The 43,990-nt window shown below is 34.5% G+C and carries 32 protein-coding genes; 9 read left to right on the top strand and 23 right to left on the bottom strand.

The genetic code is table 11. From position 1 onward, the window contains the following. Positions 1–220: 220 nt before the first annotated feature. The 6 genes from DWX29_RS11510 to DWX29_RS11485 form a co-directional block, all read right to left on the bottom strand. Positions 221–598, bottom strand: coding sequence for a TnpV protein (locus DWX29_RS11510; protein ID WP_009247523.1), 378 nt, complete (start codon positions 596–598; stop codon positions 221–223). A 26-nt stretch (positions 599–624) separates the two neighbouring features. After that, the gene (locus DWX29_RS11505; RefSeq protein WP_117804174.1) at positions 625–1,764 is read right to left on the bottom strand and encodes a plasmid recombination protein; all 1,140 of its coding nucleotides are present in this window, start codon (positions 1,762–1,764) and stop codon (positions 625–627) included. A 355-nt stretch (positions 1,765–2,119) separates the two neighbouring features. Beyond that, complete coding sequence (locus DWX29_RS11500; RefSeq protein ID WP_009247525.1) at positions 2,120–3,274, bottom strand: AAA family ATPase; 1,155 nt, start codon at positions 3,272–3,274, stop codon at positions 2,120–2,122. After that, positions 3,264–3,599, bottom strand: coding sequence for a hypothetical protein (locus DWX29_RS11495; protein ID WP_009247526.1), 336 nt, complete (start codon positions 3,597–3,599; stop codon positions 3,264–3,266). The genes DWX29_RS11500 and DWX29_RS11495 overlap by 11 nt, the downstream gene beginning before the upstream one ends. Beyond that, a complete protein-coding gene (locus DWX29_RS11490) occupies positions 3,589–4,680 on the bottom strand; it encodes a site-specific integrase (RefSeq protein WP_009247527.1) in 1,092 nt (363 codons plus the stop codon). Before DWX29_RS11490 ends, DWX29_RS11495 begins: the two co-directional genes overlap by 11 nt. Beyond that, entirely contained in the window at positions 4,681–4,869 is a 189-nt protein-coding gene (locus DWX29_RS11485; RefSeq protein ID WP_009247528.1) for a transcriptional regulator, read from the bottom strand. 448 nt (positions 4,870–5,317) lie between these two features. Between DWX29_RS11485 and DWX29_RS11480 the strand changes: the two genes are divergently transcribed. After that, positions 5,318–5,848 carry a helix-turn-helix transcriptional regulator gene (locus tag DWX29_RS11480; RefSeq protein WP_009247529.1) on the top strand — a complete coding sequence of 177 codons (531 nt, stop codon included), beginning with the start codon at positions 5,318–5,320 and terminating at the stop codon, positions 5,846–5,848. A gap of 292 nt (positions 5,849–6,140) precedes the next feature. Here the strand turns inward: DWX29_RS11480 and guaA are convergent, their stop codons facing one another. The 12 genes from guaA to DWX29_RS11420 form a co-directional block, all read right to left on the bottom strand. Then, positions 6,141–7,688 carry a glutamine-hydrolyzing GMP synthase gene (gene guaA / locus DWX29_RS11475; RefSeq protein WP_118565900.1) on the bottom strand — a complete coding sequence of 516 codons (1,548 nt, stop codon included), beginning with the start codon at positions 7,686–7,688 and terminating at the stop codon, positions 6,141–6,143. A 973-nt stretch (positions 7,689–8,661) separates the two neighbouring features. Then, a complete protein-coding gene (uvrA, locus tag DWX29_RS11470) occupies positions 8,662–11,502 on the bottom strand; it encodes an excinuclease ABC subunit UvrA (protein WP_118565899.1) in 2,841 nt (946 codons plus the stop codon). A gap of 128 nt (positions 11,503–11,630) precedes the next feature. Continuing rightward, positions 11,631–13,607, bottom strand: a complete 1,977-nt coding sequence (gene uvrB, locus DWX29_RS11465; RefSeq protein WP_118565898.1) for an excinuclease ABC subunit UvrB — start codon at positions 13,605–13,607, stop codon at positions 11,631–11,633. Between the two features lie 300 nt (positions 13,608–13,907). Further along, entirely contained in the window at positions 13,908–15,083 is a 1,176-nt protein-coding gene (locus DWX29_RS11460; RefSeq protein WP_118565897.1) for a S41 family peptidase, read from the bottom strand. A 99-nt stretch (positions 15,084–15,182) separates the two neighbouring features. Continuing rightward, positions 15,183–16,454, bottom strand: a complete 1,272-nt coding sequence (locus DWX29_RS11455) for a M23 family metallopeptidase (RefSeq protein ID WP_158574544.1) — start codon at positions 16,452–16,454, stop codon at positions 15,183–15,185. A 102-nt stretch (positions 16,455–16,556) separates the two neighbouring features. Beyond that, complete coding sequence (gene ftsX, locus DWX29_RS11450; protein WP_118565895.1) at positions 16,557–17,465, bottom strand: permease-like cell division protein FtsX; 909 nt, start codon at positions 17,463–17,465, stop codon at positions 16,557–16,559. A gap of 2 nt (positions 17,466–17,467) precedes the next feature. Continuing rightward, a complete protein-coding gene (gene ftsE / locus DWX29_RS11445) occupies positions 17,468–18,136 on the bottom strand; it encodes a cell division ATP-binding protein FtsE (protein ID WP_022088698.1) in 669 nt (222 codons plus the stop codon). Between the two features lie 82 nt (positions 18,137–18,218). Continuing rightward, positions 18,219–19,310 (bottom strand): helix-turn-helix domain-containing protein, encoded by a 1,092-nt coding sequence (locus tag DWX29_RS11440; RefSeq protein WP_022088699.1) that lies wholly within the window; start codon positions 19,308–19,310, stop codon positions 18,219–18,221. Between the two features lie 247 nt (positions 19,311–19,557). Beyond that, positions 19,558–20,676, bottom strand: a complete 1,119-nt coding sequence (gene ugpC / locus DWX29_RS11435) for a sn-glycerol-3-phosphate ABC transporter ATP-binding protein UgpC (protein ID WP_022088700.1) — start codon at positions 20,674–20,676, stop codon at positions 19,558–19,560. Between the two features lie 164 nt (positions 20,677–20,840). Then, positions 20,841–21,671 (bottom strand): S1-like domain-containing RNA-binding protein, encoded by an 831-nt coding sequence (locus DWX29_RS11430; RefSeq protein ID WP_022088701.1) that lies wholly within the window; start codon positions 21,669–21,671, stop codon positions 20,841–20,843. A 241-nt stretch (positions 21,672–21,912) separates the two neighbouring features. Beyond that, positions 21,913–22,620, bottom strand: coding sequence for an acyl-ACP thioesterase domain-containing protein (locus DWX29_RS11425; RefSeq protein ID WP_022088702.1), 708 nt, complete (start codon positions 22,618–22,620; stop codon positions 21,913–21,915). A 3-nt stretch (positions 22,621–22,623) separates the two neighbouring features. Further along, entirely contained in the window at positions 22,624–24,138 is a 1,515-nt protein-coding gene (locus DWX29_RS11420; RefSeq protein ID WP_022088703.1) for an immunoglobulin-like domain-containing protein, read from the bottom strand. 369 nt (positions 24,139–24,507) lie between these two features. Here DWX29_RS11420 and DWX29_RS11415 point away from each other — a divergent pair, with 369 nt between their 5' ends. Genes DWX29_RS11415 through DWX29_RS11405 form a run of 3 tightly spaced genes read left to right on the top strand, consistent with a single transcriptional unit; the run spans position 24,508 to position 28,040 of the window. After that, entirely contained in the window at positions 24,508–25,290 is a 783-nt protein-coding gene (locus tag DWX29_RS11415) for a hypothetical protein (RefSeq protein ID WP_118565894.1), read from the top strand. Positions 25,291–25,313: 23 nt separating this feature from the next. Continuing rightward, complete coding sequence (locus tag DWX29_RS11410) at positions 25,314–26,975, top strand: MBL fold metallo-hydrolase (RefSeq protein WP_118565893.1); 1,662 nt, start codon at positions 25,314–25,316, stop codon at positions 26,973–26,975. A 33-nt stretch (positions 26,976–27,008) separates the two neighbouring features. Further along, the gene (locus DWX29_RS11405; RefSeq protein ID WP_118565892.1) at positions 27,009–28,040 is read left to right on the top strand and encodes an asparaginase domain-containing protein; all 1,032 of its coding nucleotides are present in this window, start codon (positions 27,009–27,011) and stop codon (positions 28,038–28,040) included. Between the two features lie 163 nt (positions 28,041–28,203). Here the strand turns inward: DWX29_RS11405 and DWX29_RS11400 are convergent, their stop codons facing one another. From DWX29_RS11400 to DWX29_RS11390, 3 genes are all read right to left on the bottom strand, one after another. Continuing rightward, positions 28,204–30,324, bottom strand: coding sequence for a SulP family inorganic anion transporter (locus tag DWX29_RS11400; RefSeq protein ID WP_118565891.1), 2,121 nt, complete (start codon positions 30,322–30,324; stop codon positions 28,204–28,206). Between the two features lie 213 nt (positions 30,325–30,537). Continuing rightward, entirely contained in the window at positions 30,538–31,932 is a 1,395-nt protein-coding gene (gene rlmD, locus DWX29_RS11395; RefSeq protein ID WP_118565890.1) for a 23S rRNA (uracil(1939)-C(5))-methyltransferase RlmD, read from the bottom strand. A 10-nt stretch (positions 31,933–31,942) separates the two neighbouring features. Next, positions 31,943–32,893: an HD domain-containing protein gene (locus tag DWX29_RS11390; protein ID WP_118565889.1), complete on the bottom strand. Its 951-nt coding sequence runs from the start codon at positions 32,891–32,893 to the stop codon at positions 31,943–31,945. 124 nt (positions 32,894–33,017) lie between these two features. On the opposite strand from DWX29_RS11390, the gene DWX29_RS11385 reads away from it, so the two are divergent. The 3 genes from DWX29_RS11385 (at position 33,018) to DWX29_RS11375 (ending at position 37,859) form a co-directional block, all read left to right on the top strand. Continuing rightward, positions 33,018–35,390, top strand: coding sequence for an endonuclease MutS2 (locus DWX29_RS11385; protein ID WP_118565888.1), 2,373 nt, complete (start codon positions 33,018–33,020; stop codon positions 35,388–35,390). Positions 35,391–35,596: 206 nt separating this feature from the next. Further along, on the top strand, positions 35,597–36,301 hold the full coding sequence (locus DWX29_RS11380; RefSeq protein WP_022088711.1) for a response regulator transcription factor: 705 nt from the start codon (positions 35,597–35,599) through the stop codon (positions 36,299–36,301). A 127-nt stretch (positions 36,302–36,428) separates the two neighbouring features. Then, positions 36,429–37,859, top strand: a complete 1,431-nt coding sequence (locus DWX29_RS11375; RefSeq protein WP_118565887.1) for a HAMP domain-containing sensor histidine kinase — start codon at positions 36,429–36,431, stop codon at positions 37,857–37,859. A 215-nt stretch (positions 37,860–38,074) separates the two neighbouring features. Here the strand turns inward: DWX29_RS11375 and DWX29_RS11370 are convergent, their stop codons facing one another. Continuing rightward, on the bottom strand, positions 38,075–38,821 hold the full coding sequence (locus tag DWX29_RS11370) for a sporulation initiation factor Spo0A C-terminal domain-containing protein (protein ID WP_158562672.1): 747 nt from the start codon (positions 38,819–38,821) through the stop codon (positions 38,075–38,077). Between the two features lie 223 nt (positions 38,822–39,044). Here DWX29_RS11370 and DWX29_RS11365 point away from each other — a divergent pair, with 223 nt between their 5' ends. Both DWX29_RS11365 and DWX29_RS11360 read left to right on the top strand, forming a co-directional pair. Further along, positions 39,045–39,764 (top strand): helix-turn-helix domain-containing protein, encoded by a 720-nt coding sequence (locus DWX29_RS11365; RefSeq protein ID WP_022088714.1) that lies wholly within the window; start codon positions 39,045–39,047, stop codon positions 39,762–39,764. Between the two features lie 239 nt (positions 39,765–40,003). Next, positions 40,004–40,174 carry a 4Fe-4S binding protein gene (locus DWX29_RS11360; RefSeq protein WP_022088715.1) on the top strand — a complete coding sequence of 57 codons (171 nt, stop codon included), beginning with the start codon at positions 40,004–40,006 and terminating at the stop codon, positions 40,172–40,174. Between the two features lie 84 nt (positions 40,175–40,258). On the opposite strand, the gene DWX29_RS11355 is transcribed toward DWX29_RS11360, so the two are convergent. After that, a partial coding sequence (locus DWX29_RS11355) for a fibronectin type III domain-containing protein (RefSeq protein ID WP_147365054.1) occupies positions 40,259–43,990 on the bottom strand: 3,732 nt, incomplete at its 5' end.

Here is a 43,990-nt window from a genome sequence, read left to right as displayed (position 1 = left end):
ATTTCCTCACCTTACACAAAATGTGCCTTTCTTTCTTCTAATGGCAATACTATCATACTTTATTTTTTGTGTCAATACATTTCACCTTATGGAAGTGCAAATTAAAATTTTCACTTCCTAATTATACATCCAACCATTACGAAATTCAATCTTTCACAACCTCTTTACAACCACAACCACAGCACTCCAGCAAACGCAGGAGCACCATACCGTAAAACGCTTATGTGTAAATCAACTCCGTTCCTACAACTTCCCTCACACAAGCCTGAATATTATTCATTCTTCCAATCCATTCGTAGGGATTATCTTTCTTTAATTGTTCCGTCACATCTTGTCTGTCGGCATATTCCTTTACCAGTCGAAGAAACATATCCTCTGCTTGCTTATCGACTTCTGCAAGATAACTATGCAGCTTTCCGCTTGTCAGCAGGTTCATATATAACACTTTATAGTGTTCCTTTAAATGCCTTGCATGTCGTTTCCCCCATAAACCAATCGGCTCTATTTCTTCTTCGGCTGGTACTGTGATGTTCGGCAATAAATAATCACCCACCTGTCTATAAGTTCCGCCCATTTCTTCAAAAATTGTCTTTGTCATTTTCCTTTTCCTCCTGTGATTTTTGTCTATCGTGATCGTGTATTATCACGCTTGCGACCTTTAACTGTTCTTGCCTGCTCCAACAAATCATCTATCTGTTTGCGACCAAAAACCTTACGGAGCAGGCTGTAATCTTTATTTTCTGCTTTTAGGATTTTGTTTTCTTCGGTCAATCTTTCATTGACTTTCTCCAAACGCTGATTGGTGCGGTATAACTGTGCATTCGCTGTATTCAGCCTATGATAGTTGTCCCACCCCTCAAAGCAGCGGGCAAGCACCGTTTTGACAAGTTGCTTCAATTTCCCTACAACCGGCTCTGCCATTTTGGTTTTATATGCCTTTGCAGTCATAAATTTCTCTGGTTCTGGCAACTGATATTTCGGTGCAGTATCAAGCTCTATTTCAAGATTTGACAGCTCGTCTTTTGCCTTATCATAGTTCAATACTCGTTCCGACAACACATCAAATTCAATCTGTTTCTGCTCGATTTTCGCACCTAATGCCGCCACTTCTTTTTCTCTTTCCTGCTTTTTATAATCCAAAACAGAAAGATGTTTTTCGTGTGTGCCTAAATGTTCCCACTCAATCCCATAACGTTCCATCACCGCCGCAAGCTGTTCTTTTTCGGACTGTATCCATTGCGACCACTCCGTATCGCCACGACTGCCGCCCTTAAAACCTTGCGTTGCAAGAGCCTGCTTTAGTGACACTCTTGTATCAAGTCCACGCTTGCTGCCTGTGGTAAAAGGTACAAAATCTATGTGCAGATGTGGTGTAGCTTCATCCATATGCAGATGAGCCGAGAACACCCGAAGCTGTGGATTTCGCTCCTGAAAACCCTGATAGTATTCATCTAAAATCTGCTTTGCCAGTTCTCCGTTTTCCGTATCGGCGTTCATATTTCCCTTACCGCCCACCTGTAAAATGATTTCGTGGAACGGTTTTTCCTGCTTGGAACTTCGGATTTTTTCATAATAATCTTTTATCTTTCGGTCTGACCTTATCTGCTTGGCATTGTATCTTTCCAATGCTTCATCAAACAATTCGTGATAAACTGTCTTTATATTTTCATTGCAGTAGTCGATATTGAGATGAGTACGAGTTCCGTCTACATTTTCTGCTCGGAACTTTCGGCTATTGTGATTGACCGAGCCTTTACCGACCATTGCACTTATCGTTCTCTGCATTTTTTCATCTCCCATCTGTAAATTTCAACATTCTCAGGTTTTGTTACTTTTGTCAAAAGTAACGCAAAAGCACTTTTGACGGGTACACCCATCAAAAATGCGACCTGTAAACAGGTTTTGCGTTCTCCGAAGGCTCTCCGAGGGGTGAGCGTGTGCCGGTGGCACACACGCCTGCGAACCGACCGAGCCAGCAGGCGAGACCAAAGAGCCGCCTTTGAAAAGGCACTCTCTGCACACTCCCCTAAACTTTATCCGGTGTCAAAGTGTGACGATGGTGACAATGTTTTTCACAGCGTGCTGCTCTCAAAAACATTGACACCTTTGACACCGTTTGTCACGCCGTCTGCTCGGTTTCTTTCCAAAGTGAAACCTTTCTTCCGTCGTGTGTGCGGCTGTTCTGATAACGGATACCGTAATCACGAAACAGCCTGCTTGCGTTGATACTGAGCCTTAAAGAAAGTACATTCGGCTTTATATCCACCGCAAGCCTTTCGCAAAGTTCCGAAGCAGTTCCTTCCCATCTGTCACTTTCCGAAAAGAGCGTATCCGCTATCTTCTCAAGCAGAGGTTCGGGCGGTTCTTTCCACATCTCCGTTTCCGATTTTGCAAAGTTCCACACCAATCGCTCGCTGTCCCTTACAAGATGGATTTTCATATCCTGCTGGTCTCTGCCAGCAACATCAAGTGTGGCATTGTTGGAAGTACGCTTGTCCTTACTGAGAACAAATGCACCGTCTGCCGCACCCATCAGACCATTCGTGCCTGAAATCATATCGAATATATCTTCCGATTTTTGTTTGCGTGTATGATGAACAATAAGCATTGAAACCTTGTAACTGTCTGCCAACGCTTTCAGCCTTGCCACAACATCATAATCACTTGCGTAGCTGTAATCTGCTCCGCCTGCTTCACGCACACGCTTTAAGGTGTCTATGATAATCAAGCCTGTGTCTGGGTGTTCCCTCATAAACCCTCTTATCTGTTCTTCCAGTCCGCCATTGACCGTTTTACATTCCGTTGCGAAATACAGATTGCCTGTCTCCTTTGCACCGAACATCTGAAACAATCGCTTCTGCAAACGTGGGTAATCATCTTCAAGGGCAAAATAAAGCACCGTTGCCTTACGCACCTTATACTCCCAAAGCGGTGTGCCTGTGCTGATATGATAGGCAAGCTGTGCCATCATAAAGCTCTTTCCCACTTTCGGGGAACCTACGAAAAGGTAAGTTCCCCTTTGGAGCAGACCGTCGATAAGTGGTGTCTGAACCTCAAACACCGTATCATACAGCGTTGTCATTGATACTGTTTTCAGATAGGAAGGGTCTAACTGTCTGAGTATTTCCCTTTGCATTTCTTCAAAAGATTGCTCGTACCCCTTGAAATCCGTATCCTGATTGACTATACTATTGTCAGTACATTTGGAAAGTGACTGTTCCGCATCTGTTGCCGCAGATACATTTGGAATAGTCATTTCTTTTTTATTCTCCATTCGCATCCTCTCCTTTCAAACCGCCGAGAATAATGGAAATCAGTTCTATTACACTCAGCAGTTCATCATCCACACCTTTTCCTGCTTCAATCCTTTTCAGTTCCGCAAGGACTGTGGCAAATTCCGTTTTCAACGCCTTATACACTCTCGGATTGCCCTGTACCACCACATCCTGATTTAAGCAACGGCGGTAACAATACTCCTGTTTTGGCAATCCTGATAGAGCTACAGCTCTGTTAATGAGTTCGTTTTCTTCGGGCGATACTCGAAACCCTACTGTGATATTCCTCCAACGATTTTTGTTATCTCTGTTCTTAGCTGACATTTTCAAAATCTCCTTTCCCTAAATCATCTAATTTTTCTGCCATCTCAATCTGCTTTGACGGAAAGAGGTGTGCGTACTGATAAGTAATATCAATACTTTCGTGACCAACTCGGTCAGCAATCGCCACCGCAGAAAAGCCCATATCAATCAAGAGTGAAATGTGGCTGTGACGGAGATCGTGAATGCGGATACGCTTCACGCCTGCCGCCTTTGCCCCTCTGTCCATCTCGTGATGAAGATAGCTTTTCGTCACCGTAAAGATACGGTCTTTCTTCTTCAATCCGTAAAGCATACCGAGATATTCTTTCATTTCCTCACACAGAAACTTCGGCATTTTAATCGTGCGGTTGCTCTTTTTCGTTTTCGGAGAAGTAATCACATCCTGCCCTTTCAAACGCTGATAGGATTTATTGATTGTGACTGTTTCCTTATCAAAGTTGAAATCTGCCGGAGTCAAAGCTAACAGCTCGCCCTCTCGGATACCGCACCAGTAAAGCATTTCAAACGCATAAAAGGAAACAGGCTTGTCCATCATCTCAAAAGAGAATTTCTTGTATTCTTCCTTTGTCCAGAACAGCATTTCCTTGTGTTCCTCACGTCCCATATTTCCCACCTTTGCCGCAGGATTGGAACGCAGTTCATAGTAGCGGACAGCGTGATTGAAAATGGCGGACAACTGATTGTGCAGCGTTTTCAGATACGTCTGTGAATAAGGCTTTTTCTTCTCATCACGATAGGCAAGCATTTCATTCTGCCAAGTAATAATCTCCTTTGTGGAAATCTCGCTGATTTTCAGTTTCCCGAAATACGGAAGTATCTTTGTGCGTATGATATGCTCTTTGGTAAGCCACGTGTTTTCCTTCAAACGGTTCTTCACATCATTGATATAAAGCTCCGTAAAGGCTTCAAAACTCATATCAAGGTCTGAAGAAGTCTGCAATTTGAACATTCTTTCCCATTCCTGTGCTTCTCGTTTGGTAGCAAAGCCACGCTTGCATTTCTGCTTGCGTTCCCCTTTCCAGTTCACATACCTTGCCATCACATACCAAGTACCGTTATCTTCATTCTTAAATACCGGCATTTACATTTCCCCCTTTCCTGCTCCGTAGAGCCTTTCGTAAAAATACTGGCGATTTACACGCCCTGCAATCGTAATAAAGCCCTTTGCTTTCAATTCCTCATTTAATTGTCTGATGAGTTTATATGCATAAGGTTTTGATACGTTTAGTTCCTGAGCCACATCTTCGGCTCGGATAAATCTGTTTTCCATATCCTTTTTCTTCCTTTCTTAAAATAATTTTTTGCTTGCCGCTTTCTCCGTGTTAAAGTTCCAACAGGCACTCCTGCTTGTCGGCAGGCGCTGTGCTGTCCCAATGCACCGCAGTACATCAGGCGCTCGCTCGTATAGGGGTTCCCGAAAAGTCGGAGACTTTTGGGGAAGAGGAGGAGCAGTGCAGCGAATGAGCTTTTGTGCTTGCACACAAGCGAACGATACGGAACTTGCTCCGACGAGGTCTTGGCGGTTTGGCTTTTCGGACGGTCATTCAGTTGTCGCATTAAGCATATTTGTTTAATTCGTAATTTATTTTACTAAACATATTTGCTATTGTCAAGTGGTTGCAAAGAAAATATTAAACATTTTTGTTTCGGTTTTTCTTGACTTCCACTAAACATTTCTGCTATACTTATTTCACTAAATATAAAAGGAGCGTATCATTATGGCTATCAGCGAAAGAATACATTTTTTCAGACTAATGCGTGGTATGACACAAAAGTATCTCGGTACAGCAATCGGTTTTCCAGAAAAGAGTGCTGATGTGCGTTTGGCACAGTACGAAACTGGTACACGCAAACCGAAAGCAGACCTTACAAATGCATTGGCACAGGTGCTTGATGTTTCTCCACAGGCTCTTGATGTTCCTGACATAGACAGCTATATCGGTCTTATGCACACTCTGTTTACCCTTGAAGATATTTACGGTCTTACTGTCAGTGAAGCAGACGGAGAGGTATGCTTAAAGGTCAACAAGGACAAAGGCAGAGAAGCATATGAACTCCTCAAAATGCTGTATGCTTGGAAAGAACAGGCAGACAAGCTATCTTCCGAAGAAATCAACAGAGAAGAATACGATAACTGGCGTTACCATTATCCAGAGTTCGACACCACACAGCGTTGGGCAAAAGTTCCATCACAGGAATTAAGTGACGCTCTCGTGGAAGCATTCAAAGACCACTTGAAAGATAAATAAGCACCTACAGGACCTGCCACTGGCAGCTCCCTACAGATGCTTTGGCAACGACAAAAAAGCCCTTAACTATGGTTATTAACCACAGCTAAGGGCTTAGTTTATAATATGGAATTTGTTCAGAGCCAAGCTCCGAACTTTAGTCTGCAAGCCACCTGTTAATTGTTCCGTTACCCATAAACCACTGGATAACAAGAATAATGGCACTTGCTATGACTGTTATCAATTTGTTATCAAAAGACTAATCGAAATCGCTGAAACCCGCATAAACACTGGCTTTTTTAAGCAACTCGATTTATTCAAACTCTATAGTTCCAGGTGGTTTACTCGTCAAATCATACATTACTCTGTTGACTCCTCGCACCTCATTTATAATTCTGCTCATTACCTTTGATAATACTTCGTAAGGTATTTCTGCAGCTTCTGCTGTCATAAAATCTACAGTATTTACTGCACGGAGTGCAATGGCGTAGTCATATGTTCTTTCATCACCCATTACACCTACGCTTCGCATGTTTGTTAGCGCTGCAAAATACTGTCCGATTGTTTTGTCCAATCCGGCATTTGCAATTTCCTCGCGGTAAATTGCGTCTGCATCCTGTACCATTTTAACTTTCTCGGCTGTTACTTCACCGATGATACGGATTCCAAGTCCTGGTCCCGGGAATGGTTGGCGGTATACAAGATAATCAGGTATGCCCATTTCTAAGCCGGCTTTTCTTACTTCGTCCTTAAACAAGTCACGAAGTGGTTCGATTATTTCTTTAAAATCTACGCAATCAGGTAATCCTCCTACATTGTGATGTGATTTGATTACTGCAGACTCACCACCTAAACCACTTTCTACAACGTCAGGATAAATTGTTCCCTGTACTAGAAAGTCTACTGCTCCGATTTTCTTTGCTTCTTCTTCAAATACCCGGATAAATTCTTCTCCGATAATTTTACGCTTCTTTTCAGGTTCAGTTACTCCTGCTAATTTGCTATAGTAACGTTCCTGTGCATTTACACGAATAAAGTTTAAGTCATATGGACCATCAGGACCAAATACAGCTTCTACTTCATCTCCTTCATTTTTACGAAGTAAACCGTGGTCTACAAATACACATGTAAGCTGTTTTCCAATTGCTTTTGAAAGCATTACTGCTGCAACAGATGAATCTACACCACCTGATAATGCGCACAATACTTTCCCGTCTCCAACTTTTTCGCGGATTGCCTTAATTGATTCCTCTACAAATGAATCCATTCTCCATTCACCTGAGCATTGGCATACTCCACGAACAAAATTGTAAAGCATCTTTGTTCCTTCCTGCGTATGAAGTACTTCAGGATGGAACTGTATTGCATAAAGTTTCTTATCTGCATTTTCTGCTGATGCACAAGGGCAGTCCTTTGTATGAGATGATATTTCAAATCCAGGTGCTACCTTTGATATATAATCAAAATGACTCATCCAACAAATTGTTTTAGGTGAAACGCCTTCAAATATCTGTGAATTTGTTTTATCTACGATTACTTCTGTTTTACCGTACTCGCGAACGTCTGCACGTTCTACCTTTCCTCCTAAAACATGCATCATAAGCTGTGCTCCGTAGCAAAGTCCTAAAACAGGAACTCCCATTTCAAATAATTCCTTTGAATATGTTGGAGAATCAGCTTCATAACAACTATTAGGTCCTCCGGTTAAAATAATTCCCTTTGGATTCATAGCTTTTATTTTTTCAATGTCAGTCTTATAAGAATAAATCTCACAATATACATTGCATTCACGAACTCGTCTTGCAACCAGCTGATTATACTGACCACCAAAATCAAGTACGATTACTAATTCTTTCTTCACTATAATTCCTCCTAATTAATATGTGTTTCCACTTGAATCGTTGGCTAATTTTCGAAAACATTTATTAAAACTGAACTTTATTCATTTTGTTTTCTCCTATAATGGCTTTAACCAATTTATTGTAAAATACGATAAATGCTATTAATATCATTAATTGTATTTTTCTCAAATCATTAACAATTCTACATTATTTTTAATATTAAAACAAGTAGGCTATTGTTAAAACCATAACAATATAAACCTTTTCTTAAATTAACAAAGCACCTGACATTTATTAATATCAGGTGCTCGTATTTAAATACCTTACTTCTAAAATTGATTCATTAGCTGCAGATCAAACTTCATTAATCATTAATCTTATATGAAACTATACTCCCTTACTTTACTTTCGATTTATCATACCTAATCAAAATCGTGTTTCAAAAATACCATCTGCAAATAATTTAATATATCTACATATATAAGGATGTTATCTTTCAAATCTCTGTAACAACGTTGCCACTTGGAGATTAATAACCATCCTTCAATCCACTCTCTTCTTACAACTCTTCCGATCCGTTGTACCTTATGTAGATAATCCGGTAACTCCTTTCTTACCTATATTTGACTAATATTCACTCGATTCCAATTGTTCTGTTTTCCTAGCACGGATTAAATAAATATTGGAGTCTCTCGTTTTCTCCTATAGGACTTTTTCCCATTAAACATTCCTCTTGGATACTTACTTAATTTTCATCTCATGACACGTTCTAATGATAATTTTTAGAAGCCTTACGGTATTAATTTCTTATTAAGTTTTAATGTACTTTTCCTTTAACTTGTAACTATAATCTAGCACATTTTTATGCAGTTTTAAAGGGTTTAAAAACATGTTTTTAATCTTTGTAACCATTGCTGTTTTTGGCCTTTTTAAATCCTTTTTATTTTCCTGTTTTTTATGAAAAATACACAATATTTTAAAATGTCAACTTTATTATTTTTTGTCTTTTTCTAAATACTGCTTTACGTACTTTGCAGTATAAGATGTAGGGTGTTTTGCTACCTCCTCAGGAGTTCCCGAAACTACAACAGTTCCACCTCTGTCTCCTCCGTCAGGACCCATGTCAATAATATAATCTGCGGTTTTAATAACATCAAGATTATGCTCTATTACAACTACCGTGTTTCCTTCGGCTGCAAGCCTTTGTAGAATTTCTACTAACTTGTGTACATCTGCAAAATGAAGTCCTGTTGTAGGTTCATCAAGTACATAAATTGTTCTTCCCGTACTTCTTTTACTTAATTCTGTAGCAAGTTTAATTCTCTGAGCTTCTCCACCGGATAATGTAGTTGATGGCTGTCCTAATTTAATGTAGGACAACCCAACATCGTATAAAGTCTGTATCTTGTTATGAATTTTTGGTACATTTTTGAAAAATTCTAATGCTTCCTCAACCGTCATATCAAGTACGTCGTAAATGCTCTTTCCTTTATACTTAACCTCTAATGTTTCACGATTATATCTCTTTCCACCACATACTTCACATGGCACATAAACATCAGGAAGAAAATGCATTTCTACCTTTAAAATACCATCACCTGAGCAAGCTTCACAACGGCCGCCTTTAACATTAAAACTAAAACGACCTTTCTTGTAACCTCGCTCCTTAGCATCCATTGTATTTGCAAATAAATCTCTAATAGTGTCAAATACCCCTGTATAAGTTGCCGGATTAGAACGTGGAGTTCTTCCTATTGGAGACTGATCAATATCAATAATTTTATCTAACTGCTCTACTCCCTCTATTGTCTTATGCTTTCCGGGAATATATCTTGCTCTGTTTAACTGTTTTGCAAGAGATTTATATAAAATTTCATTTACAAGTGAACTCTTACCTGAACCTGAAACACCTGTTACACATGTAAGCACTCCTGTAGGAATTTTTACATTTATATTTTTTAAATTATTTTCCTTTGCTCCAACGATTTTTAGCCAACCTGTCGGTTTTCTTCTTGTTTTTGGAACAGGAATCTTTATTTCACCACTTAAGTATTTTCCTGTAATTGAGTTTGGATTCTTCATAATATCTTCAGCCGTTCCGGTAGCTATAACTTCACCTCCGTGGGCTCCTGCTCCCGGACCTATATCTACTATGAAATCTGCTGCTCTCATTGTATCTTCGTCATGCTCAACTACTATCAATGAATTACCCAAATCACGCAAATGTTTAAGTGTTGCAAGTAACTTATCATTGTCATTCTGATGAAGACCGATACTTGGTTCGTCTAATATATAAGCGACTCCAACAAGCCCTGACCCTATCTGAGTTGCAAGACGTATTCTCTGAGCTTCTCCACCGGATAATGTTCCTGTTGCTCTTGAAAGACTTAAATAGTCCAATCCTACATCAACCAAAAACTTGAGTCTTCCCTTTATTTCTTTAAGAATTTCATCGCCGATTTTATGTTGCATTTCTGACAATTCAACATTTTCCAAAAATTCCCTTAAATCCCTAACAGGCATTTCTGTCATCTCATAAATATTCTTATCTGCAATTGTTACAGCAAGCGATTCTTTCTTTAATCTTTGTCCGCCACAAGTCTTACACGGTGTAATTCTCATGTATGTCTCATATTCTGCCTTTGTTGATTCTGCACTTGTTTCTCTATATCGCCTTTCAACATTTCTTATAAGCCCCTCAAATGCAATATCATAAACTCCTTCTCCACGCTGTCCTCTATAATGAACAGGCACGGAAACTCCATTTGTTCCATATATCAAAATATCATGAATTTCCTGTGGATAGTCTTTAAACGGTGTATCTAAATCAAAATTATATTTTTTACCTAAAGCCTTAAGAATGGCATTTGCAAAGCTCTTACCATCATTTGCACTCTGCCACCCAAGAACAACTATCGCTCCCTGATTAATACTTAAACTTTTGTCAGGAATCATTAAATCCTCATCAAACTCCATCTTATATCCTAATCCATAACAATCAGGACACGCACCAAACGGATTATTAAACGAAAAACTTCTCGGCTGAATTTCATCAATACTAATTCCACAATCCGGGCATGAAAAATGCTGACTAAATGTCATTGGTTCTCCATCAATTACATCGATAATCATTAAACCATCTGCTAATTTAAGTGCATTATCAATAGAGTCATTAAGTCTCTTTTCCATTCCTTCTCTAATTGCAAGTCTATCTACAACTATTTCAATATTATGCTTTATATTCTTATCTAATGTTATGTCTTCTGTTAGTTCGTACATATTTCCATCTACACGAACACGTACATATCCACTTCTTTTCGCTCCTTCAAGCACTTTTTCATGGCGTCCTTTTCTTCCTCTAACAACCGGTGCAAGAACCTGAATCTTTGTTCTTTCAGGAAGTGCCATTATCTTATCCACCATTTCATCAACAGTCTGTTTTTTTATTTCGCGGCCACATTTCGGGCAATGCGGAATACCTGCTCTCGCAAATAAAAGTCTTAAATAGTCATATATTTCCGTAACAGTTCCAACTGTAGAACGTGGATTTCTATTTGTTGACTTCTGGTCTATTGAAATTGCCGGAGGAAGTCCTTCTAAACTTTCTACCTGTGGTTTTTCCATCTGTCCTAGGAATTGTCTTGCATAAGAAGATAATGATTCCATATATCTTCTCTGCCCCTCAGCATAAATTGTATCAAATGCAAGAGACGATTTACCTGAGCCACTAAGACCTGTCAATACGACAAATTCATCTCTTGGAATATCTATATCTATATTTTTTAAATTGTGCTCTGCTGCACCTCTGATTTTTATATATTTTTTATTATCCAATTGTCTGTCCTCTCTACATGCAGGGTGTTCTGAATATTAATTAAAAATAACAAACTGTAAATTCACTACAATTATTATAATTATATTTTCTCTCAAACCTCTTACACTATGCCTATATTCAAATCTGTTTAATTCAAATATTTTCGCAAATCTGCTATCTTATCTCTAAATTCTATTGCTGACTCAAAATCAAAATCAGCTGCAGCCTTTTGCATCTTCTTTGTAAGTTTATCTATCAGCTTACGAATTTCCTTCGGATCCATTGATTCCGGATCTTTCTCAATATCATTAATCTTCTTGTCCACTTCTTTTGAAATACTAATAAGGTCACGCACTGCTTTAATAATAGTTTTTGGCGTAATTCCATGCTCCTTATTGTACTTCATCTGTATATCTCTACGACGATTTGTCTCATCTATGGCAACCCTCATTGAATCTGTAATCTTGTCCGCATACATGATTACATGTCCTTCTGCATTTCTTGCTGCACGACCTATCGTCTGAATAAGTGACGTCTCAGATCTTAAAAATCCTTCCTTGTCTGCATCAAGTATCGCTACCAAGGCAATTTCAGGAATATCAAGACCTTCCCTTAAAAGGTTAATTCCTACAAGTACATCAAATTGGTCAAGTCTCATATTTCTTATAATTTCTGCTCGCTCCAATGTATCTATGTCCGAATGAAGGTATTTAACCCTGATTCCAACTTCCTTCATATAGTCAGTCAAATCCTCTGCCATCCTCTTAGTCAAAGTAGTAACTAATATTTTATTCTTCTTTTCTACTTCTTTATTAATTTCAGAAATTAAATCATCTATCTGCCCTGCAACCGGTCTCACTTCAACCTCAGGATCCAAAAGACCTGTAGGTCTGATAACCTGTTGTGCTCTTAATAACTCATGCTGGCTCTCGTATTCTCCCGGTGTTGCCGAAACAAACATAATCTGATCAATCATGCTTTCAAATTCATCAAAATTAAGTGGTCTGTTATCTTTTGCTGATGGAAGTCTGAATCCATAATCCACCAGTGTTGTCTTTCTTGACTGATCGCCTGCATACATTCCTCTAATCTGTGGAACTGTAATATGCGATTCGTCTATTATTATTAGAAAATCATCTCCAAAATATTCCATTAATGTATGAGGTGTCGCACCCGACTCTAATCCTGCCATATGTCTTGAATAATTCTCTATGCCTGAGCAAATGCCGGTTTCCCTAAGCATTTCCATATCAAAATTAGTACGCTCGGCAATTCTTTGTGCCTCAATCAGCTTATCCTCACTCTTAAAATAAGCTACCTGTTGTGCCAGTTCCTTCTCAATTGCCGCAATTGCTCCTTCCATCTTTTCAGGTGGAATAACATAATGAGAATTAGGGAAAATTGCCACATGTTCCAGTCTGTTCTTAACTTCACCTGTTAATGTATCAATTTCCGTTATCCTGTCCACCTCATCTCCAAAAAATTCTATACGGACTGCCGTGTCGCCATAGGAAGCCGGAAATACCTCAACAACATCTCCTCTTACACGAAAAGTACCACGCTTAAAATCCATATCGTTGCGATCATATTGTATCTCTATTAATTTTCTTATTACTTCATCTCTATCCTTAATCATTCCCGGTCTTAGGGAAACAACCATATTCTTATAATCAATCGGATCTCCTAAGCCATAAATACAGGAAACTGACGAAATAATAATAACGTCTTTTCTTTCCATCAAAGCCATTGTTGCCGAATGTCTTAATTTATCTATTTCATCATTTATTGCCGAATCTTTTTCTATATAAGTATCTGTACTTGGCACATACGCCTCCGGCTGATAATAATCATAATAGGAGACAAAATATTCCACTGCGTTATTTGGAAAAAATTCTTTAAATTCACCATATAACTGAGCTGCCAAAGTCTTGTTATGAGCAATAATCAGCGTTGGTTTATTAAGTTGTTGTATAACATTCGCCATTGTAAATGTCTTACCTGAACCTGTTACACCTAATAAGGTTTCACACTGATTACCTTTTTTAAATCCTTCAACTAATTCTTCTATTGCCTGGGGCTGATCCCCTGTCGGCTTAAATTCTGATACTAATTCAAAATGATCCATAAAATACCTCTGTTATATTTATCCCCTTATTTTATGTGATGCCAGAGTCAAAAGGTCTAAGTTCCACATGAGTTTGCCCACAAATAGGGGTCGCCCTGCAAACGAATTTTATAAAGAGTTGATAAATAGCATTATTTGCTCACAAATAGGGGCTTTCGCCCTAGCATCATATTATTTCATTATAAAACTTTTACTCTATTCGATATCTTCTTAGTATTGCTACCTGATTAGTATATCATTCAGGCAAAAAAAAGTACAGAACAAAATCGAACTTTTGTTCTGTACGCTTTTAACAATTTTTTATTCTTCTGACAATGTATCTATTGCTTTTTGTAACTGGTCATCTCTTTCTGTCTCAGAATTTTCTTCTACTTTAATATCCGGTTCAATGCCTGTTCCCTGAATATTAACTCCACTTGGTGTAAAATATCTCTGTATCGTAAGTTTTATTGCCGAACCGTCAGATAATGGCATTATTGTCTGTACAATCCCTTTTCCAAATGATGTATATCCTATTATTGTACCTGCCTTAAAATCTTTAATTGCCCCTGCAAAAATCTCTGCTGCACTGGCACTGTTTTCATTCTGTAAAACAACCATAGGCATATCAAGGCAATTTGCATCAGATTTTTGTTCCTCTTTATTGCCATCTTTATCCTCAGTGTACACCAAAACTCCCTCAGGCAAAATATCATCTAACATATTTACTACAGTTTTATACATTCCACCCGGATTATCTCTAACATCAAAAATAATAGACTTCATTCCCTGCTTCTTTAAACTTTCCAAGCCCTCTTTAAACTGATTGTATGTAACCTCATCAAATTCTGTTATCTGCATGTATCCTATATTATTATCAAGCATTTTTGTTTCTATTGTAGGAACATTAACTTCATCTCTTTCAATTTCCATATCAATATACTTTGATGTAGATGGACGATATACTGTGACTTTAACCTTAGTTCCTTTATCTCCTTTCATCTTTGCAACAACGGAGCTTAAATCTTCACCGGTTACTTCTTCATCTTCTACTTTATATATAATATCCTTAGCTTTAACACCCGCTTTATCTCCAGGTGCTCCGTCAAATACTCTAACTGCAGTAATTACTCCCGTATCATTATTCTGGCTAACAACAACACCTATTCCACAGTAGCTTCCGCTAGTACTTTCAAGCAATGACTGATATTCTTCTTTTGTATAATACACAGAATATGGATCATCTAATCCATTTAAAAGACCTTTATAAATACTGTCTTTTATTTTTTCATCATTCTTATTGTCATTGTAATCCAAATAATAATCATCAATCAATTTATTTAGATAATTCATCTTTGTCTGTACTTGTGATGCAATGTTATCTGAGCTATTTGTCTTAATTATTGTTGAAATTGTACCTGCTGCAAATCCACCTCCAAATACAAACACAACAACCAAAATTACGCCTATTATTTTAGCAGCTTTCTTTTTTTTCATAATTTATATGTCTCCTTATAATAGTTATTTATATTTTTGCCGTATATAACAGAACAAAGGCACCCACTATTTTATCTTAGTAGTGTGCCTTCGTTTTCTTTATTTGCTCACGTAATTCCAAGGACTTACATATGCCCCATTTAATCGTACACTAAAATGCAAATGATTTCCTGTTGACGAACCTGTTGTTCCTACAAGCCCTATAACGTCTCCCGCACTTACATTTTGTCCTGCTGATACAATTAATGCAGAACAATGCATATATACAGTATATACACCATTGCCGTGATCTATTCCAATCCAGTTTCCTGCTGTTGTACTATAGTTTGCCCACGCAACCTGTCCTGATGCGGCTGCCACAATTCTTGTTCCTGCCGGAGCCGGTATGTCTATACCTGAATGATATGACTGTTTGCCTGTAAATGGATCTGAACGGTATCCAAAATCAGATGATACTGTGCTATATCCAGGCAAAGGCCAAATATATCCTGTTGCAGAATTTACGGTATTTTGTGTACTTCCTGCATTGCTGTCAGTATTTGGTTTTGTCTGAGTTACTCCTGTTGAAGCAGAACTCTGTCCTGTACTTTTATTAGCATTCTGAGCTGCAAGTGCTGCTTTTCTTGCTGCCTCTTCTCTTGCCTTTTCAATGCTTTCCATTTCCTGAATAACCTGTTTCTGATTGCTGATTTCATCATCTATATTATCTTTGCTTTTCTTTCCTGCAGCAATCAGGTTATTATATTCTTCCATTTCTTTTTCTTTTGCATCAGACAATATCTGCAAATCGCTCTTTTGTTTTGAAAGCTTTGTTTGCAAATTCTCTAAATTAGTTTTACTGTCTTCTAACGCAACTTGAGTATCAGCAATTTCCTGCTTTGTCTCTTTCATTTTATTTAACATTTTTCTGTCATATGATGAAATTTCTGATATGTATTCTGCCTTATTAAGAAAATCTCCAACACTCTTTGATGACAAAATCAAATCCAACATCTGTGTATCGCCATTTTCATACATAAACTGTATTCTAAGTTTCATCGCAGCATACTGATTCTCTATGCTTGTCTGAGCATTCTCTAATTTTTTCTCATTTTTCTTTATTTTCTTTTCAGTTTTATCAAGTTCATTCTCGTTGTCATACATTTGTTTTGAAATAGCTGAAACCTGAGAATCCACTGTATTAATAAATGTTTTTGCGTCAGCCTTTGATTTTTCCAAACCATTAATCTGCTGTTGAACATCTTCCTGCTCATTCTGCAAATTATTTAATTTATCTTTTTCGTCCTTAATTGTAGCTCTAGACGGCACTGCCGTTCCTATTATTAAGCTAAGGACAAGAAATCCACACAATATCTTGTTTCTTTTTTTCATGAACATTCTCCTCATATATGTGTTGCCCCCTCCCTTCGGTCGGCGGCTATTCGTCGGAAACATTTATAGAAAATGAACTTTGTTCATTTTGTTTCCTCCTCCTTAAACCTTTAAGTGCTTTCTAATTGATAAAATACTTCCTACAAATCCAATTCCTGCACCGATTCCTAATCCCATAGGAACCAATACTGCAAAAATTGTGCTCTGTGGTAAAAATACAATTATAGAAGATAATGCGCTAAACTGCTGCATTACGAATTCGACAACCTTTTCATATAACACTTTAATAAGTACTAATGGAATTGTTGCTCCTACTAAACCTATAACTATACCTTCTATGATAAATGGTGCTCTTACAAAAATATTTGAAGCACCAATTAACTTCATTACTTTTATTTCTTTCTTACGAACAGAAATACCAATCATTACCGTATTACTAATAAGGAAAATACCTACAGCAAGCAATACAACAATTATGGCTACAGATGCATATCCAACAAGCCTTCCAAAGCTTGTCATTGCGCTTACTGTTCCTTCTGAATAATTTACTGCTCTTACACCCTCTACCTGAGACATCTCATCTGAAAAGCTTTTCTGGTCTTCTATATTTTTCAAATATACTGTATAAGATGCTGAATTTGCCAACGGATTGTCATCCTTAAATCCTTCTGCTAAATCTTCATTCTGTTTAAAATATTCTACTTTAAAAATATCCCACGCTTCTTCTGCTGAAGTAAATGTGTAATTTGCCACTTTATCATTTGCAGCTATCTGCGCCCCTATGGCATCAATTCCTGCCTGATCTATTCCTTTGTTAAAAAATATAGTAATTCCTACCTGGTCTTCTGCTGATTTTACAATGTACTGGAAATTTACTACAATTGTATAAAACATACCAATCAGAAATACACAGGCAGCTATTGTACTAATCGAAGCAAGTGAAAATAATTTGTTTCTCTTTATATTTACAAGCCCTTGCTTAAGGCAATATAATGCTGTTCTAATTTTCATCTTTAATCCACCTTACTGTCGCTTACCTTTATTCCTTTTTTCATTGTAATTACTCTTTTTTGCATTCGCTCAACTATTTCCATATTATGCGTAACTACAACTACCGTCGTTCCCTGTTTGTTAATCTCATCCAACAATTTCATGATTTCCCATGAATTTCCCGGATCCAGGTTTCCGGTTGGCTCATCTGCCAACAACAATGCCGGCTTATTTACCAACGCTCTTGCAAGTGCAACTCTCTGCTGTTCACCACCTGATAACTCATTTGGAAATGACTTATATTTTTCAGAAAGCCCAACTAAAGATAACATTCTAGGAACATTTTTCTTTATTTCTCTTGTGGACACACCTATTACTCTCTGTGCAAATGCGATATTTTCATATACATTTCTATCTTTCAAAAGACGGAAATCCTGAAATACAACTCCTACTTTTCTTCTGTATTTTGCAGTCTTTCCTGATCTTAGTTTTCTTAATTCAGTATCGTTTACGATAATTTTTCCTTCTGTCGGTTCTAATTCCTTCAAAAGTAATTTAATAAATGTTGATTTGCCTGAACCGCTTGTTCCTACAACAAATACAAACTCTCCATCTTCAATTTCTATATTAAGGTTACTTAGCGCCGGTGCACCATTACCATACGACTTAGTAACATTTTCAAAAGTAATCATTTTCTTTGTCCTCTCACCCTGCCGTGACTCCTAAAAGCATTTGAAATGCGCAGAAAAACTGCGCATTCCATTATAGCCGTATTTAGAATTCATTCATACTATCCATGTAATTCATATATTTTACTACCATTAATGCAATCTTAAATGTTATTGCATCTTCAAACACTCTTAAATCAAGTCCTGTGCTCTTTTGTAATTTATCTAATCTGTATACAAGTGTATTTCTATGAATATATAACTGTCTTGATGTTTCAGATACATTCAAATTATTTTCAAAGAACTTATTTATTGTTGTAAGTGTTTCTTCATCAAAATCATCAGGTGACTTTCCATTGAAGTTTTCCTTTATAAACATCTTACAAAGAGGAATAGGTAACTGATAAATCAAACGTCCAATTCCTAAGTTGTTATATGCAATAACACTCTTATTGCTATAGAAAATCTTTCCTACATCTAAAGCCATCTTTGCTTCCTTATAAGAACGTGACACTTCTTTTAATTCTGAAATAATTGTACCATATGCAACTGTTGCCTTAACCATTGCTTCTGTATTTAACATATCAACAATTGTTTCTGAAATCTTCTGAACATCTTCATATCCTTGTTTTTCTTCAAGATTCTTAATTAATATTATGCTCTTTTCATCTACTGCTGTAATAAAATCTTTCTTCTGTGTTGCAAATAATGTTCTGACAGTTTCTAATGCAACACTGTCTTTTTCATTCTTTGTTTCAATAATGCACACAACTCTTCTTGTATCCATGTCTATGTGCAATTTCTTAGCTCTGTTATAAATATCAACCAACAAAAGATTATCTAACAAAAGATTCTTTATGAAATTATCTTTATCAAATCTTTCTTTATACGCTACCAAAAGATTCTGTATCTGGAAGGCTGCCATCTTTCCAATCATAAATACATCATCATTTGCTCCCTGAGCTATTAAAATTAATTCTAACTGGTTCTCATCATATACCTTAAAAAATTGGTATCCCTGAACAGACTGGCTATCTGCCGGTGAACCTGCGAATGCAATTATAGCATCTTTAAACTGGTTTCCAATCTGGGAAGTACTGGCAACTATTTTTCCATCTGTATCAGCAACATATAAGTCAACTCTTGATATGTCTTTTACTCCTTTGATTGTTGATTGTAGTATCTGATTTGAAATCATTCTGTATACCTCTATTTCTTTTTAATTTAATGCATCCCAACATTTTGTTTTCTAAGAAATTATAATTTAAAATTATAAATTTTGTGTGTACGTAAATCTTTTCTGACTAGAGTTTATCTTTTTATTTTCATCAAAATAAGCTCAACACATTCTTATCTTATAGTTTAATATAATTTTCATTAAAAAAAAAGAGAAAATACACTTTTTTTGTGCATTTCCTCTTTTTTTCACATTTATTTCATTTTTACTAGTTTGTGATAACCTGTTCTGTTTCTTTATCAAAGATATGCAACTTTGTAAGATCCATTGCCATTCTTACTTCATCACCAGGTCTAGCCTGTGTACGAGGATTTACTCTTGCTGTACAATCGAATCCTTCTACATCGAAATATAAGTAAACTTCAGCACCTAATAATTCGTATAATCTGATTGTTGTTGTAAATACACTTTCAGGTGACATTTCAATGAAGCTTTCTTCATCATGAATATCTTCTGGTCTGATACCCATAACAACTGTCTTTCCAACATATCCGCCTTCAACTAAAGCTCTAGCCTGATCAGCTGGTACTGTGATGTACTGTCTTGCCTGACCAATGTGAAGTTTAACATCTTCTCCATCTCTTTCAACTTCAGCGTCGATGAAGTTCATCTGTGGTGATCCCATGAATCCTGCTACGAATAAGTTAACCGGATTATCATATAAGTTCTTAGGTGAATCTACCTGCTGAACTACACCATCTTTCATAACTACGATTCTTGTACCAAGTGTCATAGCTTCTGTCTGGTCATGAGTAACGTAAATGATTGTTGCTCCTAATCTCTTATGAATCTTAGCAATTTCAACACGCATCTGAACTCTTAACTTAGCATCTAAGTTTGAAAGAGGTTCATCCATTAAGAATACCTTAGGATCACGAACGATTGCACGACCCATAGCAACTCTCTGTCTCTGACCACCTGATAAAGCCTTTGGCTTTCTGTCAAGTAAGTGTTCCAAATCAAGAATCTTAGCTGCTTCTTTAACTAATCTTTCAATTTCAGCCTTAGGTACTTTTCTTAACTTAAGACCGAACGCCATATTATCATATACTGTCATATGTGGATACAAAGCGTAGTTCTGGAAAACCATTGCGATATCTCTATCTTTAGGTTCTACATCGTTAACTAACTTGTCTCCAATATATAATTCTCCTGATGAGATTTCTTCAAGACCTGCAATCATACGAAGTGTTGTTGACTTACCACAACCTGATGGTCCTACGAAAATGATAAATTCCTTATCCTTGATTTCAAGGTTAAAATCTTTTACTGCAACAAATCCGTTAGGATATACCTTGCTAATGTTTTTTAATGATAAACTTGCCATAAGTTCCTCCTCTAATATCTAGTGCCTGGCGCAACATACTCCGCAAATCACGCCTCCGTACTCTTCTTTATTACAGTGGTTATTGTAAATCAGCCCCAGAGAAAATTCTATATTGTAAATAGCCAAAATATAATTTTATAATTTGGCTAAATTGTATATCGGCATTATTCTTTTGTTAAATTTATTGAATTTACCCCAATTGACACCTTATGTTCTTTGAGCAATCTGCCGATACCACGCTTAAATTCGTTTTTACTCATATTAAAATCATTTTTAATAACTTCAGGTTTTGCCTTATCTGTATATGGTAATTCTCCACCCATAGCCTCTATTATTTCGTATATTTTCTTTGCATCGTCTTCCATTTGCAAATATGCTTTCTTCTGGAGGCTCAAATCCATCTTGCCATCTTTTCTTACATTTATGACTCTTGCTTCAATCTGCTCACCTATCTGAACATTTCTGTGGAGTTCTCTTTTTAAAAGCATTCCGTGATATTTGTTATCTACTGCTACAAATGCTCCAAATCTTTCATTATAATTGTAAACTATACCTGAAACCTGATCATCTTTCACATATGGTGGATTATCTTCCAAATAATCGTATACATTCATGGTTCCACATAATCTGCTACTCTTATCAATATATAAAGCTATCAAGTATCTTTCACCCGGTCTTACCTGCGTTGTCTGTTCTTTATATGGAAGGAACAAATCTTTTTCAAGTCCCCAGTCAAGATATGCTCCATTTTTTGAAACATCTTTTACTGTAAGCATTGCTACTTCACCTAATGTTAATAGTGGCTGATTTACAGTAGAAATCAGTCTGTCCTCTGAATCTCTGTATATAAATACTTTTATTGAATCGCCAACACTAATATCCTGTGGTACCTGTTTCTTTGGTAACAATACCTGTTCTCTTTCATCCCCAAGATATACTCCTATTGTTGACTTTCTAACTACCTTTAATATCTGATATTTTCCTAATTCAATCATGTGTTTCCGTCCTTTCTGTATCTGTTTTTATTTATAAATATTTAAATGCCTGCCATAAGATATTTTCTAACTATTTTTTAATTTTAATCAGACATTTTATTAATTATTTACGACTTTATTATATTTTATAAGGCGGGAGATTTCTACTCCCGCCTTAATATTTTTATTCATTATTCCTAAAATGTTAGTCTAAAATCATTTATCATTATTCCTGAGTAATGAATTGTTTTATTTTATAATGCTATTTATTTTGCAGTCTTACCTTTGCCAGTACATTCTCATCTTTATCTTCAAATGTAATTTCAATTTCATTTTCCTCACGATGCAAATATGCTGTCATCATTTCGCCTTCCATAGCTTCCTTATTATAGATAATATCAACCTCATAGTATTCAAAATCTGCAGGTACAAATTCTGCTGCAACCCTTAAGTAATCAGCATTATTCATATGACCATTATTATCTATATAAGTCTTTAGGACTTTAAATTCACCAACTTTTTCCCTTTCAGAAGAGAATTTGATTTTTCTGTCAGCCTTCAAATCATTTATTCCTTCTTCAATTACATATCCTTTTCTTTCTTCCTCGGATACTCTTATGGGATGGCGTGTTTCCATGTCCATTAAAACCCATATACTATCGGCTTCTACTAATTTTTCACCATCTAGCGATTCTATTTGAAATTTTCTGTCTCCATAAAAGCTGCTAAAACTACTTGCTGCCGTTCCAACACGGACTTTTTCGCCATATCTTAACTTCTTTTTTAATGAGATTTTGTATGAAACAAGTATCCATCCTTTGTTAACCTGTTTCATATGCTCAACTCCCATTCCTATGCTTGAAGACTGCATATTAGTGCAATCCTGCAGCAAATTTAAAATTCCATATAGTGGCAAATTTCCATTTCTGTCAACAGCACTGTAGCTTATCATTGTTTCAAATGTATACATATCTTAATATCTTTCTGACCAATCTTTATCCTGATTAGCTGAATTTTTTGTTGTCTGTGGTGCAGTTGTTTCTTCCTGCTTTGTTGTCTCAGCAGGCTTTGTTGTTTCTGGTGTAGTAGTTGTTTCTGGAGCCTTTGTTGTCTCCGGTACAGTAGTTGTTTCAGGTGTCTTAGCAACTACTGTTACTGTTACTTCAACTTCTCTTCTTGTATAAGCAATTCCTCTGTTAGCTGCTGCATATACTACCTTGTATGTTCCGGGAACATTTGAATTAACTGTACCTGTAATGCTTACATTCTTAGCGATATCAATAGCAACGCCCTTAAATGTCTTTAATTCTGAAACATATTTTAATGGTTCAAATATTTCACCCTGATTAATTGTAATGTTAGTGTTTACAGTTAATTTAACTCCTCTGTCAACAACATTGTACTTAACTGTTGTTGTTCTTGTTTTCTTATTATTTCCTGTTACTTTGTATACAACTTTGTAAGTTCCTGCTTTATCAAATGTAACATTTCCCTGTTTTACTCTTACTTTGTTGCCTGCTTCATCAATAACTTTTACCTTGATTTTCTGAGTCAAATCTTTTCCTGATGCTGCCTGTGCTGTTACACCATTTAAAAGATTCTGAGTTGTTGTCATCGCAACTGTCTTTTTCTTTTTATCAACTAAAATCGTAGGTTTCTTATTATCAATAACATTAAATTTAAATGTCTTGCTTGTCTTCTTTCCAAGTTTATCTGTTATTCTATATGTAACTTTATATTTACCAACTTTTGCTGTATTTACTTTTCCTTTTACTTTAACCTTTGCTTCTTTAGCTGTTAATTCATTTCCAGCTGAATCCTTAATTAAAACTAAGTCTTTTACATTAACCTTTGAACCAAGTTTAACTGTAGCTGTTTTAGCTGTTATTGTTGGCTTGTTTCCTCTGAATGGATTCTTTGGGTCTGGGTCTGTTGGGTCCCATGAAGTACGTGATTTTGTTGAAAGTGGTGTAAATGATGGTCTTCCTAATGGATCATCTTTCTTTGTTCCGTTAAAAATAACTACCTTTGTTTTTAATGCACAATTGTCATAAATCCATTTTGCATCTTTGCAAAGTAAACGAACACATCCGTGAGATGCTTTGTTACCCATTACGTTGTATGCTGATACTGACATTGTTGACTTATCACCATTTTTGTAATACCAAACTGAGTGGAAAAGTATTCCATCCCAAGTAATTCTTGTACAGTACTGTGCATAGCAGTTACCAATCATTTCATGCCATTTATATTTTACAGGAGTATAAAATGTTCCTACAGGTGTTTCATTACTTGGAGAACAAATCATAGCCTTAACCGGCTTCCCGTCTTTATCATAGACTGTAACACAGTTTGTCCCTTTATTAACTTTAATAACGTAATCTGTTCTTTCTTCAGCCTGTACCGGTGTACTAAACTGACCAACTGTAGTAACACAAAGTACTAATGAAAGTACTAACATCATTAATTTTTTCTTCATTGTTTCCATAATTCCTTTCCTATAATATAAGGGTTATTTATAATCGTAAAATATTATACACTTTAAATTTTGAATAATCAAATACTATTGGATTTTAATTTTAAATAGGTTATAATCGACTTATTAAAATTGTTTCAATTCACATCATACACATATGATGTTGTGGCAAAAGTCCCGATTTTTACGCCCATGGATTGTTATGTACTACGTACTCCTACCGGCATCACACATATTATATTATTAATATTTATTACAAATGTTATCTCTTTAAAATTTCATTTGGTGACATCAATGGATACACTTAAAAAAAATATGACGTTTGTATTATTTTTTTAGTTTATACATATTAATTTTGTACATATTAATAAGGAGGATTCTATGAAATTATCCCGTGGTAAACTTAGTATAATTTTATTTTTACTTGGTTTCTTATTTATTGTTTTAGATGTTAATATCGACACAGGAATAGCATATCCTAACAATTACAATAACTCTGACAACGTTATTGGCGAATTTCAATATTATAATATTAAATCAACTTATGGAGCTTCCTGTACTTATAAAATGATAGAAGACAAGCATGACAGCTCTTTGTCTGATGATAATTCAGATGCAGTTTCAACTAACGAGGCCAAAGTAATTGACAAAGTATTTTTTGACAATATTCATATAGATATTTTTAATGATATTGTCGGATTTATTTTAATTGCAATCGCCGCTTTTCTTCTCAAGAACAAAGGCAGCCGTCAATTTAATTATGCTATATTACTCAGTATTATTTCTTTAATTCTCAGCATTATTATTTATATTCTGCCATTTTTCATTAATGGAATATTACTTTGTAATTTAGTATTTGCTATTGGTTTTGCATATTTGTTCGCTGGTGTTATAACAACATTTTTTTACACTCACGGCTTTCTTAAATTAGCTCCGGGAATTGCATGTCGTGATGAGCGTGGTTGGATAAAAGCTACATGGTATGTAAGCGTAGTGGGATTTGTATTGGCAACTTTTGTTTACTGGCTCGGTTCCGATTATCATGCTTTAATTGTAACCGGCAATCTTTTTACGTTTGTAATTATTTGTCTTATTGTTGTATACTATTTATTAGCGAAAAGGTGTTTAGACTATATTAATGAAAATTATAATTCACAAAAATAATATTAAAGCCGAGGTTTAACATTATGAGTATTAATTTTTCATTACGAATGAAAAAATCTGTCAGGCATATATTTTTTGTATGCCTGATTTTTATTTTACAATTATATCTGCCTCAATTTATTGTTGATGCTAACGCAGGACAAATGTCAATGACTGCCATTTATGCCGGACGTGGAGATTGCATTTTAATGGAAAGTGAAGGACATTATATGCTTGTTGATTCAGGTGTTAATACAGAAACTGAAAATATTGTTACTTATCTTAAATCACTCGGAATCTCAAAAATTGACTATGTTGTTTCCACGCATCCTGATGGAGACCATGTCGGTGGATTTGCCCGTATCTTTAAAGAATTTGAAATCGGAGAAACTTTTTGTTCTCCATGCTCAAAAGATTTAGATGTATTTTATGCCTTTATGGAAGCTTTAAAAGCTGAAGGATGCCCTTATTCTAACCCTTCATATCTTCAAAGCTGGTCATTTGGCGATGCCACAGTCACATGCTTATATGATGGAACTATGGGCTCAACTTATAATGAATGTAGTCTTGTTTTAAAAGTTACCTGCGATGACAGATCAGTTGTGTTGACCGGAGATTTGCCTTCTACGATGGAAGAAAAGTTATTGGCAATGGGAATTGATTTTAAATGCGATGTATTAAAAGTTGGTCATCATGGTGCCGCATTATCTTCTTGTGCGGATTTTTTAGATGCATGTGCACCATCAATGGCTGTTATTTCATCCGAAAGGAGCAATGAGACTACTCTTCCAAAACCATCTGTTCTTAAACGATTGGCTAGAAGATTTATTAAAACTTACCGCACTACAGACGGTAATGTTAAAATTAACTTTGTAAATGGCGAAATAACTACAGATGCCCAGGAAAATAATCCATATGTTTCTTTGAAAAATGCTTCTGTAACTCTTAGCCAAAACATTTATACGTGCAACGGCTCAGAGCAACGCCCTGACGTAACAGTAACTTATAACGGACAGGTTGTATCTCCTGACAATTACACTGTCGATTATTCAGACAATGTATATTCCGGCGTAGGTTCTGTTAAAGTAATAGGAAATGAGATTAAATATTTAAGTTCATGTTCCGCTGATTTTTTAATTTTACCAAAGCAAGCTAAAATTACATCAGCTAAAATTAGCCGTTCCAATGAAATTAATTTAAAATGGACTACCCAAAACGGAGTAAGCGGGTACACTATACAATATTCTAAAGACAAAAAATTTAAAAAGCACGTAAAAACTATTAAGGTTGACGGAAAGGATTCAAAAACCGTCATCAAAAAGCTTCCTTATAATACAAAATATTATATACGTATGCGTGCTTATACTAATAATGTAGGAATTGGGAATTGGAGTAAAACAGTTTCAGCAAAAACTAAAAAGCAACCTAAACTTGATTCCGTTAAATTTGCAAAGAAGAAACTAAACAAGTCTAAAGAACTCAAGCTTACATGGAAAACTGATAAAAATTGTGACGGATATTTTATTCAGTATTCCTATGATAAGTCATTTAAAAAAGGTGTCAAAACCGTCCGTGCATCAGGTGGCAAGACATCTACATATAAAAAACATTTGAAAAAGAAGAAAACATATTATTTTAGAATCCGTCCATATAAAATGGGAGTTCCTGCAATAAACTATGGAAAAATTATTAAGGTTCGTACATAATTTTGCAACGCTTCCAATACTTAGGAGCAATTTATGAAGAAAATTTTAGTCATTTTAACCGGAGGAACTATTGGAAGCAAAGTCGAGGGAAAAATTATCAATACCACTGCTGCTTCCTCTTATAGACTTCTTCAGTTATATAATGAGAAATATGCTGATGATACTGAATTTGAAGTAATTCAGCCGATTAATATTTTAAGTGAAAATCTTACTCCTGTAGAGTGGGGCGTTTTATGCAATTGCCTTTTGGAATTAAATTTTGAAAAATATCAGGGAATCATTATAACACATGGTTCTGATACACTTTCCTATACATCAGCTTTAATTGGAACAATGTTTGAAAATTGTTCTATTCCAATTGTACTTGTTGCAAGCAATCTTGCTTTGGGACTTCCCGGCAGTAATGGCATGAACAATTTCAGAAATGCTGTATGTTTTATCAAATCAAGTGGCATAAATGGCGTTTTCACTATTTTTGAAAATAATAAAGGCGAAATCCCTGTTTATCTTTCCACTCATATTGTGGAATCTGACCCATTTACGGACCAGTTTCGCAGTTTTACAGGCAAATATTTTGGCAAAATGATTGATGAAAGATTTTTTGCTAACGAGAGCTATCCTCATTTGTCAGAATCCCATAAATTAAATATATCATTTAAAAATGCACCTGATTTTAATAATATTTGCAATAATTCGGAGCACTGTAAAACTACAGACGCTCACTCTGCTTTATGGAGTGGGAACTTTAACAATGGGATATTATTAATTCGTCCTTATCCGGGTCTAAAATATGGCAACATTGATTTAAGTGCAAAGCCAAAAGCTGTCCTTCATTATATGTATCATTCAGCAACGGCATGTACAACTGACAGTTATTCTATTATTGATTTTGCAAAAAAATGTATAGATTTAGGAATAGATTTTTACTGTGCATCATTTAAAAGCAAAGATGCAGCCTTATACGACAGCAGTGCAAAAATTATAGATACCGGTGTAACTCCTCTTTACAATATTTCTTGCGAAGCTGCTTATGCGAAATTGATGATTTTATATAATTGCGGTTAGTTAAACAGATTCGCTATTAGTTTTATTGTGTATTAGATTAAAATAATACATTTAATTTTTCCTATACCCGATTCTGTTATACTGGGTACAGGAAAAATTAAGTTGCTATCATCATTTTATAAAAAATACAGACCGAATATTAGAAATCCGGTATATGAACGATTTAGTTACTATCATCACTTTCCCTTAAATGCTCAATAAGATTAAATACTTCAGGATGTCTTTGTCTTAAATGTTCATCAAGAATATGCCTTCTTTTCTTGAATCGCCCTGCCATTTCCGGATGCTCATTTTTGATTCTCTCATGGATTTCTTTTCTATGTTCCTCAAATCTGGTAGCAATGCTCTTTTCATCTTTTCCTGAAATATTAACGATTTCCTTCAAATGTTCTTCTAAATGTTCTAACCATTCATCCTCGTCAAATGCATCCATGTGTGACCAGCTTCCGTGGAAAAGTTTTTCGATATCTCCCGTTTTCTTTAGCTGTTGAATCTGTAAAACTATCTGTTTTTCTATTTGCTCCTCGCTTTCAGCTCCAAACGCCCATACGAATTCCTGTACTTTGTTATCCGCACGCTTTCTTGAAGCACTTCTTTCTTCATTTTCAATTCCACCCTCTAACGGATATGGTCTTGCGATTCCCATATCTTTTAATGCTATATGTATTGTTCTTCTTACCCTTCCCTCTTCAATCATATATCCAAGCCCAAGAGTTCTTATCTGCTCATTTACCTTTGCTATATGCTCGGTCATGTAAAATCGTATTCCTTTTTCCTTCAAGGATTTATATAACATTGCAAGTCTGTCTGCTGCTGTTATATCTATGCTTCCTATTCCGCTTGCATCTAAAATTACTGCCTTTGTATCAGGTTTTATACTGTCTTCTATATCACGCTGTAGCACTCCGATATTTGCAAAAAACAAATTACTGCTAAATCTGTAAATAATTACACCTTCTATGGCATGAATCTGATTTCCTTCTTTCAAATCCCTAAAATGTCTATGTCCAGGCTGTATTCCAAGAAAACATCTTGATGGTTTTGAAGTTCTTATAATCATTTCTGTAAACGAAAGAATTATTCCTATTAAAACTCCATTTATTGTTCCAAGTAATAGTACGCCTAAAAATGCTCCTACAAAAATAAGAAATTCTGTTCTGCTCAATTTCCAAAGTCGTGCTGCAAGGTCAAACTCTGTTGCTCCCAAAAGTGCTGAAATAACAATTGCTGTTAAAATTGGTATTGGCAAATAACCTATAAACCCTGTTCCACAAATAAGCAACACTATCATTGAAAGTCCTGCAACAATTCCTGTAAGTTGAGTTTTTGCCTGATATTGTTCTCCCATTGCAGTACGTGAGACGGAACCATTAATTGGACAGCATCCTGTAAATGCCGCCATAAAATTTCCAACTGAAAAAGCCAGGATTTCCTGATTATCATTTATACGATAATTATTTTTTTGTGCGAAACTATTTTCTGCCAATAAGGTTTCTGCCATTATTACTACTGCTACAGATAAACTTATTGTTATTGTCTGCTGAATCGAAATAATAGAAAAATCCGGAATGCTCCACTTTGGGAGCCCCGGTTCCACGGCACTTAAAGTATTTATTCCCCAATCTCTTATTGGCATATTTAATGTTATTATTGTTCCCGCAAACATAAGCACTACTGCCATTGGAAACTTTGGTATTAATTTTTTTGAAACTAATAATATAACAAGAGCTATCACCCCCATTATTACAGATGGAATATTTATGTGTTTTCCTGTTTCAAATATGTGCTCTGCCAGCTCAAAAAATTCTCCTGTTCCTGATGTTCCACCTATTATTTTAGGAATCTGCATTAATATAATCGTTGTACATATTCCTGTTATAAATCCACCCATTACAGGTGCTGAAATATAATTTACAAGTTTTCCTGCTTTCATAAAATAGAACGCAAGCAACCATACTGCCACAAAAAAAGTCATTACCGGAACTGCTGCAATCGCCTCATCTGAACCTAACTCTATATTAAGACTTAACAAAGCCGAGCCAATAAGAGCTGCCGGAGCTGCATCGACTCCAAATATAAATTGTGGTGACGAGGAAAATATTGCAAATGCAAGTATTGGGAATACCGAACCATATAATCCGTAAACTGCAGGCAGTCCGGCAATTTGTGCATATCCCATTGATATAGGAATAGACACGGCCATTATTATAATTCCGGCAATTATATCTTTTATAAGATTTTTTCTATCATAATTTTTTAAAGTATGTAATAGTTTTATTTTCATTTTTCAGCCTTTCAGTTTTTCTTTTATTGTAGCACTAAATCTTTCTCAATGAACACATATGTATTTTAGTTATTTAGAAACTGTACAAAATTATACGTACCCCTTTCATTGTATTTCCAGTAAAAGGGGGTACATATCAAAATGTCAGCCTCTAACTTTTGGCCTTTATAGTCATATATTTCTGCCAAATCTTTATCTAGCATTACCTGCCCCTTAGTTAGGTTCTTTTCGGCTGAGCAAGCACACCGTCTCCACATGAACGGTTTGACCAAACATATCGCATGGCGTTGCTTCCTTTAATTTATATCCATTCTCGCTAAGCCATTTTACATCTCTTGCAAGTGTTGCACTGTCGCAACTTACATACACAACACGCTTTGGATTCATTTTTACAATTGTAGACAATAATTTTTCATCACACCCTTTTCGCGGAGGGTCAACAACTATAACATCCGGTTTACACTCAGCTTCATTTTCGTGTTTAGAAAAATATTCTGCAACCACATCTTCTGCAGCTCCCACAAAAAATTCTGCATTATTTATATTATTTATTTTTGCATTTAATCTTGCATCTTCAATTGCTTCAGGTACAATTTCTACACCTAGCACTTTCTTTGCCTTCTTTGCGAGAAATAAGGAAATGCTTCCGATTCCACAATATAAATCCCATACAATTTCATTTCCCGACAAATCAGCATATTCCAATGCCTTATTATATAATTTTTCTGTCTGAACCGGATTTACCTGGAAAAATGACAATGGCGAAATTCTAAATTTAACATCTCCAATATAATCTTCGATATATCCCGGTCCATACAAGTTTATAATTTTGCTGCCTAAAATTACATTGCTCTTATTTGTATTAACATTTAAGGACACACTGTGCATACCTTCTAGTTTACATAACTTTTCTACTAATTCATCTTTATTTGGTAACTTTCTACCATTTATAATGATGCATACCATTATCTGTTTTGTTTTTGCACCTATTCTTATAAGGACATGACGCACTAATCCTTTATGCGTAACCTCGTTGTATGGTTCAATCTGATATTTAGTCATGAATTTTTTCACAATATCCATAACTTCTTTATTAATGTCTCTGCCATCTAATTTAAGTCCTAAATCACAACTGTCAATTCCAATAATTGAATGTGTCCTTCCGGCATAAAATCCTGAAACAATATTTCCTTCTTTATCTATGCCCACAGGAAACTGTGCTTTGTTTCTATAATTAAATGGTTCCTCCATCCCTATTATATCTTTCATTACAAAGTCATCCTGTCCACCAATTCGTACAAGATTGTTATACACTTTATTCTGCTTGAACTTAAGCTGTTCTTCATAACTTAAGCACTGAATCTGACATCCACCACACTGTCTTGCCACACTACAACGCGGAGTCACTCTATCTTTTGATGGTTTATTAATCTCCATAAGTCTTGCAAATCCAAAATTTTTATTTGCCTTCATTACTTTGACAGTGACTTCATCACCAATTACCCCATCTTTGACAAAGAGAGTATAGCCATCAACTTTGCCTATACCCTCTCCGTTTACTCCTAAATCTTCAATTGTTAAATCTATAATATCGTTCTTTCTAACCATGAATATTCCTTTACTCGCTTGTCTTTCTGATATTTGTTTCCAGTAAGCGGTTATAACCTAACCATTCATCTGAAGACTTATTTGCATTAGCCTTAAACAATTCTGCCATTGTTTCCATCTTAGCATCTGTATTATCTGCGAAATTAAGAGCCATAGCTTCAACTAATGCCGGTTTCTTTGGTGAACCATATTCAAGTTCTCCGTGATGAGCCAAAATACAGTGCTTTAATTCCACTAACTGAGTTTTTGGAAATCCACTAATTGTTCTGGCAATATCTCCTACCATTTCTGAGCCCATAACTATGTGACCTAAAAGTTGTCCTACATCTGTGTAGTCATTTAATGGGAATGAAGATAATTCATATACTTTTCCAATATCATGACAAATTGCTGCAGTTATAAGCAAATCCTTATTTAACATTGGATACTGCTTTGTGTAGAATTCACACAATCTTGTTACTGAAACTGTATGCTCAAGTAAGCCACCAATAAATCCATGATGAACACTTTTTGCTGCTGAATGATTTTTAAATGCTTTAGCAAATTCCTGATTTTCTATAAATAATTTGCTAAGCAACTGCTTATAGTATGTATTCTCAACATTTGAAATAAATCCTAATAATTCATTAAACATATCATCAAGATTCTTATCTGAAACAGGCAAATAGTCAGAAGGATCATATTCTCCCTCTTTTGCCTTTCTTGCTCTTTTAATCGATAACTGTGTCTGACCATTAAATACAGTTACGTCACCACTTACTTCGACGTAATCTAATGCATCAAAATCATCTATTCCCATTGATCTTGGATCCCATATTTTGGCATCCAAAGAACCTGTCTTATCCTGAAGGATTACATTCTCATATTCTTTACCTGTCTTTGTCATTGCGACATTCTTTTGTTTACATAAATAAATTTCCTGAATCCTTTCGCCTTCTCTCAATGCTTCAATATATTTCATTTCTTCCTCTTTCTAAGCCAAATGGCCACTACACTAATTTTACTAAGGCATTTTTCCCTTTACCTTGCAACTGTTCTTTATTATAATTGATTATGAATTTAAATACAAGAATTGGAGTATTATCATGAACAAAAAGGTCTTAAAAACTCTTGAATATAACAAAATTATAGACAGACTTTCAGATTGTGCGTGCTCTGAGCTTGGAAAAGAAAAATGTCGCAAGCTTGAGCCGATATCAGATTTAAATAAAATAAAAAAATTACAAAAGGAAACTGCTGATGCTCTATCACTCGTGTGGCAAAAGGGAAGCGTATCATTTTCCGGATTACATGATATAAGTGCAAGTCTTAAAAGACTTGAAATTGGCAGTGCACTCGGTGCCGGAGAGCTTTTAAAAATCAGTTCTTTGTTAAAAATTGCCTTACGCATAAAAGCATTTGCACGTAAAGAAGATTCAGATGGTGAACCCAACAGTCTTGACCAATTATTTGACAGCATTGAACCTTTGTCAAACTTAAATTCTGAAATTACAGGTTGTATTCTTTCAGAAGATGAGATAGCCGATGACGCTTCAGCTAATTTGAAAAATATCCGTCGACAGATAAAGATTACTAATGATAGAATTCATTCTCAATTGAATTCAATAATTAATTCTCAGTCAGGGCGTACTTATTTGCAGGATGCATTAATTACAATGCGTGACGGTCGCTACTGTGTACCGGTCAAGCAGGAATACCGCAGTGCAGTTCCCGGCATGATACATGACCAGTCTTCAACAGGCTCTACTCTTTTTATTGAGCCTATGGCGGTTGTCAATTTGAATAATACACTTCGTGAACTTGCATCAAAAGAAGCTGATGAAATTCAGGTTATTTTAGCAAATTTAAGCATTTTATGTGCTGAGCATTTATACGAATTAAAAACAGATATGGATACTCTTGCTGAACTCGATTTTATATTTGCAAGGGCTATACTTGCTAAGAATATGAAAGCAAGTGAACCTATATTTAGTAATAATAAGCAAATTAATATTAAACAGGGACGTCATCCATTGCTTGACCCACATAAAGTAGTTCCTATTGATATACATTTAGGAAAAGATTTTACTTTATTAATAGTAACCGGACCAAATACCGGTGGTAAGACAGTTTCTTTAAAAACTGTAGGTTTACTTACATTAATGGGACAGTCCGGTCTTCACATTCCTGCATTTGAAGGAAGTATGTTAGCTGTATTTAATGAGGTATTTGCCGACATCGGTGATGAACAAAGTATTGAACAAAGTCTTAGTACTTTCTCTGCCCACATGGTAAATACTGTAAATATTTTAAACGAAGCTGACGAAAATTCTCTCGTTTTGTTTGATGAATTAGGCGCGGGAACTGACCCTGTAGAAGGTGCTGCTCTTGGAATTTCCATTTTGTCATTCTTAAAAAATATCGGAACACGCACAATGGCAACAACACATTATAGTGAATTGAAGTTATTTGCCCTTTCTACTGACGGTGTAGAAAATGCCTGCTGCGAATTTAATGTTGAGACTCTTCGTCCAACATATAAACTGTTAATTGGAATTCCCGGAAAAAGTAATGCTTTTGCCATTTCTTCAAAGCTCGGACTTCCTGATTACATTATTGATGATGCAAAGAAACGTATTGATTCAGAAAATGAAAAATTTGAAGATGTCATTGCAAAATTAGAAGAGAGCAAACTTACAATTGAAAAAGACCGTGAGGAAATTGCAGCCTATAAATCGCAAATTAAATCATTAAAGCGGGATTATGAATTAAAAAATAAACGTTTAGATGAACAACGTGAAAAAATTATTACTAAAGCCCGTGAAGAAGCGGTTGATATTTTAAAGGATGCAAAAGAATTAGCTGACGAGTCAATAAGAACAATTAATCAGGGCTCTAAATCTCATAATACAAAGGCTATGGAAAAATCCAGAAGCAAACTCGGCAGCAAATTAAAGGAAAACCAAAGCGGTCTTTCCATGAAAGCTTCCGCTGCAAAGAAAAAGCACAAGCCTTCTGAATTTAAAATTGGAACAGGAGTTAAGATCCTTAGTCTTAATTTAAAAGGAACGATTTCTACTTTACCAAATGCCAATGGAGACGTTAATGTACAAATGGGTATTTTAAATTCCAAGGTTAACATTTCTGATTTAGAGATTATAGATGAGCCTGATGTAAAAGCACCTGGTCTTGTCCGAAGCAGCACAGGTAAGATAAAAATGGACAAGGCTAAAAACGTAAAAATGGAATTAAATTTGATTGGCAAAACTGTAGATGAAGCTATATTTGAATTAGACAAATATTTAGATGACGCTTATATAGCACATTTACCTCAGGTTTACATAATTCACGGAAAGGGAACCGGTGCTCTTAGAAGTGCCATTCAGAATCATTTAAAAAATTTGAGTTATGTAAAATCTTATCGAAACGGTGAACATGGCGAAGGTGGTGCAGGAGCTACTGTTGTTACATTTAAATAATAACAATAATCGAATGTAACAATGAATATTATTTTTTAAGTTTCTGCCGTTACATTTAAATAAAAATATATACAATGTTTGTTCATTTATGTATGTTACACTTTATTATGTTAATTTATGCATATGAAAATGTTGCTTCTTTGCGAAAGCAACCGTATATGTATAAATAATTTCAAATATTTATGTGAATATTATTGGAGGATATTATGGTTAGTAAACAGAAAATTTTAATCGTAGATGATGATGAACATATTGCAGAGTTAATCTCTCTTTATTTAACAAAAGAATGTTTTGATACCCGTATTGAGCATGACGGACAGTCTGCAATCACAGCATTTAAGGAATATATGCCTGATGTTGTTTTGTTAGACATTATGCTTCCCGGAAAAGACGGTTATCAGGTATGCCGTGAAATAAGAATGGAGTCAAATGTACCAATTATTATGCTTTCTGCCAAAACAGAAGTTTTTGATAAGGTTCTTGGATTGGAACTTGGAGCAGATGACTATATGATTAAACCATTCGATTCTAAGGAACTCGTCGCAAGAGTCAAAGCTCTTTTACGTCGCGCAAACCAGACAACTTCTACTACTACCGGTGGAGCTGAAGTCGTTAAATTCCCAGACCTTACAGTTAACCTTTCTAATTATGAAGTAGTTTATAAAGGTGAAACTCTTGAAATGGCACCTAAGGAAATTGAACTTTTATATTTCCTTGCTTCCTCTCCAAATCAGGTATTTACAAGAGAACAGTTATTAGACAATATCTGGGGATATGAATATGCCGGAGACACCAGAACTGTCGATGTACACATTAAAAGAATTCGTGAAAAAATTCACGACAGCGACACATGGGCTCTTTCCACTGTATGGGGTATCGGCTACAAATTTGAAGTACACAGCAAAGCATAATTTATCAAGATGCTAGGGTCAAAAGGTCTAAGCCCACATGAGCTTGCTCATGAGTGGGTAAAGTACCTTGTGACCCGCCATTATAACAAATAAAGATTATGTTGCTATTTACAAATTGGAGATTACTATGAAGGATTCTATTCTTGAAAAATTTTTTATTGGTTATATTTCATTTGCAATTTTAGGTATGCTGATTATTACCTATTGGTCAACAAATATAACCTATAATCATTTGGTTGAAACAACAGCGTCGCAATTATACAGCTACGCTACTGTTGCTTCCAAAAATATTGCTGACGACTGCAACTATTCACTTTCAGATATTACTGATTTTGAACCATATGTGGAAGATTTTAATAAGATTTTAAATTCTGAGGTTTGGATTTTAGGTTCTGATTTTAACTTAAAGTATTCAAGTGATGGTTCTGATTTAACCTCTGATTCTTCAAAGTCAATTATTATTTCAAATTTTAATCCTGCAGATTATCAGAATGGAGGGCATTATCAGATTAGTAATATGTACAACATTTTTAAAACCGACATGCTTCATGTTGTCCACCCGATTAAATCTGGTTCATCAAGCCCTTACGGTTATATGCTTGTACATGTTTCCACAGCATCAATAAAATCTTCAAGTTACACCATAACAAAGATTTTTTATTTAACATATTTTATAATTTTATTATTGTCGTTAATTATTTTCTTCAATTTTGTTTGGTTTATATATGCACCTTTAAAGGATATAAGAACTGCAGCAATGCAATATGCTCAAGGTAATTTTGATTTTGATCCTATAAAAATATATTCAGATGATGAAATTGGTGATGTTGCCAACTCATTAAATTATATGGCAAGCCAATTAAGAGACAGCAACGAATATCAGCAAAAATTTATATCAAATATTTCGCATGACTTTCGTTCTCCTCTTACTTCTATAAAAGGTTATATTGAGGCTATTATGGATGGAACCATTCCACCTGAAATGCAAAATAAATACCTTGGAATTGTTTTATCTGAAGCAAACCGACTAGAGCATTTAACCAATGGTCTAAGAGATTTAAATGTTTGGAGCAACAAAGGTCCTGAACTTATTTTAGAAGACTTCGATGTTCTTGAACTCATTCATAGTTCTATAGAAACTCTAGAAGGAATGAGTTCAAAGAAAAATATTAAATTAACTATTGTTAATGAAGCGAAAAAAACTACTGTTAATGCCGATAAAGGTAAGATTGAACAGGTTATATATAATCTCATTGATAACGCCATTAAATTTAGTTTTAATGATTCTGAAATTATTATCAGACTATATAACAATCGTGGCAAATTATTCTGCGTTGTCAAAGACAATGGAATTGGTATTTCCCATGATAATATTAATAAAATCTGGCAGCGTTTTTATAAGACAGACTCTTCAAGAGGTATGGATAAAACCGGTTCCGGGATTGGGCTTTCCATTGTAAAAGAAATTATTTCAGCGCACAATGAAACTATTGATGTTATAAGCACCGAAGGAGTGGGAACAGAATTTATTTTCTCATTATCACTCGCAAAAAAATAATTTTAATTATAAAAACAGACATAATTACCTAATAATTATATAAAAAAAGAACCACTATTATTTTAAAGAATTGATAAATTACTTCGGTGTAAATTTACAAAGTAATTTATCAAATATGCTACACATACATCGCATTTCTTTTTAATAATAGCAGTTCTTTTTTGTCTTTTACCCCAATATAGCTTAAAGCATTCCCCATATAGAGTTTTGCCTAACTACCTATATGAATTAATTATGTATTGTGACATTGTTGCAATAAATTCTGAATTTGTTGGTCTTTTTCTTCCTTTATCTAAATTAACGCAAAATTTGTTTTTTAAATCACAGTCACTATTTTTATTCCAAGCAACTTCAATTGCATGTCTAATTGCCTTTTCAACTCGTTGCGGTGTTGAATCATATTCCTTTGCAATGTCAGGATATAATATTTTTGTAACTCCCTCTAGCACTCCCTGATCTTCTGTTGCTCTTTTTATTCCTGTCGCTACATATCTGTATCCTTTTAAACTTGCTGGAATACCTAACTGAATCAGTGAATTTGCAATTATAGAATCTACACTATAAATTGCACTAAATGTTTCACTATTTTTATTTTCTCCGATTATACGCTTAACTCTGTTCACTATTGTGTTTACATCATATGGCTTAACAGCAAAATAATCTATTCCCTTATCAAAGGCCTCCCTAACTATATTTTGTTGATTAATTACAGATGTAAGAATTATTTTTATATCATATTTGCATTCTTTTATATAATCAATAATACTAAATCCATCTATTCCTGTTAGCAGTAGTTCCATTATGACTATATCCGGATTATATTTATTAATTGCTTCCAATCCGTCTATTCCATTTTCTTCAACTGATACTACCTCAATGTTTTCTTCACACTCTAAGCTTTTACTAAGCTCCCATACTGCCTTCTTGTCATTGTCAATTACTACAATCTTGGTTTTACTCATTAAAACACCCCTTGCTCTCATAATATTTTATTAATGAATAAGTCGTATTTTCGCCTTATTCTGCTATATGATAAGCCACACCCCAAGCTTGTCACCTACAGCTAACTTGAATTTATTTAATTCTTATAATAAAATATAACTGTAACCAAAGTTATTTAAAAGAACTTAAATTGCACTATTTTAATTTTCTAAAATTTTAAAAAGTGCCATCGAAGGAACCAAAATGAATCTTAAACAATTTGACTTATTACAATATACTAACACTGTTGTAGAGACAATTAATCAGATTCTCAATGAAAGAAATTGGACTTTAAAGAAATTATCTGATGTTTCCAACATTTCATATGACACTCTAAAAAAACTGATGAGCGGTCATACCGGATGTCCTACAACATATAACTTAATAAAATTATCTCAAGCATTAGGTGTCTCAATAGATTATCTATTAGGACTTGACAGACATCTAAATATAGATTACACAAAGCTCCCTGAAAGAGCATGTAATCTAATTTCTGAAATAGCAAATTTTGAAACAAAATTGTACAACTTAAATCAACTTCAGGGCAAAACCTATATTCCTGTCATTGTTCCAACCGGTTGCATGGGAGACGAAATGTTATTTGACAGTTTTTATGCCGATTACATAGATGTTTCATCTTATGAGGAGGAATTCGGTTCATCTATGATGTGCGGAATAAAAGTCACTAATAAATCACTTCATCCGGCATACCTTAAAGACGATGTTTTGATTATTGCAAATGACCGTTCTCCTGCCTACGGAGAAACCGGTATTTTTCTTAAAGGACGTCATGTTTATATCAGAAAATATGAGTATGGCACTCCTTCCGTGCTTAAACCTGTAAATGGTTTTGGAAAAGATATTGTTGCTACTGACCCATCTGAATGGTATGTATTCGGGAGAGTGCTGACAGTTATTAGGTAATTTTTATAATGATAAATATATTAACTACAAAGTGATATTACTAAATGCGAAACAATAAATGAGTATTCTTTTACTTCTATCCGGATATGAATATTCTTTTTAATATATGCACATTTTTTCATATATTTTATAGGTCCATTTTTTACCTAAAATGTTTATTTTTCTCATCACTTAGATGTTGCAATATGTAATTATTTGTATTATTATTACTGTATAAAACTATAAAGGAGGCATACATAATGGCTTACAAAATTACAGATGGTTGCATCGGATGTGGTGCTTGTGAAGGAGCTTGTCCAGTTGGAGCAATCTCAAACGACGGTAGTGCTTGCGTAATCAACGCTGATCAGTGCATCGAATGTGGTGCTTGCACAGCAGCTTGCCCAACAGACTCAATCGTTTTAGACTAATTTAAAATCGGACGATTAATATTTAGAATCTAAATATTAGAAAAATATAAACAGGGTTGTCATTATGACAACCCTGTTTATATTTTATTTTGTTTTTTTCTTTTTAACTTTAGACCATTTTGAATAATATGTAATATTATTTTTAACTACATATGTTCTTATTCTAAAATAGTATCTTATATTTGGTCGCAACTTATTTATTTTCTTTGAACATTTCTTACTTACTTTAACATTTACTCTCTTGCCTTTACATTTTTTAGTTAAACCATACTGTATTTGATATCCTGATACATTTTTCGCTTTCTTCCAATATATTATCAATGATTTCTTTCTTCTAGATATTTTTACTATACTTGTATTCTGTATATCACATAACTTTTTTTCTGTTTCTATAGAAACTTGTTCATTATTGTGTTCACTATTAATCACTTGATTTTCTGCTTTATTTCTATCATCTTTTCTTTTATTAACATTTGTTTCTTCACTAGTTACCTGATTACTATCATTACTATTATCATTAATGATATATTTACTGTCATTTTTAATTGGAACAACAATTGTTTCTTTTTTTAATTTTCCCTCTTCTGTTGAACTTCCAACATATATAGGTACTATCTTTTCAATATTTGTTCCTTCTATTTCAATATGTAAATTTGTATCTCCATTTATCTTACCAAATACTTGTATTTCATAATTATTTTTATCATTTGCTTCTAATAACTCTCCAATAGCAACAATATTATTGTTTTCAGCATAAATCTTTATATTATCTCTTGTTGAACCATTTGTATTTAGTTTTATAACATGTTCCGTATTTAATCCAAGATATAAATAATCTATACATTCTAACATTATGTCACTTTTTGCATTATCTCTTAAATGCCTTTCATTTATAGCAATGCCATCGCTATTTAAAATTTCATCAGAGGCATATAGATTAATTTCATCTCCTTTTTGTATTTTTGTACTCGAATAATCCACTCTATACTCTTTTGCATATACATTTCCAATCGAATCCTTTTCTTCTGTATCATATGATAAATTAGATTCTATTACTTTTCCTTCCTTATCTGTAATTGTCATATTTTTTACAGTTTCAGGGTTCATATATTGATCAAATTCTATTATAGCAAAGGTTTCATATGCCTTAAAATTTATAACACTTGGTTTATTTAAATTTTTCATTTTAAGTAATACATTTGTTTGTATTGGTGGTACCTGCAACCATTCCGAATATGTAGTTTCATATCCTGCTTTCTCTGCCTTAACCTGCCAATATCCCTCCGGGACATCCCATGCATATGACCCTGAATCATCTGTAACTATTGGATTATACTGATCATATTCGTCTGCATTCCATAATATTGGCTTCTCATCCTTCAAATCATTTTTATAATAAATAGTGGTCTTTACCCCTGAAATTCTATTATTTGTAACTCCCTCATACACATATCCACTTGGATCAATAATCCATTTCAGGAATAAATCACTCAAACTGATTTTCCCTTGCAAATAGTCATCAAAATCTCCTGATTCTATAGACGGAAGTACATAATAATTTAATGCTAACAATGCTAATGATAAACCTACACCAACTCCGGTTCCAGCACACATATACGCAGTAATTCCAATTGCATTTGATAAATATGTAAACATTAATTTTTCAAAACTTATAGCTGCCATTTTTTGTAGTTGGGCACTTTTTGCCTGTTTTTGGGCTAATGTTAAATTTGGATTCATATATATATCCATTTTGGTTGTCATTAAATCAAAACAATCAACTCCAAAAGTAGCTGTTGCAAACATATCATTTGCTGCATATCCCACTAATGTTTTATCTATTCCTATTGCCTTACAAACTGAACTTGTTGCATTTTTGTTTGCTTGTTTCACTACATATTTATAAATGCAATTATCATTACTAGAAGGATCTATCATATATGTAATAATACTTTCTGGAGTGACTTCTGTTTTCATCATAAGTAAATCCTTGACAAAATCTCTTTCTCCCGTTACATATTTTTCAAATCCATATTTAGTTAAAGCATCATATACATCATTTGTATATGATGCAGAATCCCCTGAATGCATATTTATAGTCTTAATTATATCTCCTATTGCTTTAATATCTTTATCACTTAAATGAGTATTTATTTCATTTTCATCATTACTATACATTGATATCAAGCTATTGCTTGGAGATTTATTTAATTCACCTTGTAACTCTTCCGCATAATCATCAAATGATAATTTATCAAATTTATAGTTAATTTCATCACCACTACCTAATGTAATATTAGCCTCATAGTCACTATCAGAATCTTTTACCTGTTTTGCTTCAGCATTTTTCCATTGTTCAGGTATATTTAATTTATCAAATTTAGATAATTCAATACTACTATCACTATTTACTTTTGTTTTTTCCTCTAATTTATTTGTATAAATTATCGATAAATTACCTGGTACATACCTTGCATCATCACCAAAAAATCCTTCTGTAATATATGCTTTTTCTTTTTCGTTCCATTTAGCTTCTAATTTTTTTTCTTCTCCATCCCTATTGCTTATAACATATACATGACTTATTTTTTCTCTGTTTTTATACTTAATTTTAAAATTGTAATTTTTCCCAGGTTGAAATGTAATATATTTTATTTTGTCTGCATTAAGTATATTAAATTCATTGTAACCATTTTTATATTCATGTGCTTCAATATATAAAGATGCCTCTATTAATTTAGGACAATCTAATAAAGTTGTCACTTTTTTCGAAACAACCTTTTGTTTACCATCAGCACTTGTTGATTTTATTTCTATATCATATTCCTTATAAGCTTCTGGGTTAAGCAACTCAACATTTGTTTCAAATCGACCTGTTTTAGATATATTTATTGACTTATCCAACTTACCATCCACATATACATCTACATTTTCATTTTTAGGCCCTTCTCCTCTGATTAAAGTTTTTACTTTACTTTCACCTTCTGAGAAATTAATTTCATCACTTGTATCAAAAGAAATATTAAAACATTTTTCACTTATAGCCCCTATATTTTCGTTATATAACTTATTTTGCTTTTTGTATTCTAATTTTGCATAGCTTGATATTAAACAGCTTTTACCTAAATTTGTATATATAGTATATCTTCCATTTTCCTCTTCTATTGGCAACGTCACTACATTATCTGTTGAAATTGTAAATTCACTAGTATCTAGTATCTTATTATTGTATTTTATTCCTTTTATTGAATATTTTAATGGTAATTTTACTTTAAGCTGTCTTTCTTCACTATTTTCTAATGCATTATTTTTTAAGTAAAAATCTATATTTAATGCTACTTGTCCATCAGGAGTCACACTGTTTACAAAATATGTAGTTTTTTCTTTTCTTAATATACTATCATTATTACTTTGATCTATTGTATTCTTAAATTGAACATTTATATTCTTATCTATAAAAGTAAACATAGATTTTGAATATTTATTAACATATGCAACTACATCATTTACATTTTTAAAAGCTTCACCATTAATTTTTTCAATAGAATCACCAATATTCAATTTCGATAATTCTGTACAATCAGCAAAAACTCCTCTTTTTAGTTCATTAACTTCTGACATAATATTTACAAACTTTAAATTTTTGCACCCTGAAAATGCCCACTCTCCTATTTTCATTACGCTTTCCGGTATTATTATCTCTGTTAAGTTACCGCAATCAGAAAATGCTCCGTTTCCTATTGTTTCTATTCCCTCTGGTATTGTAATCTTTTCAAGTCCCGTACAGTTTTTAAATACATACTCTGTTACTGTCTT

It is taken from the genome of Eubacterium sp. AF19-12LB (assembly GCF_003479125.1).
GTDB lineage: Bacteria > Bacillota > Clostridia > Lachnospirales > Lachnospiraceae > Eubacterium_U > Eubacterium_U album.
This window is presented reverse-complemented; position numbering and strand designations above follow the sequence as displayed.

What these genes read in the sequence shown, in the direction of transcription:
- DWX29_RS11510 (WP_009247523.1), bottom strand. Translation starts at nt 598, where the DNA reads ATGACAAAGACAATTTTTGAAGAAATGGGCGGAACTTATAGACAGGTG.
- DWX29_RS11505 (WP_117804174.1), bottom strand. Translation starts at nt 1,764, where the DNA reads ATGGTCGGTAAAGGCTCGGTCAATCACAATAGCCGAAAGTTCCGAGCA.
- DWX29_RS11500 (WP_009247525.1), bottom strand. Translation starts at nt 3,274, where the DNA reads ATGGAGAATAAAAAAGAAATGACTATTCCAAATGTATCTGCGGCAACA.
- DWX29_RS11495 (WP_009247526.1), bottom strand. Translation starts at nt 3,599, where the DNA reads ATGTCAGCTAAGAACAGAGATAACAAAAATCGTTGGAGGAATATCACA.
- DWX29_RS11490 (WP_009247527.1), bottom strand. Translation starts at nt 4,680, where the DNA reads ATGCCGGTATTTAAGAATGAAGATAACGGTACTTGGTATGTGATGGCA.
- DWX29_RS11485 (WP_009247528.1), bottom strand. Translation starts at nt 4,869, where the DNA reads ATGGAAAACAGATTTATCCGAGCCGAAGATGTGGCTCAGGAACTAAAC.
- DWX29_RS11480 (WP_009247529.1), top strand. Translation starts at nt 5,318, where the DNA reads ATGGCTATCAGCGAAAGAATACATTTTTTCAGACTAATGCGTGGTATG.
- uvrB (WP_118565898.1), bottom strand. Translation starts at nt 13,607, where the DNA reads ATGGATCATTTTGAATTAGTATCAGAATTTAAGCCGACAGGGGATCAG.
- DWX29_RS11460 (WP_118565897.1), bottom strand. Translation starts at nt 15,083, where the DNA reads ATGAAAAAAAAGAAAGCTGCTAAAATAATAGGCGTAATTTTGGTTGTT.
- DWX29_RS11455 (WP_158574544.1), bottom strand. Translation starts at nt 16,454, where the DNA reads ATGAAAAAAAGAAACAAGATATTGTGTGGATTTCTTGTCCTTAGCTTA.
- ftsX (WP_118565895.1), bottom strand. Translation starts at nt 17,465, where the DNA reads ATGAAAATTAGAACAGCATTATATTGCCTTAAGCAAGGGCTTGTAAAT.
- ftsE (WP_022088698.1), bottom strand. Translation starts at nt 18,136, where the DNA reads ATGATTACTTTTGAAAATGTTACTAAGTCGTATGGTAATGGTGCACCG.
- DWX29_RS11440 (WP_022088699.1), bottom strand. Translation starts at nt 19,310, where the DNA reads ATGATTTCAAATCAGATACTACAATCAACAATCAAAGGAGTAAAAGAC.
- ugpC (WP_022088700.1), bottom strand. Translation starts at nt 20,676, where the DNA reads ATGGCAAGTTTATCATTAAAAAACATTAGCAAGGTATATCCTAACGGA.
- DWX29_RS11430 (WP_022088701.1), bottom strand. Translation starts at nt 21,671, where the DNA reads ATGATTGAATTAGGAAAATATCAGATATTAAAGGTAGTTAGAAAGTCA.
- DWX29_RS11425 (WP_022088702.1), bottom strand. Translation starts at nt 22,620, where the DNA reads ATGTATACATTTGAAACAATGATAAGCTACAGTGCTGTTGACAGAAAT.
- DWX29_RS11420 (WP_022088703.1), bottom strand. Translation starts at nt 24,138, where the DNA reads ATGGAAACAATGAAGAAAAAATTAATGATGTTAGTACTTTCATTAGTA.
- DWX29_RS11415 (WP_118565894.1), top strand. Translation starts at nt 24,508, where the DNA reads ATGAAATTATCCCGTGGTAAACTTAGTATAATTTTATTTTTACTTGGT.
- DWX29_RS11410 (WP_118565893.1), top strand. Translation starts at nt 25,314, where the DNA reads ATGAGTATTAATTTTTCATTACGAATGAAAAAATCTGTCAGGCATATA.
- DWX29_RS11405 (WP_118565892.1), top strand. Translation starts at nt 27,009, where the DNA reads ATGAAGAAAATTTTAGTCATTTTAACCGGAGGAACTATTGGAAGCAAA.
- DWX29_RS11400 (WP_118565891.1), bottom strand. Translation starts at nt 30,324, where the DNA reads ATGAAAATAAAACTATTACATACTTTAAAAAATTATGATAGAAAAAAT.
- rlmD (WP_118565890.1), bottom strand. Translation starts at nt 31,932, where the DNA reads ATGGTTAGAAAGAACGATATTATAGATTTAACAATTGAAGATTTAGGA.
- DWX29_RS11390 (WP_118565889.1), bottom strand. Translation starts at nt 32,893, where the DNA reads ATGAAATATATTGAAGCATTGAGAGAAGGCGAAAGGATTCAGGAAATT.
- DWX29_RS11385 (WP_118565888.1), top strand. Translation starts at nt 33,018, where the DNA reads ATGAACAAAAAGGTCTTAAAAACTCTTGAATATAACAAAATTATAGAC.
- DWX29_RS11380 (WP_022088711.1), top strand. Translation starts at nt 35,597, where the DNA reads ATGGTTAGTAAACAGAAAATTTTAATCGTAGATGATGATGAACATATT.
- DWX29_RS11375 (WP_118565887.1), top strand. Translation starts at nt 36,429, where the DNA reads ATGAAGGATTCTATTCTTGAAAAATTTTTTATTGGTTATATTTCATTT.
- DWX29_RS11370 (WP_158562672.1), bottom strand. Translation starts at nt 38,821, where the DNA reads ATGAGTAAAACCAAGATTGTAGTAATTGACAATGACAAGAAGGCAGTA.
- DWX29_RS11365 (WP_022088714.1), top strand. Translation starts at nt 39,045, where the DNA reads ATGAATCTTAAACAATTTGACTTATTACAATATACTAACACTGTTGTA.
- DWX29_RS11360 (WP_022088715.1), top strand. Translation starts at nt 40,004, where the DNA reads ATGGCTTACAAAATTACAGATGGTTGCATCGGATGTGGTGCTTGTGAA.